The sequence below is a fragment of the Mesorhizobium silamurunense genome, from assembly GCF_014843825.1.
GTDB classification, from domain to species: Bacteria; Pseudomonadota; Alphaproteobacteria; order Rhizobiales; family Rhizobiaceae; genus Mesorhizobium; species Mesorhizobium silamurunense.
This window is the reverse complement of the sequence record NZ_JHQR01000271.1, coordinates 1-57671: the sequence shown is the minus strand read 5'-3', so window position 1 is coordinate 57671 and position 57671 is coordinate 1. Positions and strand designations below refer to the sequence as shown.

The window sequence follows — 57671 nt, the reverse complement described above, 5'->3', positions numbered from 1 at the left end:
TCCTCGACATCGTCGCCGGCGGTCGCCACCCTCGTTTCGAAGATCGGGTCGATCGCAGTTGAGCTTGCGAGGAGGCCGCTGCTGGCAACCGTGGTGCCAGTCGGCATCACGCCGGTGTCAATGACTACATGGGGGGTGGCGTCGGCGATACCACTGCCCGCATCGCCTGTTCCCGCAAATTGCCAAAGGCCGCTGGAGACTTTCGTCGCCAGCGTGTCGAGAAAGGTGCTGTCGAGATGAATGCCAAGTCTGGCTGCCGCCTCGGCCAGGCCGATCAGTTTCAGTTCGCCGCTGGTTATTGAGGTCGAGGCTGCGCCATGGCCGGCATTGTGCTCGCCCGGCTCGGCGGCGAGGCTGCCGTCATCCGGTGTCGCCGAAAGCTGCGGCGCGCCGTCGTCGCCAGGCTGGACCTTTACAAGGTTCGGATCGCCGACAGCGAACGGCGAGCCGTCATCGAGCGGGTGAAGGCTTTTGGGGAAGGACGTCGAGCCAAGCTCTGCCGAGAGCAGCCCAATCGCATTGCCGTTGTCGGGAATCCGAGGTGGTGGTTTGGGCATGACAAATCTCCCTCGTCGCTAGATCAGCAGACTCAGGGACGCGTGTTCGGAGACCGGCTACGGCCGTCTATAACGCTCTTCAGTTGGCTCGAGCCTATCGCGCCCGAAGTTCGTCCATCCGGCCGGGAATGCGGCGCTCCGGGGCTTGAACAACGCGCCTCGCCGGATCAGGCGAGCAGCCAATCGTTCAAATGGAATTCGTAGATCTTGCCGTCGTTCTCGGTCGGGTGGGAGTCGTTGTCCACGCCGCGATCGACGATGTAGAGGCTCATTTGATGGCTCGGATCATCGCTGCTCGGAGCAAGCGCCAGTCCCGCCGGTTTTTTCGCGTTGGCGGCGGAGATATCGAGCGTGCCCAGCAGATCCCCGGTTGGCGTCACCATTGCCACCGAGTTGCGTGACACGATGACATAAAGCAGGTCGTGGACCGGATCATACGCGATGCCCCCGTCAGCAGGGGTTCCGAGCGATTGTACAGAAAAACTCGTCACGACATCATCGCCGCCCGTGCTTGGGACGCCGTCGAATTTGCCGTTCTGGCCCGGAGCGATGGTGTAAATCCTATGGGTTGAGCCATCCTCGAGATAGAGCACTCCGCGGTTTGTGTCGTAGGCAAGACTCTCCGAATCCGAACTGCCGAACGCGGAAGTCTTGAATGAGGTCACGATATCGTCGGACGTGTTGTAAAGCCCATCTTTGCCTGGGTTCAACTCGTAGACGCTCTTCGTGCCGGTATCGTCCGAGAAGAAGAGATGGTGGTTCGTCGGATTATAAGTGACCCCGGCCGGCTCGTCGGAGAAATTGATGGTGGTGAGCGTACCCGCCAGGGTGCCGTTCAGATTCATCTGGTAGAGATTCTTGCCGGTGAAAATCGACATCTCGTCGACTTCGCTGTCGGCAACCAGCAGCGTGCCGAGGTGAGAAATATAGACGATGTCCGTAGGGTCGGGGCTCGGCGGCGACCACTGCGAAGTCAGGATGGTATGAGCTAATGTCACGGATGTCGGCAGCTGGCCGCTGCCACCGGTGACGTCAACCGTGAAGGTGTGCGTGGCGATACTGCCATCTGACGATTTGGCTGTGACGTGGAGATTGATTGACGGCTCGTTTTGGGCATCGAGCGTGCCGGGGCTCGATAGCGTGATGACGCCGGTGCTGGAATTGATGGCAAATCGCGTGTCATCGATGGTGGTGTAGGTGACCGTCGATCCGGCATCGGGATCCGAGGCCGAAGCGGTGATGCCGATGGCAGTGCCGGCGGCGGCGTTCTGGGAGATTTGGTTGGCCGCGGTGTTGGCATCCGGCGGCGTGTTGAACGCGACCGGCTCCGGGCTGTCGAGGACAGCGAGGGTGAAAATCTTGGTAGCGGTGCTGCCGTCCGACGAGGTTGCCTTCACCGTCAGGTTGATCGACGGCTGGGTCTCGAAGTCGAGGGTGCCGACAGACGATCGCGTGATGACGCCGGTGCTGGAATCAATGGCAAAGCGCGCATCGTTGATGATGCTGTAGGTGACGGTCGATCCATCGGGATCCGAAGCCGAAGCGGTGATTCGGGTCGGGTCGCCGGCCGCGGCGAGCTCGGCGATCTGATTGGTGGTGGGATCGGCATCGGCAGGCGTGTTGAAGGCCACGGGATTTCCGGATCCCGGCAAGATATATTCGATGTGCAGCAGCGGTGCGCTCGCCGGATTGTATTCGTAGGAATCGGCCGTGCGCGTGCCGGTGCCGGTGATCAGAAACGCCATGTCGTTGAGCGCCGCCCAGGCCGAGCGGTTGACGATCTCCTGGACGATCGCAGAGAGGTCGGGCGTGCGCTCGGCCAGGCCCTGTTCGCCTATCGTGGTCCACGGGTCGGGCGCCCAGGCCGTGGATGCAGAGGTCCTGGGAAGGGAAGACACATTGAAGCTGGCGGTGGTGAAGGGGTTGGCGTCGTCGGTGTTGTCGCCCTGGATCAGCAGCGAGGCCGCGCCGGTCTTCACCTCATTGGCCTGGAACTGGATATAGGCGCTGGTGATGATGGCGCCCTGTGGGATGTCGATGCCGGTGAAGCGGATGCCGACCGTCTGGCGGGTGCTGCTGTCATAGCCCAGCTCCAGGTCGTTGATGTTGGTTCCGATCGTACCGGAGCCTTTCTCCTCGACATCGTCGCCTGCGCTCGCCACCCGCGTTTCGAATAGTTCAGTCATGATAAGTCCCCTTTCCGCATTTTCCCTCGGTTAACAACGGAACCTCCTGGTGCCCGACCGGGCGTCAGGCCGACCCATGATCGAGCAAGGAGATGATGTCGTTGCGCGTGAAGAACCTGATCCTCGGAACTAACCTCGAGTTCCGCTGGTCAGTCTGTTGCCTGCTTCATCCTGGGCCAGGCTGGAGCGACCGCGGCGAGCAAGCGCAGCAATGATTTCCCGTCCCGTCCAAGGAACAGCGACGGCAGGATCCAGCACAGCAGCAGGCCCCCGACAGATGCCAGCAATGCCGTATCGATGAGCAACGGAAGTGGAGATAGCTGGAGGTCGCGCAGCCATTCCACGAATGCCCAGACGCCGGCTCCGACGACGCAAGCGAGTGCGAGGCCAGGCAGATGGATCAGGAAGAAATCCGCCCATGTCATTCCAGTCACGCGCAGGCTCAACTGTGCCATGAGGAAGAAATTGATCCCGAAGGCCGCGCCGACGCCGAACGCCACGCCTTCTACGCCCCAGAGCTGCCCTATGAGGGACCCGACGAAGACACCGATGGTGAAAACGGCCTGGCGCCAGGCGCGGGCGTAGACCGTGCCTGTTGCGCGCGAGACGGAATCGCTAAGCTTGTAGCTCGTGCGGAACAGCATGCTGAACGCCAGGATCTGGAGTGGGGCGACAGCCCCTTGCCATCCCCGCCCGAGGATCACCAGAACCAGTTCGGGCGCGACGATCGCTACGACCACGCTGGCCGGCAGGACAAGCAGGGCGCAGCCTGCGACGGCGCTGCGATAGGCGCGAGCAAGCCGCACAGGCTGCTCCTGGACCAGTGCCATGGTCGGGAACAGCACGCGATCGAGAACCTGACCCACGATGACCGCCGGCGTCGTCATGAGCTGTGACGACAGGCCGTAGAGGCCGAGCGCATCGGCGCCGAGCCAGCGGCCCACGACCAGCCTGTCCGCCTGCGTGGCGAGGTAGTTGCATACCCGGGCAATGGTGAAGCCGCTTCCGAAATAGAGCAGTTCGACGATCGCGCGCCGCTCAAGCAAAGGCCGCATCGGATGCGGCTGACCGACGAGCAGCACGATCATGCGGATGAATTGCTGGATTAGCAGCGCGCCGACAAGCGCCCAGATGCCGAAGCCTAGCCAGGCCAGGATCGGACCGGCAACGACGTAGCCCGCGGCAAAGGCACAGGCGTCGATGAGGGCGAGCCAACGGAACCGCAGCGCGCGCTGGGCCGCGGCCAAAGCCACCATGGAAGCCCCTTGAAAAAGAAACACGAAGCAGATCGCCCGCACGACGGGGGCCAGATCGGCAAGTCGAAGGAGATCGGCTATGGCGGGTGCCATCGCCCAGACCAGCGCGGACACGGCGAGCCCGAGCGAGCACGACAAGGTGAACCCGACCCGAAGGTGTCGGTCCTCCAGCAGCGGTCGCTGCACGATCGCTGGGGTAATGCCAAGCCCTTGGAAAATGGCCGAAAATTTGATGATGATCAGGGCTGCGGAGTAGAGGCCGAACTCATTGGGCGAGAGCAGCCGGGCCAGGATGACGAGAGCGACAAGCTCCGCGACAGCGAGGGCACCCATGGACAGGGCCGTCCAGAACATGCCCACGACGCTGTGTTTTGCCAGCCCGCGCCGGTTGTCGCTCACGCCTCTCTCCTTACTCGACCCACCAAAAGCGGCAGCCAATGCGTCTCCCGGAACCGCTCAGCGGGAGGACGGAATATCCGGATGGCCGTGCTGAAACGCCAATGGAGCCCGCGTCGGTCGCGAGTCATGCTCAACGAGAAGGGACGGGATCTCGTAGCGGTAGAACTCCATCTCATCCCGGACCTCCGGGATGATCGCCGCCAATTCGCTAGGATTCAGGCGGAGCCACTTCTGCTGGCGGCCGGGATCGATCATCTCCTTCGCCGCGCGAACAATGCAATCATCGCAGTCGAGGCGGCAATGCTCAAATATGCTCCGCAGAACCCGCTCGGGATCTTGGATGAGATCCTCATAGCGGAACGAGAATACGCGGCCGTTGCCCAGCCTGGCGAGATCTTCTCGGGCCATTCGATTGCCTCGTGCCCACTGACGCGCGATCACTGTCAATTTTTCTTGCTCTTGCAAATCCCGATCTATTCCCTTGTAGCGCGGCCCGTAGATCGATGTGTATTTTCTTCGCAGTATCCTTTTGGTGACTATCTGCCTTATAACATCCACCGCGTAATAGTGAATTTGCGTGACCGGCGTGTCTTTCAAGAGTCGCAGGAGACCTTTAAAGCTCTTTGCACGCTGCCACTTAAGCTCCATGGAGCTTATATATGAGAATGGATTTCTCGTGATATACAGAAATATAGCCTCCGGAAAGATCTGATGGATAAATGGCACGCGCAAGACGTTGGCGGGCGTGTTTTCCATGATTTGCCGGTTACCATGCCGCAACTGATATTCGAGGAACCGGTGGCGAATGTAACGGACGACCTTTTCGGTGGCGTCGGCTTTGACAAATTCGTCATGACGCCGCGCCGGATCGGCATAGAGCCACAATGTCTTCGGCTCGTACCAGGTAACAACATCCGGGTGCAGCCCGATCAATTTCTGCGTAATGGTGGTGCCCGAGCGATAGTTGCCGATCAGAAAGATCGGGGGTTTCAGTTCTGTTGCCATCTTGACAGGTCTCCCTTGCCACAGGTGAGATTGCGCCGATCCGCACGACGAGCCGCGCGGCAAGCTACTGGTCCCTGAACGCGCGCATCATCTGGTCCGTCAAAGGCTTCATCAGGTATGAGAGCACCTTGCGGTCGCCAGTCCGTATGAAAGCTTCCACCGGCATGCCGGGAATGAGCGAGACAGGGCCGAGTTTCTTGAAATCCTTCGGATCGGGCGTGATGCGCACCGCGTAGTAGATTTCGTTGGTGCGCTGATCGCGCGTCACGTCGGCCGCGATCATGGAGACCACGCCTTCCGTTTCGGGCGTGGTGCGGACGTTGAAGGCGGTGAAGCGAAGAAGCGCGCGCTGACCGATCAAGAGCTGGTCGATGTCCTGGGGTGCGGCCTTCACCTCGACCATGAGGGTCTCGGTGTCGGGCACGATCAGCATGATCGGCTCCCCTGCGCCGATCACGCCGCCCACGGTATGGATTGAGGATTGATGGACCGTGCCGCTGGCGGGGGCGCGAATATCGATGCGCGACAGCTGGTCCTCGGCAGTGACCTTTCGCTCCTCGAACTCGGCAATCTTGGCCTCGACATCGCGCAATTCGCTCCCGGTCTCGCTGGAAAACTCCTTGTCCAGCTGCAGGATCTGGAGCTCGATTTCGGCGATCGCCCCCTTTGCCTGCGCCATGCTCGACACAAGCTGCGCCCGTTCGCCCTCGATGCGTGTCGCCTCGCGTTCATATTCGGTCAGCTTCGACTTGAGGGTGAGCCTCATTTCGACAAGACTGCGGATGTCGCCGAGCTCGTCGTTGATCAGCTCGATCTCCTTCGTCTTTGCCGATTCCTGCGCCGAATAGCCTTCGATCTGCTTCCCGAGTTGCTCGATGCGTTCGCGCAGGCGCGCCTTGTTGCCGGACACCTCGTTTCGACGAAGCTCGAACAGCCGTTGTTCGCTGGCCACCATGGCAGCTATCTCAGGGTCGTTCATTCCCGCGACAAGCATCGGGGCAAGCGTCATGCGCTCGCTGCCGTCACGCTCGGCCTCGAGACGGGACTTTCGCGCGTAAAGCTCATCCAGATTCTTTGTCACGTAAGCCAGGCTGGCACGCGGAACGGTGTCGCTGAGCTGGACCAGAATGTCTCCGGCCCGGACGCGGTCGCCGTCGCGGACGAAAATCTTGCCGACCACGCCGCCGGTCGGGTGTTGAACTTTCTTTTCGCTGGTGTCGACGACGACCGCGCCGTGTGAAATCACCGCTCCTGAAATGTCCACCGTCCCGGCCCAGACTCCCATTCCGCCGACGAGCAATGCGACCATGGTCATTCCGCCCAGCAGATTGCGGCGGATGGATCGCCGGTTGGAAATCGTCCGGTTCGAAAGGGCAGCTGTCATTTCCCCGTTTCCGTGTCCGGGACGGTCATCAGCTCGGCGGTCGGGGTGAGCTTGAAAACCGGCTGCAGGCCCGCGGTGACGGCCTGTGACATGGGCATGAGTTTCGACAGCACGCTTTCCCTCGTGCCGAACATCTGCACCTGGCCCTCTTTCATCACGAGCAGGAAATCCACCGTGCTAAGAATGTTGGGCCGATGCGCCACGATCGCCACGATGCCGCCGCGCGCCTTGGTTGCAAGAATGGCCCCGGCAAGCGCGATCTCACCTTCGCTGTCGAGATTCGAGTTGGGTTCGTCGAGGACCACAAGGAACGGATCGCCATACAGCGCGCGAGCCAGGGCAACGCGCTGACGCTGGCCGGCCGAAAGCGCTGTTCCGCCTTCTCCAATCTGCGTCTCGTAGCCGTTGGGAAGACCGATGATGAGCTGATGGACGCCCGCGGCGTGGGCGGCGGCGACAATTGCCTGCGGGTCCGGCCCGGGATCGAAGCGGGCGATATTGGCGGCAACCGTTCCCGCGAACAGTTCGACGTCCTGCGGAAGGTAGCCTATGTAACGGCCAAGGCGCTCCGACGACCACTGATCAAGCGCGGCGCCGTCCAGCTTGATACGGCCTCCCAGCGGTCGCCATGCGCCGACCAGCCCGCGAACGAGGCTCGATTTGCCGGAACCGCTTGGCCCTATGATGCCGAGCACCGAGCCGGCGTTGAGGCTGAATTCGACACCTTGCACGATGATACGCTGCGCGCCCGGCGCACCGATCGCGACGCGCTCCACCGTCAGATTCGAGCCGGGCACCGGAAGCGCCATCGGCTGAGCGTCTTGCGGCAACCGGGCGAGCAACTTCGCCAGCCTGCTCCAGCTCTGGCGCGCGGCGACGAAGTTGCGCCAATGGGCGATGGCAAGATCGACGGGCGCTAGCGCGCGGCCTGCAAGGATGGAGCCGGCGATGATGATTCCCGAGGTCGCTTCGCCCTGGATCACAAGCCAGGCGCCTACACCTAGCATTGCCGACTGAAGCATCAGTCGCAAGGCGCGGGCGAAGCTGCCGAAGCCGCCAACGATATCGCTGACATGCTGCTGGTGCGTAAGATGTTCGCGACTTGCTTGGCGCCAGTGGTCGTGCAGGCGTTTGCCCATGCCCATCGCCGCAAGCACCTCCGCGTTGCGGCGGCTGGCCTCGGCGAAGCTGTTGCGCTTCACGCCACTTAGGACCGCGGCGCCCATCGGTCTGCGCGTAAGGATCTCGGTCGCGACCGTCAGCGTCACCAGCACGAACGCGCCGCAAGCGGCGGTTGTCCCGAGGGTCGGATGAAGGCTCCAGATGATCGCCAGATAGAAGGGCAGCCACGGAAGATCGAATAGCGTGCCGGGCCCAGCACTCGACAGAAAAGTGCGGATGTTGTCGAGATCGCGTTGCGGCTGCAATCCATCGCCCTGCTGGCCGATGTACAAGGGCAGCCTCGAAACGGCGCTGAATACGCGTCCCCCGACCGCTTCGTCCAGTTCAGCGCCGATACGGGTCATGATGCGGCCGCGCACGAGGTCGATGACCGCCTGTCCGACAAACAAAACGCCGGCCAATATCGCCATGGCTACCAGGGTCGGGACGCTGCGGCTCGGCAGCACCCGGTCGTAGACCTGCAACATGAACATCGCGCCGGTCAGCATGAGGATGTTGCTCACGCCGCTAAAAACCGCGACGCCCGCGAACGCTGCCTTGCAGGAACGCAACGCGCAGGCCAGCTCCGAGCCGGGCGCCGGCTCCTTGATCGAAGACCGGGCGCCGACGTTCGCGAACGCGCCTGGCAAGTCGGCTCTTCGTCTCCGCCTTGCGGTGCGGACGGCTGCCATGAGCAAGCCCAGGGCCGCGACCGCGATGAAAACCAGGAGAGCACCCGGACCGGCCAGCAAGGCCAGCGGATCGGAAAAATAGCGCCAGCCAGCCACGAGGTCGGTCCAGGGGCGCGTCTGCGCGACCCTGGCGATATCAAATGGGCGCGGCAGAAACTCCGCTCCCGCAAGCGCAGCGGCGAGGAGGAGCAACATTGCACCTGGAATGCGCGATCGGACGATGAGACGGCGGCGCGAAGCCCTGCGCGACATCTTGCGGCGCACCGGAGCGCGGAGGAGGCTTAGCGGCCTCCGCTCCGTTTCGACGTGCGAATTCGCCCGGTGCGGACGGGTCCCAAAGGCCGTCAATGCTGCGCCAAAAATCACGATCAAGGTTCCGAAGATCGGTGTCGTGCTACTGGCCGACGATGCCGGGCTGGGTGGCCGGATTTTGCGCGCTGGGGGACGCTATCGTTCCGGAGTCCGGAGCGTAGAACCCCTTGTTGGCCACGACAGAAACCTCGATCACATCGCCAGCTCTCACTTCCGTGTTTTGATCGGCGACGATGTCGTGGGCGACCTTCTGGTCGCGTCTGAAAATCGAAATCTTCACCGAGCCCTGCAGATCATCAAAGGTCCTCTGTTCGCCGTAAGTGAAGATAAAGAGAAGCTTGTCGGCAACGTATCTTATTTGACTTTGAATTTTTCCCAGCTCGACCTGCGCGTCCTGAGTCTGGGCGATCAAGTCCATCTCGTGACTCTGATGCTTCTTTCGCAGCTCACTTTCCGCGTTCAGCATCGCCTGCTGCGCCTGTTCCTGCTGAAATTCGGTCTGCGCCAGTTCGGCCCGATAGCTGGTATGTGCTCTTTCCGCGGTCATGACATTCGAGTTGGTTATCAGGCCCTTTTCCCGCAGAGACCGGGCAGACTGCAGTTCTTGCAGTTGGATGTCCGCGGTCTTCTCCCGTTCTTCCCGGGTGGCGGCAACCATGGCTGCTTCCTTCTTCGCCCGATCCAGCGAGGCCTCGAGGTAGGAAATGTCATCCCGATACGCGGCAAGCCGCGCGTCCAACTGCGCCTGTTCGGACGCGATGATGCCAGTAATCAACTGGCCGGCAAACTCGACCGGCGGATCCGGCGGAGCAACGAAGGACTTATCCTGTCGGCTTTCCGCCTGGAGCCGGGCGAGACGGACCTTCAGGCGATATTCTTCGATCGCCAGATTTGCGCGCGCGCTTCGCAGATCAGCTATTTCCAGGGCCGGCTCCGTATTTCCCACGGCAGTGGCGCGAAACCCGCCTGCAATGGCCAGCGCATGTCGAACCGTTATTCCCGGTTGGAACGGGTACGATCCAGGGTGTGCCACCGTTCCGGAGATGAAAAACGGCCGGTATTGGCCGATCTCCACTTTCACGAATGGCTCGAGGATGAGCTTCTGCTGCTGAAATGCGCGCTGAATGGCCTGCGAGAGGGCAACGGTGGTGAGGCCGCGCGCTTGGACATCGCCCAACATTGGCAGAGATATCGAGCCCCGATCATCGACCACGACCTCCAGCGGATAGGATTCCTCGCCGATCACCGACACGCGCAGGACGTCACCGGTGTCGAATGTATATCCATCCGCACGGGATGCGCCCGCGGTGAGCAGAATAAAGGCAACGGCGAGACTGCCGATCATTGCGAGCATGCGGCCGACCGCGGGTTCGAATTTGGGAAGCCGTCGGCGCCAGTCCTTCATCGGCAAAGGCTTGGAAGGAAATTGCTGGTCAGCACGCATACGCATCGTCGGTACTCCGGTTATCTAGCCTGCTGCCATCGGGACCAATCGACATTCGCCGGCCGGAGCGTGACAGGAGGGTATTTGTTCGGTTTGAGAAGTAAGCCTTGGAACTCCGCGCTCCGTCGAAGGAGCAGAAGGAGGGTCAAAAACCGTGCAGCCCGAAGGTTTGCCCGGCGAGGCGGTCGCGAATTCGTGCCTTGTCCGGCCTTGCGGGCGAAAGGCTGGACTCCAGCACGGATTGATAAATCTGCTCGACGCTTTCGCACATGGACTCCAGGCCCCAGGACGACAGGTCGGTGCGTTTCGCGCCATCGGCCAGCCGAGCGCGATGGTGCTGGTTCTCGAGAAGATCGGCGACGGCCGCCGCCGCGGCGCCCACATCCTCGGCCGGCGTCACAATTCCGTTCACGCCGTGCTGGACGACCTCTTCCACGCCGGGCAAGTGCGAGACCACGCTGGCTCGACCACCCGCCAGATACTGCATCATGACGCGAGGCAATCCTTCTCGCATCGACGTCAGCACGCACACGTCCGCCAGGCTGATCAGTCGTTCGGGCTCGCTATGGTAGCCGATCATGCGAATGTTGTTTGCGAACCGGGAGCGTTCAATCGCCGATGCAACATCCGATCGCGCCGGTCCGTCACCCGCAAGGAGCAGTCGCACGTTCGGAATTCGGTCAACGACTTGCCCGAATGCTTCAATGAACTCGACGTGGCGTTTTCTCGGTTCCAGCGCGGCCAGCATCAGGACCACCGGCGGCTTTGGCTCCCCGGCGGCCGTCCCCAGGAGCAGATGCGGCTCTTGCGGCCACCGCGCGCTCGCGAAGCGAGCCAGATCGAAGCCGGAGTGGACGACATGGTGCTGATCGGGACTGCCCAAATGATTGGCGATGCAAATGTCGCGCATAGCCTGGCTTACATCGATGAAAGCGCGCGTGAACTTCGCGGCCAGGCGTTCTGCGGCGAGGAACATCAGCCTCTGTCCGCTGCCCACATGCACGAAAGGTAGAATGTGCACGCCATGTATGATGCCAGGGACATTGGCTTCCCTGGCGGCGAAGCGGCCGACGATGCCGGCTTTGCTTTGATGCGTGTGCACGATGTCGGGCCGCCAATCACGCATAAGGCGGGAGAGGCGCCCGAAGGCAGAAATGTCGCGGGATGGCGAAATCGGGTTGATGAGTTTTTCCAGGGTCACCACTCGAAGGGCTCCGGTAAGGGATGCCCGTAACCTTGGGTCGTATTCCGCGCCGTGAACCAGGAGCACTTCGTGGCCGTGCCGCGCCTGAGCGAGACAGCAAGCCAACGTGTTCTCTTCGGAGCCGGCTCGAAGCAGTCTGGTGAGCACATGAACGATCTTCATTTGGTTGTACCTCAGGGACATGAAATCCGGGGGCGGCGCATTCGGGAGATCGAGCGGACCGAGCGGGAGCTTCCGAGGCTCCTTCCGCGGCTTTTCGGGCGCGGCCGGGATCGCCTGTCGTGGGACGCGATCGTGGAAAACTGCACGTTCGAGGATGATGCGGGACGGATGGACCGCCTGTTTGCCTCTCAGAGAGACAGCCAGATATGCCTGAACAATTCGCGGCCGACCGCCTCTATGCCGGCGCTTGCGTCAACGGTTCGGATATCCTTGTCCTGCGCCCGCAGCTCCGCCATCAGTGATAGCCGCGCATCGAACGCTTCTTTCCTGATGTCCCCGGGCTTTCGTTGCTCGGAGACGGCAAAATCTGAAACGAGGTGCAAGACGAGGTGTGGGCGGCGTTCCGCCATCTTCTGATAGAGTCGCTGCTCAAGCCGGGCGAGAGCTGACAAGCCTGGAATGGAGAACAGGCGAGCGGGGATGGTCGGCCCGTCCAGATATCCCCTGCACAGCGCCTGCGGCCACCTGTCACAAATGACGATCAGGCCGCGCGTCGCCCATCGATGCGCACGTTTCACGACAGCGTATCGCTCGAACGCAATCAAGACCGCCCATAATGCCAACGCGACAGCGACAACGCCTCCCTTCGACCAAGCTCGGCCGGAGGAATCTTTTCCATCGTTCTGGGCCAGGGACTTCAGGCGGCGTCTATGGGGAAAGGCCACACTCTGCAGCGCCTTGCGCAGCCACCATCCATTGCCGTCGCCAGTTCCCACATAGACTTGCGCGCACCCGAATTTCCACCCGAATGTCTGGGCCAGCCGGCCAGCCTGAGTGCTCTTGCCCATGCCATCGGGACCTATCAAGGCCACCACGAAGCCACCGGCCGCGGGCCGTCTCTTTGGTGGAAAGCGCCCCGGCATCGAGCGCTGAAGGAACCTCAGGGCGAGATAGGAGGTCTTGCGCGCCAGATGGACCGCGGCATCGGCGATTGCGAAGCGTCCCGTGTAACCACACATTTCCCGGATCGAACGCCGCAGCCTGGCCAGGTCGCCGCGGTGGGCGACCAGACCGTCAGCGCTTTGCAGGAACCTGCAGCGCACCGTTCCTGCGCCGCCAAACGTGCACTCCACGACTTGCACACCTTGCTCGTCGGACGGCAATGGCAGGCGAGCAAAGTGCTGCTTCCAACCTTCATCGACGCTGATCCATTGCTTCCAAGGCATCGCCCAGGCCCGGAAGGCGAAACGGGCAATCGCTATTCGAAGCTCGTCCTCGGGAGAGACCACCGGAACCGACACGCCGTCGACAGAAATCGACTCCCATCGCGTGATCGCCGCATAGTCGAATGCCGGATAGCGCTTACGAAACTCCCAGCCGACCCGGGCACCGATATGCATGTCGAGATGCAGATACCGGCCACGCGAGAAGTCAGGCAGGAACCAATCCTCTCTGCCGGCGCAGACATTATCGTAGCAGGAGAGGCTCACGCTGCGCCGACCGTGCAATTGACACACGATCGAGCAGAAGGCCGGGTAGTCATGCTTGTCCAAAAGGACATCCAGATCATCCCGGCCGGCAAATCCGTCATGCAGGGACGCGAGATCCTGAATTATTCCGTACTTCAGGCCGGCTTCATTGAATGCCCGAAACAATTCGCTGGCAATCGGCAGCGCCGGCACCGTTTCGATCGGCCGGAACGCGCTTCCATCAGTTTCTGCTTGGCCTGACGCGTCCACGCCGAGTGCCCTAGCCGAGGCTGATCCATTCGCCCCCGCCGCCGACGCTTCCGCCAGGATCCCTGCCTTGGCCTCCGGAGCCCAGCGGCGATACTGTTGCGGCTGCAGACGATCCCGAAGGTCTCCGGGCCCGGCCGGGCGGAAGGCTGCCGATGTGGACTTGCGTGGAGTTTGCAAGGGATTTCCCGTGATTGATCGCCGGCGAGCGTCATTCGCTCGTCGTCGTCGGAAACGTCTTGGAATTGGCGCGAGGAAGTCCAAACCCCTTGGTGGGCCGGTGTCTCACGGATGTCGCACGACCAATCGTCTCAGTGCCGGCCCGCAGGTTCTGACGTCGCCTTCGCAGGCTGCCGCACCGAGGGTGAATTGGGTGCCAACTCATCACTCCCTGCCGAACGGTTTCGGCATCTTCCGAAAACAAAAAATAGTGAGTGAAAACTCACCAACTATTTTCAAGAAACTATGGACAATTTGTCCCTATCAATAGTGATAGGAATCGATCGGTTCATAATGTCGAGAAGAATTCTGACGGCTCCAGCGCTTCCGACATGATCAAGAATCCCAAGCTGGTCCGAAAACGGCCCATCTATGATCCTGATTCTCTGGCCCGGCCTCAACAGAATGTCCGGGTGCAAGATTCCATCGTCGTCGGTTACTGATATCAAGGACTCAACCACACCATGTGGCGCCGGTATCGGCATTCCCTTGCTCATGACCAGCTTTCGGACGCCGACGGTTGAATTGATCGGGTACCAGCTCTGCTGATGGACAGCCAGTGAGACGAACAGATAGCCGTCGAAATACGCACTGGAGACGGTCCTGACGCTGCGGGCATGCCGGACGGTTCGCCTGCGCTTGGGCAGATAGGTCCGGAAGTTCTGCGACAGCAGGTGCCGCTCGGCCAGGCTCTCGGAATGCTGGTGCGTCTGGACCACGCACCACCGCGCAGCCTCGCCGCCGTCAATTTTCCCCGTCGGCGCTGGAAAACGATTGTCGTATAGGTCAGTGTGCAGCATGGCGAAATACTGTCTCTTCTCTAATTGAGGTAGTAACTGTCCGAGACGCTGCTTTCGAGCGACGTGTAACGGCCATATCTGGGCAGCTTCGGCTCATCCACCATCGTCAGGGCAATGCCGGCAAGCTTGGACCGATCGCCAATATGTCGAATTGCTTCGGCGACGGCCTCGCGCGAGGTTTCCCGCCACCTCACGACGAAGACGACCTTGTCGACATGCCTCGCCAGGATCGAGGCATCGGCGGCGGGGCCGACAGGCGGCGCGTCAATGATCACCGTGTCGAATTTTCCCCGAACTTCATCAAGGAGCGAGCGCATTCGCGCCGAAGAAAGAAGGGCAGGTGGGTTGCGGGTCCTTGCTCCTGCCGGCAACAGGGAAATCCCCGAGCGTTCGTCTAGATGGATTGCGTTTGCGGCCTTCACCGGCAACGTCAGAAGATCGACCAATCCGACCTTGTCAGCCATGCCGAAGAAGGCCGTGGTGGCCGAAAGGCGCAAGTCCGCGTCGATGACCAGAACCCGTTCGCCGTCGGCAGCGGCCGAGCAGGCCAGGCTCAATGCCAGAGTTGTCTTACCTTCGCCGGGCATCGCCGATGTCACGAGCATCAGGCGCGGCGGACCGTCGAGTTCCGTCGCTGCCTGGATACCGAGGCGAAGCCGCCGCACCGCTTCGCTGTACCTGGATAGCGGTTTGCGCTCGAGATAGGCCACAGGCTGGACATGGACGTCCTTCGACCAACCCGACATCCTTGGCATCGACGCAAGAACCGGAACGGCCAATTCGTCCTCGATCTGCTTCTTTGCCATGAAGCCGGAAGCAAAAAGCTCACGCAGAACGGCGCCGGCGCCCCCGAAGAAGATGCCGAAGACCAGACCCAAAGCCGCAAAAAGAGGTCTGTTCGGGAAGCTTGGCGAACCCGGGACGCTGGCATCGGTGATTACCCGCACGCCGCTGTTGAGGAGGGTGGATTTCTCCTCGGTGAGCTTGGCGCGTGACAGGAACGTCTCAAAGAGCTCCTTGTTCGCGGCGGCAATCCTCTCCAGATCGCGCAACTGGACGCCAACCTGACCTTCGACTTCGGATCGGTTGGACACCGAGTCCAAGGCGCGTGTCAGAGAAGCCTCCCTGGCTTCGGCGGCATCGACCTCATTCTTCAGATTGCCGACGAGGCGCTGGACTTCGGCGGCGATCTGTCCCTCGATGTCGCGGCGCTCGGCTTGAGCCGACAAGACCTCGGGATGTCGTTCGCCATATTTCAATTGAAGGTCGGCTTCCCGCCGGGTCACTCCAGAGAGCTGAGCCCGAAGTGCGTTGATCACCACGGACTGCAACACGTCCGGGATCGACTGGATGTCACCCCCAGCAGCCCGCAGCTTGTCAACTTGTTGATATTGCGCCCGTTTCGCCGACAATTCGGCGCGCGCATTGATCAAGGCGACGTTCAATTCGGACAGTTGCTGGTCAGTCAAGCTGCCCGCCGGCGTCGCCAATAAATTGTGATCGATCCGAAACTTCTGGACAGCTTGTTCCGAACGGCTGAGCTCCGCTCGCAGATAAGCGGCCCGGTCGCTGAGCCATGTGGAGGCTTTTTGCACCCCTTCGTAACGAGACTTTAGTCGATCGGCGACGTAGGCCTGGGCAATCGCATTCGCGAGCGATGCTGCTTTTTGGGGGTCGTATACGCTGACATCAATCTCGATGACATTTCCAAGCCCGACGCGCGAGACCCCCAGCTCGCTCTGGAGCCATATCAGTGCCGCCGGCCCGATCTTAGGGTCTTGCGTCAGCTTCTCGCTGTCGACGACCTGCTGAAGAAGTGAGGCAGACCTCAAGACTGCAATCTGACTTTCAATGAATGTTGGATTGTCGGCAAAGTCGGAGTTGGAATAATCTTGCGGGGTCATATAGTCGATCGGAGCATCGAGTAATATTTGTGAGACGCCTGTATAAGATGGCGGGATAACATAGGCAGCGATTACAAATAAGCCGAAGGTGATGACGGCAATTCCGCACACCAGCTTCCATCGCCGGAGAAAGAAATCGAAGACCTCCCTGATATCGAGCGGCAGGAATTCCCGGATCATCATCGGATTGTCAGTTGGACTTGCCATTTCCGAATCCTTACGATCAGCAACACAACTCCCACCCCCTCAGCGTCGGCTGAGTGGCCTTCACTTCAAAATGATTCGGGCAGTTAGCTGTTAAGCGCGCTGAAACGCATGAAACGTAAGGCTTAGTGCCCCGCCGGCATGTCCAAATCGCCCTTTTGCGCCCACTGACCGATCGTCTCACCGGTTAAGCCAGAAACATATCAGCTTCGCGGACAGCCCCGCCATTACCATTATTGAGTAGTAAATCGGCTAAAGGTCGATCTGGTCTACCCTGTATGCCTTTCAGAGCTTTAGAGCGTCGCCGGGACACCTTCCTGTCGCGCTTCAGGGAGGTCTACCATAACGCTACGATCGTCAGGGGTGCTCCCGACGATGAGAGAGCGGCTGGCCTCGGCGATTCTGAGGTGGACATGGACACTTACAGCGAAATCGTTCCGTGGTTTCTAGGTTGGGCGCTCAGCAGCACCGGAGTTATTCTTATGCTGGCAGCAATCCTGCCGCTTATGTTTCTTCTTAGGGGCCGGCCGTTGGGCTACGGAGCCCTTGCCGCCCTAATCGGGGCGGTGACATTGATATTGTTCGGTATCGAAAATTCGGCGGGAGCGGTCACTGCCATTCTCGCCTATTGCGTGCTGGTTTCATTTGCCCTGCTTTCCACCTGGAGGCGTTTGAAGCAAATCGAGGACCGCCTCGCATTGGTCATGTCGGCAATAGAGGGCCTGGAAGTCGCAGAGGAAAGGCGGCAGACTTACAGCGCCAAGCGTTCGCACCGGAAGCCGGCGGCCGGAACGATCGAGCAAACCGTTTCGCCCGCTGCTGCGGACAACCCAGGAAAAGAGACGCGATATATTCCCGGACCGCCTTGGCAAGAACTGCAAGCGTTCGGTCCACGATCGGAATCCGCGGCTCCGGCATCAACACAACCGGCAGGACGCAATTTTGCTTTATCGTCGGATCGAAGCCCTAACGACAAGTTCTAAGACAAGGATCTTCGGTTTGCCGGTAGGTCCACGGGCAACTTGTCCGGATCGAGTCGATAAGTGAGTTGTAAGGGCATGCTTCGCCGGCCGAGAAGATCGGCAGCCCGGTTCGACTTTTCACTGCGCCCGTAATGTCGCGCGCGTTGCTCTGACGAGGTACTGCCGGCCTCCCGCCAAGGATCTTTGCGGGATCCCAGCCGTCATCGCCGGCCGGAGCGCAGGTGCCGCGCTCGCAAGATCGACACAGTCGGCTTTGCACCTCGATGGCATGTGCCGTTGCGCCGCGACGTTGTTGTCTGACGTCGGCGCCGCACGACGATTTGTTCCGGAGCCATCGTGGCCTCAAGCCGAATCTGCTGCCTGCAGCGCGTTCCAATCCGCCAGGGGTGGTAGGGCTGTACCCAAAGGTGGTAGACTGCGATGCAATTCGGGATGAAGAGATAGATGGAACTTTTTGCCTAGTCTATAGTTGCAGCTTCAGGTTGACCCGGTGGGGCGGATCACGGGCTGGGGTTATTCAGGGGAAATGAGCTTATCAAAGCAGGCTCTTGGACTGGCGAGAGGACCTACGCTTGCTGACGCAAGTTGGGAAAAGGGGATTTCCGTACTGCCGGGCGCCGTGCGCCGCACCTATCCGGCCAACACGACCATTGCGGGCGAATATCACGCCAAATCCTCTATCCTGATCATGACCGCCGGCTGGGCGGCATTCGCCAAGACATTGCCGAATGGCTCGCGTCTCATCGTCGATTTTGCGCTTCCTCACGAAATTGCCTTGATCGAGTTCGCCGGAGAAGCGGGCGAAACGGTAATGGCCCTATCGGACGTTACCGCGATTGAGTTGGCTGGTCCCGTCCACACATGTTTTTTGCGCTTTCCGCAGTCCATCTGCGAAGCTATCCTGCGGGCCGAGACGCGCCGATATTCAAGGGTTGCGGAACATCTGGCAAGCGTCAGCAGAAGGGGAGCCGTTGAGCGCACGGCCCATTTGCTTCTCGAACTGGCCTGCCGCTCACAGCGATCGGCAACGAGTTATCCGGATCGCTTTGAATGCCCCCTGACCCAGGCTGAACTGGCCGACGCATTGGGGCTTTCGGCTGTGCATGTGAGTCGCGTGCTGAAGGCGCTGCGAGAGACCTCCCTGGCCTCATTCCGCAACGGCGTCGTCGAGCTGCACGACCATGCGGGGCTTATCAAAACAGCCGGATTTGATCGGTCCTACATTTCGAGCTGACGCAAGGGTCCCGGGGCATCATTTCATCCTGAACATCGCGTGACACGGCTATATCCGCAACCAATCGATCAGGCTTTGCGCAAAGCTGCGCGGCGCAAAAATATCGCAGGCTTCGGTCCCGGTGCGCAGGAGAAGCACCGGCACGTGATGGAACCCGGTCTGCAGCGCGCTGCCTGGCTTCGCTTGCGGTGAATCCCAGTCGATCGCCACACAAGCCCCGAGAACGTCGAAGGTGTGCTGCCCGCTCAGCTTGAGCCGCATCCGGCCTTCGCCGAGCGACACCGAACAGCCAAGGGCGGGATCGATCGACCAGTTCGGCTTCGATCTGCCCTCCGCAATCAGCCAGAACCGGCGCGGCGCGAGACGAACCGCGAGCCATCCGCCGACCGGTAGGGCCTCGCCGAAGGCAGCCGGCAGCGCGGCGCCCAATTGGCGCGACAGTTCGGCTTCGAACGCCGCTTGCGTCTCGGGCCAACCCTCGACCTGGACGATCGTGCAAATCTCGACGGATAGGGTTTCAGCCATGGAGCCTCTCTCCCTGTGGCTCGAGAAAGACCGGCGAGACGACGCTTGCGCGGACGGCCTCGCCCTTCATCATGTGGACCGCCACCACTTTGTCGCCCATCGCCACGTCGCCGGCGAGCAGCGCAAGGCCGACATAGGCTCCGAGCGTCGGGCTGTAGGTCACCGAGGTGATGCGGCCCCGGCCATGCCCTTTCGGGACTTCGCCCGGCCTGAAAAGAATCGCGCCGCCGCTCAGGCGCGCGTCCGCCTCCACGCATGTCAGCCCGACCAGGCGCTGCCGGTTCTGCTCGGCGAGAGCATGGCGGCGGCGAAGCACGTCGCCGACGAAACCGGAGCGCTTTCCAACCATGCGGCCGAGCCCGAGATCGTCCAGCGTCGTGCGGCCGTCGATTTCGGGGCCGGCGACATGGCCCTTTTCGACACGTAGCGCTCCCAGCGCTTCGACCCCGTAAGGCTCGAGCCCGAACGGCTGCCCGGCCTCGATCAACCGGCGCCACGCGGCTTCGCCGGCGCTCGCGCCGACATAGACTTCGTAGGCCCGCTCGCCGGAATAGCTCAGCCGGATGATCCGCAGCGCACGGCCGTCGAACTCCCCTTCGATGAAGCCCATATGCGGCAGAGCCTCGTTGGACACGTCGAGCGCGGGGAAGGCGGCGGCGAGAACCTCCCGGCCCCTTGGTCCGGCGACCGACATCGCCGCCCATTCGTCGGTCACGGAGGTGACGGCGACGCGCAGGTCCGGCCACGCCGTGTCGAGCAGGAATTCCAGCCGCGACATTACTTCGGCCGCCTTGGCGGTCGACGTGGTCATGAAGAAGCGGTGCTCGCCAAGCCTCGTCGTGGTGCCGTCGTCGAAGACGATGCCGTCGTCGCGCAGCATCACGCCGTAGCGGGCGCGGCCGACCGGCAACTTGGCGAAACCGTTCGCGTAGATCCGGTCGAGCAGCGTGGCGGCATCGGGACCCTGAACGTCGATCTTGCCGAGGGTCGAGATGTCCATCAGCCCGGCGGCCTCGCGCACGAAACGCATCTCCGCGACATAGGCCTCGTTCACGTCCCGGCCGGCGCCGCGATAGAAATACGGCCGCATCCAGAGGCCGACTTCGAGTATGTCGGCGCCGTTGGCGATATGCCAGTCATGCATCGGCGTGCGGCGGGTCGGCTTGAAATGATGGCCGACAGCCCGCCCGGCGAGCGCGCCGATGGCGACCGGCACATAGGGCGGCCTGAAGGTGGTCGTGCCCGTCTCGGGAATGGTCGCGCCGCGCAAGGCCGCCATGGCCGAGAGCGCCGGGAAATTGCTGGTCTTGCCCTGGTCCGTGCCCATGCCGAGCGTGGTGTAGCGCTTCAGATGCTCGACTGATTGATAGCCCTCGCGATGGGCGAGCGCGATGTCGCCGGTGGTGACGTCCATCTGGAAGTCGACGAAAGCCTTGCCGCGCGCTGGTGGGACGGTGCGGAACGCAGCCGTGGCCGGCTCCGCTGATTGGAACTGGAGAGCGGCCGGGACCGGCTTTGTCTTTCCACAATATGCTACGGGTCGTCCTGAAAATGATGCCGCGATTAGGGCTGGCCGAGGAATTCACGGCGTTCCGCCGGGAAATCGCGGAGGTGCTCGCAGCGGCCGAGATCGGCGACTGGGCTTCGATCGGACACATCAGGCGGGCGCATATCTCGATGAGCTTCCGGCGGATGATGCTGCACCGAAATGACAAGGGTGAAGCGTTGCGTGGCGAGGATTCGGTCGGGCTGGCGTCGTCCAGTCTTGTGAACCGGTAAGCAGCGCCTCAGCGCGCCACGAAGCCTTCATGCCCTGAAGGAAGCGAAGGAAATCCTTGCCGCCCGGAATGAGGTCCTGCTCACAGCGGCGCGGGCCTTTTCCGAGTTCTTCTCGTGCAAGCCATTGATTGCCTCTCGTGCTGGGCTGGTGCGGACCTCCATGCAGCGCGCAAGCGCCAATGCCGATACGGTCGATCAGCGCGCCGGACAATTCGCGCATAGCGTCTCGAAGCTTTACTTGATCGAGCTGTCCATTATTAGTTCTCCGGCGCGAGGATGCGCGTCACGTGTTCGGCGATCGCCAGGCTGGACGTCAGGCCGGGGCTCTCGATGCCGAACAGATTGACCAGGCCCTGGACACCGTGGGTCGCGCTATCCTGGATGACGAAATCGCTGTTGGCTTCGCCCGGGCCCGAAAGTTTCGGCCTAATCCCGCTGTATGCCGGCTGCAGGCTGCCGTCGGCCAATTCCGGCCAGTATTTGCGGACCGCATTGTAGAAGCGTTCGCCGCGCGCGGGATCGACTCGGTACTCGAGTGTATCTGTCCATTCGACGTCCGGTCCGAACCGGGCCGTTCCGCCGAGATCAAGTGTCAGATGGACACCGAGCCCACCCGGCTCCGGCACCGGATAGATGAGCCGCGAGAAGGGCGCCCGTCCCGCCACCGAGAAGTAATTGCCTTTGGCGTAACGAAGCGTTGGCAGGAACTGCCGGCCGAATCCCTCGAGCGAGCCGGCCAGCGCGACCGCGCCGAGGCCGGTCGCGTTGACAAGACGTGACGTGGCGATCTCGAAATTTTCGCCGTTCGTCGTGTCCATCGTCTGGAGCACGATGCGGCCGGCATCGATGCGGCCTGAAACGATGCGGGTGTTGAGCGACAGCATCGCGCCGCTTTCCTCGGCGTCACCCAGCAAGGTGAGCATAAGCGCGTGGCTGTCGACGATCCCGGTTGAAGGCGAGAGCAGCGCTTTCGTGCAATGCAGCGCCGGCTCCAGTGCGTGCGCTTCGGCGGCGGAGAGGAAACGCAGATCGGCGACGCCGCAAGCGGCGGCGCTGGCGCGTATGGTGGTGAGCACAGGCTCCTGCGCTTCGTCGGTCGCGACGATCAGCTTGCCTGAGCGCCGGTGCGGGATCGAGCGCACTGCGCAGTAGCGATAAAGCATGTCGCGTCCGGCAATGCAGAACAGGGTTTTCAGCGAGTCTCGAGGATAATAGATCCCGGCATGGATGACTTCCGAATTGCGCGAGCTCGTCTCGGTGCCGATGGCGTCCGCCGCTTCGAGGATCAGCGTATCGAGGCCTCGCGCCGCCAGCCCCCGCGCGACCGCAAGGCCAATGACGCCGGCCCCGGCCACTATGCAGTCGACCTGTTCCATATCGCGTCTCTTCGGTTGCGCAAGCCGTGCTCCACAGCCCCCGCAAGGACTTATACCGTCTCTGTCCGCCTTGGAAATCTCATGGCGCTATCGATTGTGACACAGGGGCTCTTGCAGCCGCATCCCGCCGTGATGCATCAAGCAGCAGACGCGAGGCGGATTTTCCCGATTTTCTCAACAGGGAAACGGGTTCCTATTTCCGCTTGAACGCCCGCAGACAGGAGCCATCATGGACGCCAGACCGAATTCCCCTGAAGCCCGCGATATCCGCTACCATCTGCATGCCTATACCAATGCCCGCAAGCATCAGGAGACGGGCCCGCTGGTCATCGAGAAGGGCGACGGCGTCTATGTCGAGGACATTGCCGGCAACCGCTACATCGAGGCGATGGCCGGCCTGTGGAGCGTCGCCGTCGGTTTCTCGGAAAAGCGGCTGGTCGAGGCCGCCACAAGGCAGATGTCGAAGCTGCCCTTCTATCACGATTTCGGCTCGAAGGCGCATTCGCCGCTGATCGATCTCGCCGAGAAGCTGGTGCAGATGGCGCCGGTGCCGATGAGCAAGGCCTATTTCACCAATTCCGGTTCCGAGGCCAACGACACGGCGATCAAGATGATCTGGTACCGGTCGAATGCGCTCGGCCAGCCGGGTCGCAAGAAGATCATCAGCCGCAAGCGCGGCTACCATGGCGTCACCATTGCCGCGGCGAGCCTGACCGGCCTGCCGAACAATCATCTCTCCTTCGACCTGCCGATCGCCAATATCCTGCACACCTCGACGCCGCACCATTGGCGCGACGCCGAGCCCGGCGAAAGCGAGGAACAGTTCTCCAGCCGGCTCGCCGGCGACCTGGAAAAGCTGATCCTCGCCGAGGGGCCGGAAACCATCGCCGCCTTTATCGGCGAGCCGATCATGGGCGCCGGCGGTGTCGTCGTTCCGCCGGCCGGCTACTGGGAAAAAATCCAGGCGGTGCTGTCGAAATACGACATCCTGCTGGTGGCCGACGAGGTGATCTGCGGCTTCGGCCGGACCGGCGAGATGTTCGGCTCGCAGACCTTCGGCATCAAGCCCGACATCATGGTGTTGTCCAAGCAGATCTCGTCGTCCTACCTGCCGATCTCGGCGCTGCTCATCAACGACAAGGTGTTCGAGCCGATCGCCGACGAAAGCGACCGCATCGGCACGTTCGGCCATGGCTTCACCGGCGGCGGCCATCCGGTCGCCGCGGCCGTCGCGCTGGAAAATATTAAGCTGATCGAGGAGCGCGACCTCGTCGGCAATGCGCGCAAGGTCGGTGCGCATTTGCAGGCACGGCTGCGCAAGCTGGATTCCCATCCGCTGGTGGGCGAGGTGCGCGGCGTCGGCCTGATCGCCGCCGTCGAACTGGTGGCCGACAAGGCGAGCAAGGCGCCATGGGGCAAGGCGGGAGCGCTCGGCGCCCTGGTCAACGGCTTGCTGCAGCAGAACGGCGTGATCTCGCGCAACATGGGCGACGCCATCGCCTTCTGTCCACCGCTGATCATCACCGAGGCTCAGGTCGACGCTTTGGTCGACGCGTTCGAGCGGTCGCTCGACGCCGCGCTGCCGCAGGTCCGGCCACAGGACTGAACCGATCCATCACACTGCGTCGCCCTGACTGCCACGCTTCGCGCCAGCCGGCGCTGAATTCCGGCCGGCGCGACGGCCTCGACCGCGCGTCTCCTTCCGAGACGGCCAAGTCGTTCATGGACTATCCCAGGGCGCCGGCGGCTGGCATCTTGCCATGCGCGAAAAGGGTGTTGACGACGAGATCGGCGCTGGTTTGGAAGCAATGCTTCCGAGCGCGCGCATTGTCCGCCAATAGAGCGTGAGGCAGGTATGAAAATAGCTGTTCCGGAGACCAGCCGGCTGAAGATCGGCTTCATTCTTGCCCGCTCCTTCACGCTTTCAGCGTTTGCATTGTTCGTCGACACGCTGCGCCTCGCCAGCGACGAAGCGGACAGGTCCGGCAGGGTCTTTGCCGACTGGCAGGTTCTGGCGAGCACCAGACATCTGATCACCGCCAGCTGCGGCGTGCAGGTCGCGCCGACATCGGATTTCGTGGATCCCGGCCTGTTCGACTACATCGTCATCGTCGGCGGCCTGCTGAACAATGAGTTCCCGGTCGATGACGAAACCGTCCGCTATCTCAGGAAAGCCGCGGCAGCCAAGGTTCCGTTGATCGGCGTTTGCACAGGTACTTTCATCCTCGCGGACGCCGGCCTGATGAAATATCACCGGACCTGCGTCAGCTGGCTGCATTACCAGGCGTTCCGCCAGCGTTTCCCGGATCACGAAGTCAGGGCCGACCGTATTTTCAATCTCGATCGGACGAGGGGATCATGCGCCGGCGGCAGCAGCGCTGCCGACATGGCGGCGTCGATCGTGAGACGCCACATCAGCGAACGTGCCGAGCGAAACGCGCTCGAAGTGCTGCAGATCGACAAGGCACGCTCGGCTTTGCACATCCAGCCGCGCAGGCCGCTTGCCATCGAATGCGACGATCCGCGGCTCCAGGCGGCGCTGATCACGATGGAGAGCAATATCGAGAATACGCTGTCGATTTCCGAGATCGCTGCCTCGGTTGGTCTGTCGCGACGGCAGCTCGAGCGCTTGTTCATGGAGAAAACGAAAAGCTCTCCAGCCCTCATCTACAAACGACTGCGCCTTGAACGGGCAAAGCAGCTGCTCCTCGAAACCAGCACGCCGATGCTTGATATCGCGATCGAAGTCGGATTCGAGAACGCCTCGCATTTCTCCAGGGCGTTTCGCGAGACGTTCGGCCTGCCACCCAGCAAGGTCAGGTCGGCAATTTCAAACTGAAATGCCGGCCGGAAAGCTTATGCAGGCTTATCGTCCGGATGGCCGAGCTCGCAGAACCAGCCGCCGAGATACTTCACCGACGGTCTTTTCGGATCGGGAACCGGCGTCTTCGCCTCGATTGTGGCGCGGAACGGTTCGGCGCTGTCCTGTGGGATGAACCCGAGATGGTCGGCGCCTCTGTTGTCGACCATCTTCAGCTTGTTGTCGGAAATGCCGAACGAGATCGTGTGGCCGACGCGCGCCGCCGTCAGCGACGCCTCGACCAGGCGCACACAGTCGGCGAAGGAGAGGTATGACCAGAGCATGCGGCGGTCGGCCGGCTCGGGGAAGGACGAGAAGATGCGCAGGCAAACCGTCTCGATGCCGAACTTGTCCCAGTAGAGCCGGCTGAGGCTTTCGACGAAATTCTTCGACACGCCATAGAGGCTGTCGGGGCGCACCGGCGCGTCGACGCCGATATGCGCCTCGATCTCGTGATAGCCAATGGCATGCACCGAGGATGCATAGATGACGCGCTTCACGCCGTGTTTCCTGGCGCCTTCGTAGATGTGGTACGAGCCGCGGATGCTGGAATCGAGGATGGTCTGCCACTCGCATTCGAGCGGCGCGCCGCCGAAATGCACGATCGCATCGCAGTCCTTGGTGGCGGCGATCGTCGCCTCCATGTCGGCGAGGTCGAAGACCGCTTCTTCCTCGTGAGGGGCAAGATCGCCGAATGGTTCGCGCCCCGCCAGGCGGATCTTGCTTGCCAGCGGCACCAGCCCCTTGCGCAGTTGCGAGCCGAGCCGGCCGGCGGCGCCGGTGATCAGGATACGTTCGTAGTGCGGCATTCTCTACTCCACTTGTGCGACGGCGGCATTGATCCGCGAGATCGCCTCGGTCAGCACCTCTTCGCTGGTCGCCGTCGAGATGCGGAAATAGGGTGACAGTCCATAGGCGACGCCCGGCACCGACGCCACCCGGCCTTCGTTGAGAAGATAGTTCGCCACAGTGGCATCGTCCTCCAGGACGATGCCCTTCGGTGTCTTGCGGCCGATCAGGCTGGCGCAGCCGATATAGGCATAGAAGGCGCCTTCCGGCGGCGACAGCGTCAGCCCGTTGATCTTCCGGATGCCGTCCACGACCAGGTCGCGGCGCGCCTCGAAGGCCTGGCGGAAACGCGCGACCTCGTCCTGCGGGCCGTTGAGCGCGGCGACCGTCGCGGCCTGCGCGATCAAGCACACGGACGTGCAGGATTGGCTCTGGATCGTCGACATCGCCTTGACGAGCGGCGCGGGGCCGGCAGCATAGCCGACCCGCCAGCCGGTCATCGCATAGGATTTCGACACGCCGTTGACGATCAGGGTGCGGTCCTTGAGTTCCGGGCAGGCCTTGCCGAAGGACACGAATTCGCGCCCGTCGAACAGGATGTGCTCGTAGATCTCGTCGGAGAGGACAAGCACCTGCGGGTGCTTTGCCAGCACCGCGCCCAACGCCTGGAGATCGGATTGCGAATAGACCGCGCCGGAGGGGTTGCCAGGCATGTTGAGGAAAAGCCACTTTGTCTTTGGTGTGATTGCCTTTTCCAGCAGCGCGGGCGTCAGCCGGAAGCCGGTGGTCTCCGGGCATTCGACGACGACAGGCGTGCCGCCGAGCAGCTTCACCATTTCCGGATAAGAGACGAAATAGGGCGCCGGCAGGATCGCCTCGTCGCCTGGCTCCAGCGTTGCCATCAGCGCGTTGAAGATGATCTGCTTGGCGCCGTTGGCGACGACGATATCGTCGGCCGTGTAGTCCAGCCCGTTCTCCCGGCGGAACTTGCCGGCAACCGCTTCGCGCACCTCGGCAGTGCCGGCGGCGGCGGTGTAGAGGGTCTGCCCAGCCTTGGCCGCGAAATGCGCGGCATCGATGATGTGCAGCGGGGTCGGGAAATCAGGCTCGCCCAGCCCGAGGTCGATCACATCGACACCCTTGGCGCGCAGCGCCTTTGCGGCCTGCGAGGCCGCCATCGAGGCCGAAGGCTTCACCACCGACAGGCGCGAGGCAACATAACTCATCGGTCGTTCTCCGAGACGTATCCCTTGGATCGGTCATTGACCCGCGCGGCGACACTGCGCTTGGCCGGATCGCCATAGCCGCCGCCACCCGGCAGTTCCAGGATCAGCCTGCGCCCAGCCGGCACATGCTGCCAACCCTTGGGGCGCATCTTTGTGCCGTCGTCCAACTTGACCACGCCCGCGACGCCGGGCTTGCCGCCATTGCGCCCGCGCGGCGGATGGTTGACGCGGTCGAACATGGCCGAGAAGTCGAACTCGTGGCCGTCGGTCGCGGCGATCTCGATGATCTGCCCGAGGCCGCCGCGGAATTCGCCGTCGCCACCCGAGTTCGGGCGCAACTCCTTGCGCCAGATGACGATCGGACCGGTATGCTCCGTCGCCTCGATCGGCATGGTGTGCACGCCTGACGGGAAGGCCGTCGCCGACAACCCGTCGAGATCGGGACGCGCGCCCATGCCGCCGGAGTTGAACATCAGCACTTCGGCGCGCCGACCGGATGTGCCGGCGACCGGGCGCGCGGAGATGTGGATGTTCCACAGCGCGCCAGCGCCTTCGGCGAGGATTTTTCCCGGCAACGCCTTGGCGAACGCCCCCAGCACCAGATCGGGAACCATGTGGCCGAAGATGTGCCGGAGCGCCACCGGCGCCGGCCGCACCGCATTCAGGATGTTGACCGGCGACGACACGGTGAAGAAGGCGAGGGAGGCGGCATTGTTCGGGATGTCGGGCGCCACCATGCATTTGAGCGCATAGCAGGCATAGGCCTTGCTGTAGATGATCGGGCAGTTGATGCCCCAGCGGCTCATCGGATCGGTGCCGGTGAAATCGACCTCGACATGATCGTCACGGACCGAAACGGTCGCGGCGAGCTTCACCGGCTCGTCGTAGCCGTCGGTCACCAGTTCGTTCGACCAGCTTCCTTTCGGCAGCGCCTCGATGCGTTCGAGCATGGCGTCGCGCGTGCGCGAGAAGATGAACTCGCCGAGACCGTCGAGCGAGGTGAGCCCGATCTCCTTCATCATGTCGACGAGGCGGCGGTGGCCGACTTCGTTGCAGGCGGCGAGCGAATAGAAGTCGCCGACGACCTGGTTCGGCTCGCGCACATTGGCGCGCAGGATCCTGACGAGGTCAGGTCGAGATTGACCTTGCCCTTTTCCGCGAACTTCATGATCGGGATCTGGATACCTTCCTCATAGACCGACTTGCCGTCGGCGCCGAAGCCGCGCCCGCCGACATCGACGACATGCGCCGTGCAGGCGAAGAAGGCGATCAACTCGCCGTTCAGGAAGGACGGCGACACCATGGTGATGTCGTGCAGATGGCCGGTGCCCTGCCAGGGATCGTTGGTGACATAGGTGTCGCCCTCGAACATGTTCTCGCGCGAGATTTCGTTCATGAAGTGCAGCACGGCTTCAGCCATTGTGTTGACATGGCCTGGCGTGCCGGTCACCGCCTGCGCCAGCATCTGGCCGCGCGGATCGAACACGCCGGCCGAGAGGTCGCCGGATTCGCGCACCGAGGTCGAGAAGGCGGTGCGCAGGAGGGTGAGCGCCTGCTCCTCGACCACAGAGATCAGCCGGTTCCACATGACCTGCATGCGGATTTCGGCGATGTTGTTCTTGCCTGGGTCGCTCATGCCTGGCTGCCTTTGCGGATCAGAAGGATTGCGCCGTCGCTCTGGATGACGGCGTCGAAACTCGTAGTGATGACGGTGGAGGTTTCACGCTCGACGATGACCGCCGGGCCGGACACCCGATCGCCGGCGCAGAGCGTGTCGCGCTCGATGATGCCGTAGCTGCGCTGCGCGCCGCTGACCGGATCGAAAACCGAGCGCGTCGTTGTCGGCTCGCTCGACTTCCTGCCGGCGGTGAGTTCGTGTCTCGCAACTGCCGGCCGAATATCCGTCGCCTTGACCGACCAGGTGACGATCTCGATCTCCAGCCCGTCGAGCCCTTCGATGGCGCGGCCGAAGAAGCGCTGGTAATTCTCCTCGAACAGCGCCTTGAGCTTTGCGACGGCATCGTCGCCGAACGGCTCGTCCGCCAGCGGCACGGGGATTTCCCAGCCCTGGCCGGCATAGCGCATGAAGGCGGTGATCTCGCAGACGATCCTGCCGCTGGCGCCGGTGCGCACAAAACCCTCGGCGGAGGCCTTGAGCTCGGCGAGCAGGGCGTTGACCTCGGCCGGCTTGAACCGCGACAGCCGCGTCAGCTTCGACGCCAGCGCCTCGTAGCCGAACGGCGCCTTGAGGAAGCCGATCGCCGATCCGACGCCGGCGCCCCGCGGCACGATGCATTGGTCGATGCCGAGCTTCTCGCAGAGCCTTGCCGCGTGAAGCGGTGCGGCGCCGCCAAAGGCGATCATCAGATTGTCGGAAATGTTCTTGCCGTTCTCGACGGCATGGACGCGGGCGGCATTGGCCATGTTCTCGTCCACCACCTCGCAGATGCCGAAGGCCGTCGACATGGCATTGAGCGACAAGCGCTCGCCGACGTCGCGCATGATGGCCTGTTCGGAGGCCGAGGTATCGAGCCTGATCGCGCCGCCGGCGAAATTGTCGGGGTCGAGCTTGCCGAGCACGAGGTCGGCGTCGGTGATCGCCGGACGCTTGCCACCGCGACCGTAGCAGGCCGGACCGGGTTCGGATCCGGCACTCTCAGGCCCAGTCTGGATGCGGCCCATGGCATCGACCCAGGCGATGGAGCCGCCGCCCGCGCCGATCTCGATCATCTCGATCACGGGAATGGAGATCGGCATGCCGGAGCCTTTGGAGAAGCGATAGGTGCGCGCCACTTCGAAGGTTCTCGCCGTGCGCGGCGCGTAGTCCTCGATCAGGCAGATCTTGGCGGTGGTGCCGCCCATGTCGTAGGAGACGACCTTTTCCAGGCCGAAGCGCCTGGCGATGTCGGCGGCGAAGATGGCGCCGCCGGCTGGACCGGATTCGACCAGCCGGACAGGGAATTCCGACGCGGTCTCCACCGAGATCAGCCCGCCGCCGGAATGGATCATGAAGACCGGACAGTCGGCGCCCATGTCCTTCAGGCGCGTCTGGAGACGGGCGAGATAGTCGGCCATCTGCGGCCGCACATAGGCGTTGGCGCAGACCGTATTGAAGCGCTCGAACTCGCGCATCTGCGGCGAGACTTCCGCGCTGATCGAAATCGGGATACTGAGCTTTCTGGAAAGGATCTCGCGGGCCCGGCGTTCGTGGTCCGGATTGGCGTAAGCGTGGATGAAGCCGATCGCCACCGAGCCGAAGCCGCCGGCGGCGATCCGGTCAGCAATATCCTCCAGGGCAGCTTCGTCGAGCGGCTGCAATTCCTGGCCTTCGGCGCCGATGCGGCCCCTGACCGTGAAGCGATCCTCGCGCGGAATCAGCGGCGTCGGCAATTGCAGGCTGAGGTCGTACTGCTCGAAGCGGTTTTCGGTCCGCATCTCGATCACGTCGCGGAATCCTTCCGTCGTGACCAGCGCGGTCTTCGCGCCGCGCCGCTCGATGAGCGCGTTGGTGGCGAGCGTGGTACCGTGGATGATCATGCCGATTTCGGCGGACGAGATGCCGGCATCGCGGATGACGACGGCGATGCCGTCGAGGATCGCCTGCTCGGGCGCCGCGTAGTTGGTCAGCACCTTGGTGGAGAACATCGCCCCCCTGACGTCGAGGGCGATGTCGGTGAAGGTGCCGCCGATGTCCGCGCCGAGACGGATGTCGTCAGTTCTGGAGGTCATGCCTTGGCCTTCTGGGAAGCGAGTGCTGCGTCGCGCATCTGGGAAAGAGTCTGCCGGGGCGTGAGCGCTTCGGGCGAGACGGCGATGTCGAGGACGGCGCCGGACGCGGACTTCAGCGCCCGCTCGAACGCCAGCGCGAAATCCTGCGTGGATTCGACCCGCTCGGCATGGAAGCCGTAGGCCTTTGCCAACGTCACGAAGTCAGGGTTCTCGAGCGAGGTTCCGGAAACGCGGGCCGGATAGTTGCGCTCCTGATGCGCGCGGATCGTGCCGTAGATGCCGTTGTTGATGATGAGCACGATCGGCTGCGCGCCGGCCTGCATGGCGGTGCCAAGCTCCTGGCAGTTCATCTGGAAGTCGCCGTCGCCGGCAAAGCAGACGACCGTGCGTTCCGGAAAAGCGACCTTCGCAGCGATCGCCGCCGGCAGGCCGTAGCCCATGGCGCCCGATTGTGGAGCAAGCAGCCGCGCTTTCGGCCCGAACTTGAAGAACTTGTTCGGCCATACCGTGAAATTGCCGGCGCCATTGGTGAGGATGACATCGGCCGGAAGGGTTTCACGCAGCCAGGCGCTGACCGCGACCATATCGACGGGGCCGGGCTGCACGGGCGCAGTGAAGGTCCCCTCATAGGCCTTGCGCGCCGCCACGCGCCAATCGGCCCAGGCGCCCTTGACCGGGGTAAGCGCCTTGGCGAAGGCGTTCGGGCCGGCATGGATGCCGATCGTGGGCACATAGATCTTGCCGATCTCGCGATCGGAGCCGTGCACGTGGATCAGCTTCTGGTGCGGCACGGGAACTTCCAGCAACGTGTAGCCGTCCGTCGTCATCTCGCCGAAGCGGACATTGACGGCCAGGATCACGTCGGCGTCGCGGATCAGGTTTTTCACGTGCGGCACCATGCCGACGCCGGCCTCGCCGACGAAGACCGGCGAATGGTTGTCGAACTGGTCCTGGTAGCGGAAGGCGGCGACGACGGGGATGTCGGAGGCTTCGGCAAAAGCCTGGAGCGCAGCACGTCCGTCCGCCGTCCAATTGGCGCCGCCCATGAGAAGGACCGGCTTTTCGGCTGCCGCCAGCATCTTGAACGCCGAATTAATCGCATCCTGCGCCGGGGCGGCTTCGAAAATCGCTGCCGGACCACTGAGCGGTCCCGCCTCGGTCGCGGTCGTCAGCATGTCTTCGGGCAGCGCGACCACGACGGGACCGGGCCGCCCGGTCAAGGCGGTGGTCCAGGCACGCGCCACGATCTCGGGTAGCCGCGAAACGTCATCGATCTCGACCGCCCATTTGGCGACAGTCCCATACACCGCCCGGTAGTCGATCTCCTGGAACGCTTCGCGCCCCTTCATGTCGGTGCCGACCTGGCCGACGAACAGGATCATCGGCGAACTGTCCTGCATGGCCGTGTGGACGCCGATGCTGGCATTGGTCACGCCAGGGCCGCGCGTGACGAAGCAGATGCCCGGTGAGCCCGTCAGCTTGCCGTAGGCCGAGGCCATGAACGCCGCGCCGCCTTCGTTGCGGCAAAGCACATAATCCAGCCTGCCGTGCGTGTCGTGCAGCGCATCGAGGACGGCCAGATAGCTCTCGCCGGGAACGCCGAAGCTCTTGCTCGCTCCGAGGGCGATCAGGCACTCGACAAGAAGGCGACCGCCATTGCGGACCATGCTTCGACATCCTCTTACGCTGGCGGCAGGCGAACCGAGCCTGCTTTTCGGACTATACCTGCACTCCGGTGGACCGGGGCGAAATCAAGAAATGCGGTCTATTCGAAAGTTTTTCTTTACTGTGGCGAGTGCACCAGAACGCCGGGATTCATCGTTCCCAGCGGATCGAAGGCGCCTTTCAGCCGCGCCATGAGCTCGCGCTCCACCGGACCTCTGTTCCGGTCAGCCATGGCGATCTTTGCCCGCCCAAGCCCATGCTCTGCTGCGAAGCTGCCGCCCATGTCCGTGGCGAGCGATGCCAGCGCCTCGGCGAACTGTCCGGCCTTACCATCGAAATCGGCGCGGCCTTCCGGCGGCGACAGATTGTAGTGGATGTTGCCGTCGCCGAGATGCCCGAACGGGTTGATCCGCACGCCGGGCAGGATGTCGTCGCAGAGTTTTGCGCCGGCTTCGATGAAACGCGCGATCGCGCCTGGCGGCACCGAGATGTCGTGCTTGAGCTGCTCGCCCTCCAGCCGCTGCCCCTCAGGCTGTTCCTCGCGCAGGCGCCAGAACTGCGCCCGCTGCGCGCCCGAATTGGCCAGCGCGCCATCCACAACCAGGCCTTGCTCCATGCCCCATTCCAGCGCCGAATTCAGGATCTCGTCCAATGGGACTCGCGTCGACCCCGAGGCCAGCTCGACGAGCAGGTAGACATCGCCTCTTGTCTCCAACTGATAGGCGAGATCGGGCAAGTGCTTGAGCGCCAGCGCCAGGCCGACATCGGAGAAGAATTCGAGGCCGGCAAGGAACTCGCCGGCCTCGCCGCGGAGGTAGGCGCCGAAGGAAACGGCAGCGGCGAAGTCGGACATCACCAGAAGCGCGCTCGCTTGCTGGCGTGGGGTGGGATAGAGCCGCAATAGCGCGCGCGTCACGATGCCAAGCGTGCCTTCGGCGCCGCAGTAAAGTTTGCGCAGCTGATAGCCGGCATTGTCCTTCTGCACCGCGCGAAGCCCGTCCCACACCGCGCCGTCCGGGGTCACGACTTCGAGGCCAAGCACAAGGTCCTGCATCATCCCGTATCGGAAAGCCTGGCTGCCGCCCGCATTGGTGCCGATCAGGCCGCCGATCCGAGCGCTGCCCTCCGCTCCGAGATGCATCGGAAACATCAGGCCGTGCGGCTCCAGCGCCTCGTGCAAGGCGGCGAGCACGACGCCAGCCTCGACGACAATCGATCCGCTCTCCGGATCCGGTTCGCCGATCGCCGCCATGCGCGAAAGCGAGACGATGACCGCATTCGATTGATTGGCGACGGCGCCGCCGCAAAGGCCCGTGTTTCCGCCTTGCGGCACAACGGCAAGTCCTGCCTCCCGGCATGCCTTTACGACTGCCGCAGCTTCGGCCGTGTTGGCGGGCCTGGCAACGCCCAGAGGCGCGACACCATAGCGGTTGAGCCAGTCGCGCTGATAGGGCTCGGCGTCAATGCCCGAAAGCCAGCCTTTCGGTCCGAGAATTGCCTGCAGTGCGCTAACGGGATCAGCCATTCGGATACCTGCGATGTGCGACGAGCCGCGTATAGACAGGTGTGTCGCCCGGCTCAATGACCCAGTACCTGCGACAGGAATTGCCGCGTGCGCTCGTTCCGGCAAGAGGTGAAGAACTCCTCCGGCGGCGCCTCCTCGACGATCTCGCCGCCGTCCATGAAGATCACCCGGTCGGCGACCCGGCGCGCGAACCCCATCTCGTGCGTGACGCAGATCATCGTCATGCCTTCGGAGGCAAGCGTGACCATGACGTCCAGCACCTCCGCGATCATTTCCGGATCGAGCGCCGAGGTCGGCTCGTCGAACAGCATGATCTGCGGCTGCATGCAGAGCGCCCGCGCGATCGCCACCCGCTGCTGCTGGCCGCCGGAGAGCTGGCCGGGAAACTTCATCGCCTGCTCGGGAATGCGGACCTTCTCCAGATAGCGCCGGGCGGTCGCCTCGGCTTCCGTTCGCGGCCGTTTGCGCACGATCATCGGCGCGATCATGCAGTTTTCCAGCACCGTCATATGCGGGAACAGGTTGAAGTGCTGGAACACCATCCCGACCTCCCGCCTGATCTCGTCGATGTTGCCGACATCGTCGTTGAGCTCGGTGCCAAGCACGGTGATGCGGCCGCCATTGTGCTGTTCGAGCCGGTTGATGCAGCGGATCATGGTCGACTTGCCGGAGCCGGAGGGACCGCAGATGACGATCCTCTCCCCGCGTTCCACGGACAGGTTCACCTTCCGCAGCGCGTGGAACGAGCCGTAGTATTTGTCGAGGTTTTCGATGCGGACAGCAGGTCCGCCGGACTCGGTCGCATTGCCTGAGATCATTTGCGCGCCTCCCTATCGTTCGCCGACCGACATGCGCCGTTCGAGGAAGGCGCCGTAGCGGGACAGGCTGAAGACGAAGACGAAATAGATGAAGGCGATGAAGGCGTAGACTTCGATATAGGCGAACCGCCACTCGCCGGTTCCGTAGGCGGCGTTGCCGGAGGCCAGGATCTCGAAGAAGCCGACGATGACCACCAGCGAGGTTTCCTTGAACGAGATCACGAACTGGTTGATCGTGGCCGGCAGCGCGTTGCGCATGGCCTGCGGCAGAAGGATGCGGCTAATGCGCTGCCAATAGCTCATGCCAAGTGCCATGGCGGCCTCCGCCTGTCCGTTCGGAACGCCCTGCATGCCGCCTCTGACGATCTCTGCCTGGTAGGCGGAGAAGAACAGGGCGGAGCCCAGGATCACCCGGTAGAGCTTGTCGCCCGCCAGCCACTGCGGCAGCGCGAACGGCAGGACGATGGCGAAGGTAAAGAGGATCGAGATCAGCGGCAGCGAACGCACCCCGTCGATGATGATACCGGTGGTGCGGGAAATCCAGGGCAGTTCTGACCGGCGCATCAAAGCCAGGCAGATCGCCAGCGGGAAGCCGATCAGGCAACTGGTCACGAAGATGAAAAGGGTCAGTGCCAGTCCGCCCCAGGCTTCCTCGCCGACATAGGTAAGACCAAGCACGCCACCTTTCATCAGTACGTAATAGAGGACTGCTCCGGCCCCCCATACGAGCGCGATGCGGCGTCCGGTCCAGAAGGCCGGTATGCAGCTCAGCACCGTCATGACCACCACGGTCACGCAGGCCAGCGCCGAGCGCCACTGCTCCTCGAAAGGATAAAGACCGAACAGGATAATCCGCCATCTTGCAGCAATGACCGACCAGCAGGCACCTGCCGCCGCCTGGCAGGCCTCCGGGCCGCCGCTTGTCGTGAAGACAGCCGAGAAGATCGCCCAGTTGAGCAGGTTCCAGGCGAGAAAAACCATGATCGCTAGGGAGGCCAGTGACAACAAGGCCTGAAGCGGCGTCGCAAAGAAGCGCCGTCTCAGATCCTCGAGCCTTCCGGGAGCAGGCGGAGCGACAATGACCATCTCCATCTCTCATCCCCTCAGTTGATTGCCCTTGAGGGCGATTGCTTTGTTGATACGGTTGAACACGGCGGCCAGGCTGAGGTTGATGGTCAGGAAGCCCGCCATCAGGATACCGATCGCCTCAAGCGTCTGGCCCGAGTGGTTGATGGTCAGCGCCACGACCATGAAGAAGTCGGTGAACCCGACTGCGATGCCCATCGTGGTTGCCTTGATCAGCCAGACATATTGGTTGGCGAGGATCGGCAGCATGGCGCGCAGAGCAAGCGGCAGCTTGACCAGCGTGAAGACCCGCCATGGGCTGAGGCCCATCGAGAGCGCCGCCTCCACCTGGCCCTTGCCGATGGCCTTGAAGCCGCCACGCACGATCTCAGCGATATACGACCCGCCATAGATGGCGATGGCGATCGCAAGCGCGGAAAACTCCGGTGGAATGCGCAGGCCGCCCTTCAGGTTGAGACCTTGCAGGGCAGGGAAGTCGAGCAGCGGTGCGTCAGGCAGACGAGCAACTAGCAGGACGAGGACCGCGCAGGCAAGCGCCGCTGCCATACCGGCGAGCTGGATGGCGAGCCGTTTGCCGATCGGCTGGCTAAGGCGCGATGTCCTGCCCAGCCAGACCGGCAGCACGACAGCGGCGATCACCGTCAAGATGGCCAGCGCCATTGCCACTCCGCCGACATTGGGAGCAGGGACGTAGAGCCCGCGGCTGGTCAGCAGCATGCCCCAGGCTTCGTGCGCGGCGCGCGGCGTCGGCAGGTGCGTGATGATCGCGTACCAGAAGAAGACCTGGAGGATCAGCGGGATGTTGCGGAAGATATCGACATAGGTGCGGCCGAGCAGTCGCGCCAATTCGTTGGAGGAAGTCCGCGCCAGACCGACGATCGTCCCGACGACCGTTGCCAGGATCAGTCCGACGCTGCCCAGGAACAGCGTGTTGATGATCCCGATGAGGAAGAACCACCAATAGGGGTCATTGGCCGTGGCGGGCAGGAGCGAGAAGTTCACATCCCAGCCCGTCGATTTATACAAGAAGTCGAATCCCGAAGTGATCCCTTGCTCTGCAAGGTTGCGCCGCGCGATCATCACGCCGGCAAGCACCAGCGCGGCAAGCGAGCCGACATAGAGAACCTGCAACAAAACGTTGCGGGCCTTCTGATTTCTCAGCAGGCTGACCATCTGCCAATCCTTCCTGAATTGCCGCCGGCTCCGCCCGGCAGGAGCAGGGCGGAGGCGGCGTGCGTTCAAATCCGTTCCAGCCGCATTTCCGCGGCGCCAAACGGTGCGATTTGGCTGCTCAGGTGGATCAGTCGATCACCAGCGGGAACAGGACGCCGCCATTGTTCCAGAGGTTGGTCAGGTCACGATCCATCTTGTAGGGCGACTCCTTGCCGAGATTGCGCTCGAAGATCTCGCCGTAATTGCCGACCTTCTTGATCACGTTGTAGGCCCAGTCGTCGGGAAGTCCGAGACCCTTGCCCATGCCTGGCGCGGCACCGAGGAGCTTGGCTACCGCCGGCGACGTCGGCTTGGCCTTGATCTCGTCGACATTCTTGGACGTGATGCCTTCCTGCTCGGCGAAGAGCAGGGCGGAGAGCGTCCAGTTGGCAACGTCGACCCAGTTGTCGTCGCCTTGCCGAACGATCATCACTTCGGGCTCGACCGCGATCACATCGGGCAGGATCACGTGTTCGTCGACCTTGCCCTTGGCGACACGCGCGATGGCGAGCGTCGGACCCCACTGGGCGTACATGTCGCAGCGGCCCAAGAAGTATGCCTGCTCAAGCTCTTCCGTCTTTTCGATGACGACCGGTTCCAGCTTGATCCCGACTTTCTGCGCATAGGCGGCAACCTGCTGCTCGATAGTCGTTCCAGCCGGAATGCAGATGGAGCCACCGTTGGCGTCCTTGAGGGACTTGAGATTGAGCTCCTTGTGCGCCATCACCTTGGTCGTGCCGAGATAATAGGACATCGAGAACTGCAGGCCCAGCTCGGTATCGCGGCTGAGCGTGCCGCCCGAGGCCTTGATGACAATGTCGACATCGCCCGACTGCAGGGACGGCCAGCGCTGGGCCCAACTGATCGGAACGACTTTCAGCTTCGCCGGATCGCCGAACACGGCGGTCGCCACCGCCTTGCAGAGGTCGATGTCCATGCCTTTCCAGTTGCCCTTGTCGTCCACCTCGGCAAAGCCGAGATAAGAGCCGTCATGGCCGGTGCAGTTGAGCACGCCGCGTGCCTTAACGGTTTGGAGCGTCTTACCGCTCGCGGCCTCGGCCGGCGCCGCAAAATGAACCAGGCCAACGGCCAGGGCCGCGGCCCCCCATTGCATCATTTTCATGTTGTTGTCTCCACTGTTGAGGTTGTTCCGTTTCTTGTTGTTGGAGCCCCGCAAGATGCCTTTCGGAGCCCGGTCGCGAAGCCCCGCTCCTAGTCGGAAAGCGGGGTCGGTTTCGGCAGGGAAATCTTGAGATCGCTTCGCCAATCCTGCTGAGCCAGCCATCGATGGAGGGCGGCCACCGCCTTCACGCGCAGATGCCCGCGCGGGACGACAAGGTAGAAGCCGGGGACCTCCTCCGGTCTCATATCGGCAATGGCGTCGCGGCCGATCGGCGCCACCAGCGTGCCAGACCGGAAATCCTCCTCGGCGTCGATGACGGAGACCAGGCCCACACCGATGCCTTGCAGGGTCGCCCGGCGCATGGTCGCCGCGTCGTCGAAGCTGACGCTGCGGTCGCCCTCCGTCAGCTCCACTCCGAGGTGATGCAATATGTCCGGCCACAGGCGCTTCGACTTGACCGTGTCGAGTAGCGTGAACCGCGTCAGATCCTGCGCCGACTTGATCTTCTCGCCGATCGCCGGCGTGCAGCAGATGATCTTCGGGTCCGGCACCAGCAGCGTGGTTTCGTAGTCCGGCCAGTTGCCGTAACCCCACTGCACCGTCATATCGATGTCGTCGCGTCCGAAGTCGGGCAGGTCGACCATCGTCGTCAGGCGAAGGTCCGCGCCCGGCAGGATCTCGCGAAACAGCGAAAGCCTGGGCAGCAGATAGTGCGTGGCGAAATATGGGCTCGCATTGAGATTGATGCGGTCCCGGTAGTTCGATTTGGTGACGCGGCGAACGCCTTCCGAAAACTCGTCGAAGCCGGCCTTGACGTAGTGCGAGAGAAGGATCGCCGACTCGGTCAGCTCGATCGACCGGCCCTTGCGCTCGAACAGCGTCACCTGAAGCGTGTCTTCCAAGAGCTTGATCTGCTGTCCGACGGCCTGCGGCGTCACCAAGAGCTCATCGGCAGCCTGCCGGAAGCTCTTGTGCTGCGCGACGGCGTGGAAGACCCGAAGCGCATTCAGCGAAGGAAGGCGAAGCTTGCCGGTCATGGTGAAGTCCGCCTCCTTTCGTTCGAGACTCCGTTGATCATGCACTGCTGTGTTTCAGATGCCGCCGGCTTCTGAAGTTCGATTTACGCGTAAATGTAACCGCCTGAGACAATTACGTTTTCGCCGGTCATGTAGGTGTTCTTGGGTCCGCCGGTCATCAGTACCCATTCGGCGATCTCGGTGGGCTCGGCGCCGCGGCCGAGCGGGCTTGCCTTGGCGAGCTCATCGAGGAAGCCGAGGGCCTTTGCCTTCTCCGTGGCCATGCCGGCCGGCGCTACGGAGTTCACCAGGATGCCGTCCTTGGCGACGTGATGGGCGAAGGAGCGCGTCAGGCTGACGACGGCAGCCTTGGTCGCTGCGTAGTGGGCGTTCTGCGGATGCGCCTTGAAGGCGTCGACCGAGGTCAGATTGACGATGCGCCCGCGCACATGGGCTTTCGGCTCCTGCGCCTGCATGTGGCGAACGGCCGCCACCATCATGTGGTAGGTGCCCTTGATGTTGATGCCGTTGGAAGCGTCCCATTCGGCGTCGCAGATTTCGAGGAGCGGTCGGCGGGGATAGATCGCGGCGCAGTTGATCAGCGTGTCGACGCGTCCGAGCTTTTCAACGACGGCATCGAAGGCCGCATGGCACTGCGGGCCGATCTGGATGTCGCACGTTGCGGTAGCAGTCGGCAGGCCCTTGGCCTTTGCGGACTCCAGCGCGGATTCGGCGGCATCCTGATTGATGTCAATGATGCCGATCTTGGCCGCCCCGGCCTCCACGGCCATGCGGGCAAGGCGAGCAGCGCGACGACCATCCTGGCCACGTCGTCCGGCTGCACCACCTTTCCGGCGTACATCGCCGCCCGGGCGTCGGCGTCTAGGATGTCTTTGTAGAGCTGCGTTTCGACACGGCCGGCGACGATCTCGGTGACGCGTATGCCGGACGGGGAGAGATCGGCGCGCAGCGCGGCGGCAAAGCCGGAGATCGCCGCCTTGGTGGCTGCATAGACGGCAATGTTGGAAAATGCAGCGTGGCCCGCGATGGAGCCAGTGAACAATATGTGGCCGGATTGGCGCTCGCGCATCTGCGGCACGACGAGACGGGTGAGCAGGATCGCCGCGCTGAGGTTCACCTCCAGCGTGGTATCGATGTCGGCGATCTTCATGTCGGCGAAGTTGCCAAGAGGCGGCATGATGCCGGCATTGTTGATCAGCACGTCGATGGTGAGATCGGCAAGGACCGATTCCAACGCCTCGCGGTCGGTGACGTCGACGGCAATGGGGATGATGCCTGGACGCTCGGCCTGCAGCTCTTTCAGCGCCGCCTGGCTGCGGCCGACCGCATAGACGTCGTAGCCCGCGTCGCTCAACGCGATGGCGATGGCTCGCCCTATGCCGCTCGTCGCACCAGTGATGAAGGCTGTCGTCATCTGAGCTTCCCCGATTGCCTGACCGTCAGTGTGCAGGCCTTGGCCGATGCCGCGAAACCAAGAAAAGCAGCAAAAAGGAAAGATAAACTTTCGAAAGGCTTTCCGGCAGTGAAACATTCCACGCTGCCTACGCGATCTCCAGGGGCTGCAAACCAAGGGAAAACAATGCCTTCGGCGCGCGGGGAAGGGTTCTCGGCCGTCGGTGGAACAAAAACACGGCTTTCGCGATCGCCCGGGCAGGCCGCATTCAGCGCCCGCGCGAAGGGATCGAAATCGTCGCCGCTTATCCGGCCGTCGGCACAGGCCTTTTCATTTTGGTGAAGAGCGAGGCCGCGGCAGCCTTTTGCTCCGCGTCCGTTGCTTCGACGCCTGAAGCCCGCGCCAGGGCGCGCACGCGTCCCAGGCTGTTGTGCAGATGCTTGCGCATGGCCTGGCGGGCCTTGCCGCCGTCCTGCCTTTCGATGGCGTCGACGATGGCTTTGTGCTCGCTGTGGATGCGCGCGTAGTAACTGTCCTTGAGCGTCGGCTCGACCACATAGCCGAGCTGGAGACGCGGCACGATCATCGGCCCGAGATAGGCGAGGAAGCCGTGGATGAATTCGTTGCGCGCAGCCTTGGCGATCGCGAGATGGAAATCGTAGTCGTAGTGGATCTGGACGGCGGCGGGGTCGGCCTGCCGGGCGTCGATCTCATCCATCATGGCCCGGATATCGCGGGCCTCCTTGTCGGTGCGGCGTTCCGCGCAGAGCCCTGCGGATTCGACTTCGACGCTCAACCTGAGCTCGAGCAGCGCGATGGTTTCCGGCAAAGTCCGGAGCGCCTCGTCCGGTATCGAGAAATTGCGCGGCACCGGCGTTTCGCTGACGAACATGCCGCGCCCCTGTTGCGGCACCACCATGCCTTCCGAGCGCAGCCGCGCCACCGCTTCGCGCACGACGGTGCGGCTGACGTCATACTCCGCGCAAAGCTCCGCCTCGGTCGGCAGTTGCGCGCCGGGCTGCAACTCACCGGAGCGGATTTTTTCGGCCAGGCTCTCCGCCACGACGGTGGAAAGCGGCTTGCGCTTCGTCATTTAGGTCCGTCCGTTCAAGTTCAGATTCGGGATGATGCCCGATCCGGCAAGACCATTCAAACCGGCGTCTGCCGGATGGGGTTGCCCTGCAGATACTGCGTGTAAGGCGCCTGAACGAGCCAGCCGGCATCGACGGGAAGCGTGACGCCGGTGATCGAGGCGGCGCGATCGGAGCAGAGGAACAGGGCCGCCGCGGCGACATCGCGCGGCTCGACGAAGCGGCGCAGCGCCGTAGTGGCCTGGATCGCTTCCGGATTGCGCTCGCCCTTGGCGATCCTGGCCTTCAGCCCATCCGAGAGCGTGTAACCCGGCGCGACCGCATTGACGCGAACGCCGTGTGGACCGAGCTCGGCCGCCAGGATCTGCGTCAGCGCCAGCACCGCGTGTTTCCCGGGCGTGTAGGCCGGCAGCGACAGCGGCGCGAAAGAGGCGAGCGAGCCGACATTCAGGATCGCGCCGCGCCCGGCGGCCGACATCAGCCGCCCGAACACCTGACAGCCGAGCAGCGTGCCGCGGTAGTTGATCCGCCACATCTTCTCGTCCTCGTCGAGATCCTGGTCGAGCACGTGCTTGCCGCTCTGCAGGATGCCGGCGCAGTTGACCACGACGTGAGGTGTGCCGAACGCGTCGCTGACAGACTGCGCCAGCGCTTCGACGGATGCGGGACTGCCGACATCGGTCTGGACAAAGATGGCGCGTGGCGCGCCCGCACTCTCGCAGGCGGCGGCCGCCTCCTTACCTCGGACGGTATCGCGGCCGGCGACGACCACCTGATAGCCGTCCTCGGCGAAGCGCAGCGCGATGGCGCGGCCGATGCCGGACGTGCCGCCGATGACGACGGCTGTCGACGTCTCAGCCATTGCGGCGGTCCTTCCGCTCGATGTCGAAGAATGCGGCCATGGCTTCGACCTGGAAATCCATCATCGGCCGTCCGGGCTGGATGCGACAGCCGATCTCCTTTGCCGCCTTGAGCAGGGCCGTCTCGGCCGGCTCCATGATGATGTCGACCACCGTCATCTCCGGCGTCAGCCTGCTTACATCCATCGGCAGCGGATCGGTGGGCTTCAGGCCGGACGGCGTGGCGTTGATCGCCATGTCCATTCCGGACGGATCGGGTTCTCCAACCTCGATGCGGCAATTGGGGAACGACTTGTTGACCAGCGAAGCGAGTTTTTGCGCACGCTCCTTGTCAATGTCGGCCAGGCGGATTTCCGCCGCGCCTTCCTCGGCCAGGCAGTAGGTCAGCGACGATCCGGCGCCGCCGGCGCCGACCTGGAGGATGCGCCTGCCGGCGATCTGGTGTCCGCCTGCCTTCAAGCCGTCGATGAAGCCGACGCCATCGAAATTGTCGGCGTACCAGCTGCCATCCGCTTGCCGGCGCACCGAGTTGGCGCTCTGCACGCGGGCGGCGCGGTCGTGAGCCGCCGCGCATTTGTGGTAGACCGGGACCTTGTACGGCACCGAGATGATGACGCCGCGGATGTTCTCGACCGCGGTGATACCGGCCCAAAACGTGTCGAAATCTTCCGGACGGCAGCTCAGCGGCACCATCAGGCTGTCGAGCCCCTTCTGCTCGAAGATATCGTTGAAGATGCCGGGACTCTTCGCGTGGCCCACGGGATGGGCCAGCATCACGAAAACGTCGGCCTTGCCGGTTCCGCGCATCGGTTCACTCCTTTTCCGTTGACAGTTCATGATCGCTCAGGGCCTCGAGGGTTCGCACGAGGGACGAATGGTCGGCGTCCGCGCTGCCCGTGACGATCTCGTGCCCGGCATCGGCGAGGTGCCGCGCCATCGGCGCGCCCATGACACCAAGTCCGATGAAGCCAATTTTCATGCCCGAACTCCCGCGTGGCGTCAGAGCGTCTTGCGGCTCAAGTAAGACATATGATATAGGACATCATACAAATTTCAATGCATCTTTTTTCCAGCTGGAGATCGAACGCAAATGCAGGAGCGCGTCAATTCGCTGAAGGCGGCCGCACAGGCCGGCCGGGCTCATATCGGCATCTGGTGTTCGCTGGCATCGGCCCTCACCACCGAGGTCGTGGCGGGCTCCGAAGCAGGCTGGCTGCTGATCGACGGCGAGCACAGCCCGAACGATTTGCGCAGCATCATGGCGCAGCTTCAGGTGGCGGCGGCATTTGCCTGCGAAGCCGTGGTGCGCCTGCCGTCGGACGATGCCAACTTGATGAAGCAGGCGCTGGACATCGGCGCCCGCAGCCTGATGATCCCGAATGTGCGGACGGCGGATCAGGCGCGCAGCATCGTCGCGGCGATGACCTATGCTCCGGGCGGCTTCCGCGGCTTCTCGGTCGGCCACCGCGGCAACGCCTTCGGCCGCATCGCCGGCTATCATGCCAAGGCCCGCGAGCAGCAGCTTCTGGCCGTGCAGATCGAGGATGAGACCGGCGTCGCCAATGCCAGTGAGATCGCGGCGGTCGACGGGGTCGATGTTCTCTTCGTAGGCCCCGGTGACCTTTCCACGAATATGGGCGCGATGGGCAATCCCGGCGCGGCGCATGTGCAGGAGGCGATCGCATCCGTGCGCAGGGCCGCGGCTGCGGCAGGCAAAGCCAGCGGCATCCTGGCGCCGATGAAGGCCGACGCGGACCGCTATCTCGCCGACGGCTTCACCATGTTTGCCGTCGGATCCGATCTCGGCTTGCTGGCGCGGGGCTCGGATGCCCTGATCGCATCGTTCAACCAGTAGAGCGGAGACAGCCGTGGCAATCCCTCCCTACAAGGCACCTTCGCGCAGCGCGTATGACATCGTCATCGTCGGCGGCGCGGTCATCGGCTCGTCGACGGCCTATTGGCTGAGTCACGCGCTGGGCAACCGCGCCTCGATCCTCGTGGTCGAGCGCGACTCGAGCTACGAGTTTTCCTCGACCGCGCTCTCCACCAGCGCCATCCGCCAGCAATATTCCAATCCGATCAATGTGAAGATCAGCCAGTTCGGCATCGAGATCATCCGCGGCTTCCAGGAGCGGATGGCTCCGTTTTACACGAATGAGCCGGCCCCCGATCTCGGCTTCAAGGAACACGGATATCTCTATTGCTGCTCGCCCGAGGGCGTGGAAGCGGCGCGCGAACGGGTCGAGTTGCAGCGCAGCCTCGGCGCCCACACGGTCTTCCTCGAACCCGGTCCGCTGAAGGAACGCTTCCCGTGGCTGAATGTCGACGACCTCGGCGGCGGCTCCTGGGGCGCTCGCGAAGAGGGCTGGTTCGATTCCATGGGCCTGCTCAACGGGTTCCGCCGCGCCGCACGCGGCAGCGGCGTCGAGTACATCGACAATGCGGTGACCGGACTGGATATCTCCGAGGGCCGAGTTATTTCGGCCCGCCTCGCGACCGGCCAGACGGTCAACTGCGGAACCCTGGTCAATGCCGCCGGCCCACGAGCGCAACAGGTCGCTGCCATGGCCGGGCTATCCATCCCGGTCGCGCCCTACAAGCGCTACAGCTTCGTGTTCGCCAGCGCCAACCCGATCCCGGGCCGGATGCCCAATGTCATCGATCTTTCCGGCACGTTCGTGCGTCCCGAGGGCGAGCTTTTCCTTACCGGCAACACGCCGCAGGGCGACGGGCCAGCCGATTACGACGACTTCGACATGCATTTCGAGGAGTTCGACGACTACATCTGGCCGGCGCTGTGGCACCGCATTCCGGCCTTCGACGCCTTGAAGGTCCAGACGAGCTGGACCGGTCACTATGAATACAACATGCTCGACCACAACGGCATCGTCGGCTTCCACCCGGAAGTGAAGAACTTCATGTTCGCCAACGGATTCTCAGGGCACGGCCTGCAGCAGTCGCCGGCCGTCGGCCGGGCGGTGTCCGAGCTGATCCTGCATGGCGCCTTCCAGACGCTCGACCTGTCGCCGTTCTGCTACGAGCGCATCCCGCGCAACGAGCCGCTCCTCGAGGAAGCGGTGATCTGAGTGGCCTTCTGATTCACTCCGCCGCCTGCACCTGACGGGCGTCGATGATGGCCCTGATCTCAGAGCGGCACGAGCCGCAGTTGGTACCGGCGCGCAGCGTCGAGCCGATCGCCTCCAGACTGTCGCACCCCGAAGCGACCGCCGAGGCGAGTTGGTTGACGCCGACATGGAAGCACGAGCACACGACCCGTCCGATCGCGGGCATCGGCGCCGGCGAGCGACCTGATAGAAGGGCATGACGATCGGCGGCCGACAGCGGCTGGCGCGCGGCCAAGAGCGACACCAGCCAGTCCCGCATCGGCAACTGGTCCGGAGCGGCAACCAGCAGGGCTTCGGCCATGGCGCCGCTTTCGTCGATCGCAGCGGCGCGATAGGCGAGGCCGCGGCGATCCGTGTACTCCAGAAGCTGGTCCTGCTGACGGACGCCGAGCAGCTTGCGTGCCAAGAGAATGCCCTGGTCCGGCGGCTCGGTTCCGGTCAGCTCGTAGACCCAGCCGCCCTCGACCGCGTACCGGCTCCAGTGGACAAAGCCCGTCGGCCGCAGATCGCGTCGCGTGATGAGGACACCGGCCCAGCCGGTGTGTTCGCGCACGATTCTCGCCGGGACATGCTTGAGCTCCGGCTGGCCGGAATGCGGATCGGTGACGGGCGAGGACAATAGACCCGCCGCAGCCTTGGCTGCAAAATGGCCGCTCCAATGCATGGGCATGAAGGCTTGGCCGCGCCGCTGCGCTTCCGTCAGGTGTACCTTTGCGCGGACGAAGCCGAAGCGCGTCGAAAGATGGGCGAGGTCGCCGTCCTTGAGATGGTGCGCGGCCGCATCCGCCGGATTGAGATCGACCGCGGGCTCCGGCGTGTTCGCCATCAGGCGCGGCACGTTTCCGGTGCGCGTCATGGTATGCCACTGGTCGCGCAGCCGGCCCGTGTTCAGGGCAAGCGGATAGTCGGCATCGACCGTGAAAGCCGTTGCCTCCTGTCGCACCGGCACGAAACGCGCGCGGCCGTCCGGCGTCGGGAAGCGGCCATCGGCAAACAGTCTCGTCTGGCGCTCGTGTCGGTCCGGCGTGGGCCAATGGCGCGGCGCAAAGGCGGCGTAGTCCGCGTCGCTGAGATCGGCGAGCCCGCCGAGGTCGAACAGGCGCTCGCCATTGTTTTCGAAGATGGATAGCGCGGCATGCTCGCGGAAGATCTCGGCCGGCGCCCGGTAGGCGAAGGCATCGCCAAAACCCATGCGGGCGGCTACCTCGCAGACGATGCGCCAATCGGCTTTCGCTTGGCCGGGTGGCGGCAGGAACGGCCGCTGACGCGAGAGGCGCCGTTCCGAATTGGTGACCGTGCCGTCCTTCTCGCCCCAGGCGGCCGCCGGCAGCAGAACGTCGGCATAGCGTGTGGTGTCGGTGCGGGTGATATCCGAGACAGCGACGAAATCGCATTTGGACAGAGCGGCGCGCACGCGCGAAGCGTCCGGCATGCTGACGGCGGGATTGGTGCCCATCACCCACAGGGCCTTGATGCGGCCGTCGGCAACCGCCTGGAACATGTCCACGGCCTTCAGGCCGGCGCGCCGCGCAATGTCGGGCGCGTTCCAGAAGCGGGAGACCCGGTCGATGTTGGCCTCATCCGCGAAATCCATATGCGCGGCAAGCTGGTTGGCCAGGCCTCCCACCTCGCGGCCGCCCATGGCGTTCGGCTGACCGGTGACCGAGAACGGCCCCGTGCCGGGCCTGCCGATGCGGCCGGTGGCGAGATGGCAGTTGATGATGGCGTTGACCTTGTCGGTTCCATGCGCCGACTGGTTGACGCCCTGGCTATAGACAGTGACCGTCCGCTCGGTCTCGGCGAAGAGATCGTAAAAGGCCTGGACATCGGCGGCAGCCAATCCGCAACCTTTCGCGACGCGCGCGATCGACGGCGCATCGGCACCGGCCAGCGCGGCCGCGGCGTCGAAGCCGGACGTGGAATCGCGGGTGAAATCGGCATCGATCTTTTCGGCTTGCACCAGATGCGCGAACAGGCCGTTGAACAGAAGCACGTCCGTGCCGGGATCGAGCGCCAGATGCAGGTCGCACTCGTCGGCCGTGGCGGTGCGCCGAGGATCGACGACGACGATCTTCGTCCCACGCTCTCTCCGCGCCGCAAGCATGCGCTGGTAGAGCACGGGATGGCACCATGCAGTGTTGGAGCCGGTGAGCACGATGAGATCGGCGCACTCGAAATCCTCATAGACGCCGGGAACGATATCCTCGCCGAAAGCGCGGCGGTGGCCGGCGACGGACGAGGCCATGCAGAGCCGCGAATTGGTGTCGATATTGGCCGAGCCGATGAAGCCCTTCATCAGCTTGTTGGCGACGTAATAATCCTCCGTGAGCAGCTGGCCGGAGACGTAGAAGGCCACCGAGTCCGGTCCATGCTCGGCAATCGCCTGCGAGAATTTCGAAGCCACGAGATTGAGCGCTTCGTCCCAACTCGTCTGCCTGCCTTGGATTTCCGGCTGCAGCAAACGGCGTTCGAGGCCGAGCGTCTCGGCAAGCGCAGAACCCTTCGAGCAAAGCCGCCCGAAATTGGCCGGGTGCTCGGGATCGCCGCGGACGGTCGTCTTGCCGTCCGCGGCGATCTCGGTCAGCACGCCGCATCCCACCCCGCAATAGGGGCAGGTGGTCCTCACCTTGCGTGCTTCTTCCATGCCTCAGGCCGCTTTCGAGGCCAGCGCTTCAAGCGCGATGAAGAGCCGCTCGCCCTCGACCTTGACAGGGATGGTCCTGACCGAGCCTTCGTCGGCGCCGAGCGCCTTGCCCGTCTCCAGCGAGATCACCCAGTTATGCAGCGGGCAGGTCACCGCAGCGCCGTGGACGATGCCCTGGCTGAGCGGCCCGCCCTTGTGCGGGCAGTGGTCGTCGATGGCGAAGACCTGGTCGTCGGCCGTGCGGAAGACCGCGATCTTGCCTTGCGGGGCGGCCACGCAACGCGCGCCGCGCGGTGGGATGTCGGAAAGGGAGCCGATTGCGATCCAGTTCATGTTGTTTCTGTCCTGTCGGCTCACTCGGCCGCCTCCGCAAATCCAACCGACGCCATCGGCCGGAACTCATGCTTGTCCTTGCCGGAGACACGCTCCGACCACGGGTCGACCTGCGCGAATTTCTGGGAGAAGACGAAGCGGTCGAAGAGACTCCTGCGGCGCTCGGCGTCGTCCAGGATCTGCCGTTTGATCTCGGCGGTGCCGATGCGCTTGGCCCATTTGTAGATGCGCTCCAGATAGCGCGCCTGCTCGCGATACATTTGGACGAGCGCCACGATCACCTCCAGCGCCTCGTTCTCGGTCTTCACCAGGCCGAGCACCTCGGTGCCCTTGATGTCGAGACCAGCGGCGCCGGCGAAGTGGATCTCGTAGCCGCTGTCGACGCAGACCACGCCGACATCCTTGCAGGTGGCTTCCGCGCAGTTGCGAGGGCATCCCGACACCGCCATCTTTACCTTGGCCGGCGTCCAGGAACCCCACATGAATTTCTCGATGCGGATGCCGAGCCCGGTCGAATCCTGCGTGCCGAAACGGCACCAGTCGGAGCCGACGCAGGTCTTCACGGTGCGCAGGCCCTTGGCATAGGCATGGCCGGAGACGAAGCCGGCCTTGCCGAGATCGGCCCACACCGCCGGCAGGTCTTCCTTGCGGATGCCCAGCATGTCGATGCGCTGGCCGCCGGTCACCTTCACGGTCGGGATGCGGAACTTGTCGACCACGTCGGCGATGGCGCGCAATTCGTCGGCGCTGGTCACCCCGCCCCACATGCGCGGCACGACCGAATAGGTGCCGTCCTTCTGGATGTTGGCGTGCACGCGTTCGTTGATGAAGCGCGACTGATAGTCGTCGGCATATTGGTCCGGCCAATCGCAGACCAGATAGTAGTTGAGCGCCGGCCGGCATTTGGCGCAGCCGCAGGAGGTCTTCCATTCGAGCTCCTGCATGACGGCCGGAATTGTCTTCAGGCCCTTCGCCTTGATCAGGCGTCGCACGTCGTCGTGGCCGAGGCTCGTGCAGCCGCACATGGGTTGCACCGCCGCCGGATTGTAGGCCTCGCCGAGCGTGAGTTTCAGCAGTTGCTCGACCAGACCCGTGCACGAGCCGCACGAGGCCGAGGCCTTGGTATGGGCGCGCACGTCGTCGAGCCCGGTCAGCCCTTTGCTTGTGATCGCACCGGTGATCTTGCCCTTGCAGACGCCGTTGCAGCCGCAGATTTCCGCATCATCCGCCAGTGCCGCAACGGCCGCCAAAGGGTCCGAGGAAGCGCCTCCCTGGAACGCCTGTCCGAAGATCAGCGTGTCCCGCATCTCGGAGATGTCCGTCGCCTCCTTCTTGAGGTCGTTGAACCAGGCGCCGTCGGCGGTCTCGCCGAACAGCACCGTGCCGATGATGCGGTTGTCCTGCAGCACGACGCGCTTGTAGATGCCCGCGGATGCGTCGCGCAGGATGATCTCCTCGCGATCGTCGCCGTCGGCGAAGTCACCCAGCGAGTAGAGGTCGATGCCGGTGACCTTGAGCTTGGTCGGCGTGTCGGAATGGACGAAGCGCTTGTCCTCGCCGTCCGTCAGCCTGGCAGCCGCTACGCGGGCCATCTCGTAGAGAGGCGCAACCAGCCCGTAGACATGGCCGCCGACCTCCGCGCATTCGCCGAGCGCCATGATCGCCGGATCGGAGGTCTCCATACGGTCATCGACGACGATGCCGCGGTTCACCTCCAGCCCTGCGTCCTTGGCCAAGGCGCTGTTCGGGCGGATGCCGACCGCCATCACGACCAGCGTTGCGGGGATGACCGTGCCGTCCATGAGCTCGACGCCCTCGACCTTGCCGTTGCCGACAATGGCCTTGGTGTTGGCCTTGGTCATGACCTTGATGCCGCGCGCCTCGACGGCCTTCTGCAGCAGGTAACCGGCGGCCGGATCGAGCTGGCGCTCCATCAGCGTCGGCATGACGTGGAGCACGGTGACGTCCATGCCGCGTTCCTTGAGCCCGGCCGCGGCTTCCAGCCCGAGCAGGCCGCCGCCGATGACGATCGCCTTGGCGCGCGACTGCGCGGCAAGCAGCATGGCGTTGACGTCGTCGAGGTCGCGATAGGTGAGCACGCCGGGCAGGTCCTTGCCCGGCACCGGGATGATGAAGGGAACCGAGCCGGTGGCGATGACGAGCCTGTCGTAGCTCTCGGTCACGCCGCGGTCCGAGGTGACGGTCTTCGCGTCCCTGTCGATGGCGACGATCCTGTGGCCCTTGTAGAGGGTGATGCCGTGCTTGATGTACCAGCCGTCGCCGTGGATGACGATTTCATCGAATTCCTTCTCGCCCGAAAGCACCGGCGACAGCATGATGCGATCGTAGTTCACGCGCGGCTCGGCGTTGAAGATGGTCATGGCGTAGCGGTCGGGTGCTGCTTCCAGCAGGTGCTCGAGCATCCTGCCGGGTGCCATGCCGTTGCCGATGATGACGAGTTTTTCGGTCATGTCGGTCTGCTCCGATCTATTCGGCGGCATAGGAGAGGGCCGCGGTCTCGACCTCCGCCGCGCGCTGCATCCGGCGGATGGAGAGGTGCATCCAGAGCAGGCACGAGACGACGATGAGGAAAAGCAGCATGAAGCAGCTCGACCAGACCCCGCTGAGGTCGTTCAGTGCGCCGAAGGCGATCGGCAGGATGAAACCGCCGAGGCCGCCGATCATGCCGACGACGCCGCCGACCGCGCCGACGCTCTGTGGATAGTAGACGGGGATGTGCTTGTAGACGGCGGCCTTGCCGAGGCTCATGAAGAAGCCGAGCACGAAGGCGACAGCGATAAAGGCGAGCGGGCCAATCTCGAAGTGGAAGGGGATCGGCCCGCTGATGCCGCGCACGACGTAGTCTGCCGAGGGGAGAGACAGAACGAGGGTCGCGACGGCACAGACCGTGAAGGTCGAGTAAAGGACTGTGCGCGCGCCGATGCGGTCGGAAAGCACGCCGCCATAGGCGCGGAAGATGCTTGCGGGAATTGAATAGGCGGCGCCGACCATGCCGGCGGTGGCGATGCCGAAACCGTAGACGCCGATAAGGTAGCGCGGCAGCCAGAGCGACAGCGCCACGAACGCGCCGAAGGAGAAGAAGTAATAGAAGGCGAAGCGCCAGACCTGCAGGTTCTTCAGCGGCGCGAATTCCTGCCAGAAGCTCCTCGCCGGCGCCGCCTTGCCGGCGCGGCGCTCGCGGATGACCGGATCGTCGTCGGTCGTGAACCAGAACACGGCGGCCATGACGACCAGCGCCGCGGCCCAGATCAGCGCGACCGACTGCCAGCCCCAGGCAAGCAGCACCAGCGGCGCCAGGAACTTGGTGACTGCGGCGCCGACATTGCCGACGCCGAAGATGCCGAGTGCGGTGCCCTGTTTTCCGGCCGGGAAGAAGCGCGAGACATAGGCGACGCCGACAGCGAAGGAGCCGCCCGCGAGCCCGACGCCGAGGGCTGCGATCAGCATCTGCTCATAGGTATGTGCGAAGGCGAGCAGGAAGGTCGCGAGGGCCGCCGCGAGCATGGTCACGGTATAGACCAGACGGCCGCCATAGCGGTCGGTCCAGACGCCGAGCACGATGCGCACGAGCGAGCCGGTCAGGATCGGCGTACCGACGAGCAGACCGAATTCGGTCTCGTTGAGGCCGAGCTCCTGCTTGATGCGCACGCCGATGATGGAAAAGATCGTCCACACCGCGAAGCACACGGTGAAGGCGATGGTGGACATGACGAGCGCCTGCCGGGAGCTACTGTCCTGGCTGGGCGCGGCTGGGAGGTTTGCGGTCATGGTCGGCTCCGGTTTGCGGCGTGGGAGGCGCCGCGTGTTGTGTTGATCAGAGGCTCGGCATCAGTCAGCGCGGCGAGGCCGGGATTTGCGCGGTCACTGGCGTGCCCTCCGTTTCGTGGCTGGCGGGAAACAGCAGGAGCGCGGCGATGAAGAGCGCCGCCGTCAGGGCGCTGCTCGCCAGGAAATCGCGGCGGGTGAAGTCCTTCAGCGAAGCGCCAGTTCCGATCCGTTTCGTCATCGTCGTCTCCGGTTGGCGCCGCTTGGGATCGGCACCGTCGATTTTCGTGTTCGGGTCCAAAACAAAAAAGCTGCCGTCCAGGCCTCTCGCGTCCGTGCATCCGGGATCGCGTGGTGACCTGAGCGGCAGCTTTGCCTGTGGCGCCCGCCATTGGACGCCGTGTCTCTTGGTCCTTGCGGACCTGCATTCTCAAAAGCAGGAAGCGTGCCAATTCGACAGCGCTCAAAATTGTTGAATAAAATCAATGCCGCGCAACTTTTAACCGAGGCCGGCGGCGGGTCAAAGATTAATCAGAGTGCCTTGCATAGCAGCATAATATTTGTGCAATGCGGTAGATTGCCCGATGCCGGTGCAGATTGCCCATGCCGCCAATGACGGGTTTCTCGGTCATGGCGCTACTCCGCGGCTTCGACGAAGCGGTGGCGTTCATAAAGGAACTTCAGCACCGCCTCGCGGCAGCGCAGGAAGGTGCGGTCGGAGGCAAGCTCGATTCGCCGGCGCGGCCGGGCGAGCGGCACCGAAAGCACTTCGCCGATGGTGGCCGCCGGACCGTTGGTCATCATCACGATGCGGTCGGACAGAAGCACCGCCTCGTCGACATCGTGGGTGATCATGATCATGGTCGAGCCCAGCCTGGCGTGGATGTCCATCACCGCGTCCTGGAGATGGGCGCGGGTCAGCGCGTCGAGCGCGCCGAACGGCTCGTCGAGCAGAAGGATCTTCGGTTCCATGGCGAGCGCGCGGGCAATGCCGACGCGCTGCTTCATGCCGCCGGAAATTTCGGCCGGGCGCTTGTCCCTGGCATGCGCCATCTGGACGAGGTCGAGGTTGCGCATGATCCATTCATGCCGCTCGGCCCGGACCTTTGTCCGGCCGAAGACCTTGGACACAGCGAGGTTGATGTTCTCGTAGACGGTGAGCCATGGCAAGAGCGAGTGGTTCTGGAACACCACGGCGCGCTCCGGTCCGGGGCTGTCGACCTCCTTGTCCTCGAGCAGCACGGCGCCCTTGGAAACCTTGGTCAGCCCGGCGATCAGGTTGAGCAAGGTCGACTTGCCGCAGCCGGAATGGCCGATGATGGAGACGAACTCGCCCTTGTCGATGGTGAGCCTGATGTCCTTCAGCACCTCGCTGACCTGGCTGCCGCGCGCGAAGGATTTGTCGATACGGTCGAGCTTCAGATAGGCGGTCATCGCGCCCTCCTCACTTTGCCGTTGTGCCGCGGGTAACGAAGACGCCGACCGTCGCGACCAGCCGGTCGAGGCAGAAGCCTGTGACGCCGATATAGACGAGCGCGACGATGATGTCGGGCAGCCGCGAGGAATTCCACGCGTCCCAGATGAAGAAGCCGATGCCGACGCCGCCGGTCAGCATCTCGGCGGCGACGATGGCGAGCCAAGAGAGCCCGATGCCGATCCGGAGGCCCGTGAAGATGTAGGGCGCGGCGGCCGGCACCATGATCTTGACGAAGAACTCGAGCTGGTTGAGCCGCAGGATGCGGGCGACGTTGCGGTAGTCCTCTGGGATGTTGCGCACGCCGACTGCGGTGTTGATGATCACTGGCCAGATCGAGGTGATGAAGATCACGAACAGCGCCGACGGGTTGGAGTCGCGGAAGGCGGCGAGCGACAGTGGCAGCCAGGCGAGCGGCGGCACGGTGCGCAGGATCTGGAACACCGGATCGAGGCCGCGCATCGCCCAGACCGACTGGCCGACCAGCGCGCCCAGCGCCACGCCGACGACGGCCGCCATACCGAAGCCGATGGCGACGCGCTGCAGCGAGATCAGCACCCGCCAGGCAAGGCCGATATCCTGCGGGCCGTTGTCGAAGAACGGATGCGCGATCAGGTCATAGGCCTCGCTCCATACCTGGCTCGGCGGCGGCAGGCTGGCCGTCGGCGAGGAACAGGCGATCTGCCAGACGACGAGCAGGATGAGGATGACGACGGCCGGCGGCACCAGCGCCGTTGCCAGCCGGCCGACGATGGCGAGCGGGTCGATGCGGCGCCTCGCCTTTGCGGTGAAGGCGATGATCTCGGCGGGCTTTACCGGAAACGCCTTCACCTTGGTGTCCTCGACGGTTTGGATGGACATGTCGTAGAAAAACTCCGTGGCAGGTTCTGGCGACGACGGCGCGAAGGCGCCGTTTGCGCTTAAGCCGATGCCTTGATCTTCAGGCTGTCGAGATAGGCGGACGGGTTGGCCGGATCGAAGGTCTTGCCGTCGAAGAAGGTCTCGACACCGCGAGACGAGGAGGCCGGGATGTCGCTTGCCGCGACGCCCAGGTCCTTGGCCGCCTCGCGCCAGAGATCCTCGCGGTTGACCTGGTCGACCAAGGCCTTGATGTCGGTGGTCGGCGCGAACTTGCCCCAGCGGATGTTCTCGGCGAGGAACCAGGCATCATGGCTCTTGAAGGGATAGGAAACCCCGTCCTTCCAGAACTTCATGTAGAGGTCGGTGCCCTTGGCGACGCGGCCGTTGCCGTAGTTGATGTCGCCCTTGAGGCGGCCGATGATGTCGGCGACGGGCACGTTCATCCATTGCCGCTTGCCGATGATGGAGGCCATCTCCTCCTTGTTCTCCATGGCATCGCACCATTGCTGGGCTTCCATGACGGCCATCAGGATCGCCTTGGTGGCGTTCGGGTTCTTCTCGATGAAGGCGGCGCGCAGGCCGAGCGCCTTTTCCGGATGGCCCTTCCACAGCTCGCCCGTGGTGGCGGCGGTGAAGCCGATGCCCTGGTGGACGAGCTGCTCGTTCCACGGCTCGCCGACGCAGAACACGTCCATATTGCCGACCTTCATGTTGGCCACCATCTGCGGCGGCGGCACGACGATGGTCGAGACGTCCTTGTTGGGATCGATGCCGCCGGCGGCCAGCCAGTAGCGTATCCAGAGGTCGTGCGTGCCGCCCGGGAAGGTCATGGCAGCCTTGACTTCCTTGCCGGCGGCCTTCTTGGCGGCGAAGGCTTCCTTGAGCTTGGAGGCGTCGAGGCCGACCCCGGTGGCGGCATATTCCTGCGCCACCGAAATGCCCTGGCAGTCGTAGTTCAGCCGCGCCACGATCGCCATCGGCATCGGCTGGTTGTTCTGCGTCACCTTGCCGGTGTGCATGAGATAGGGCAGCGGCGTCAGGATATGGGCGCCGTCGATGCCGTTGGCCTCGCCGCCGAGCATCAGATTGTCGCGCGTCGCGCCCCAGGAGGCCTGCTTCAGCACCTCGACATCGGGCATGCCATACTTGGCGAACAGCCCCTTCTCCTTGGCGATCATCAGCGGCGCCGCATCGGTCAGCGCGATGAAGCCGAGCTTGGCGGCGGTCACTTCGGGCGCGGCGGTCGCCGCATAGGCGCCCGAGGGCAAGATCTTGCGCGCCGCCACGAACAGCCCCGCCGTCAAGGCGCTTCTGGCAAGGAAGTCGCGACGCGTCATGCCCTTGAGGGTCGTTCCAGTTCCGATCCGTCTCGTCATCGTCATCTCCATTGGGCGCCGCTTGGGACCAGCGCGTCGATTGCGTGTTCGGTCAAAACAAAAAGCTGCCGGCCAAGCCGTGCGCGTCCGTCCATCCGGGATCGCGTATCGACCTGAGCGGCAGCTTTGCCTTTGGCGCCCGCCATTGGACGCCTGTTCCGTGACTCCTGAGGAGCCTGCCTATTGCAAAGCAGGATCTGTGCCAGTTTCGGACTGGATGAAAAACATCAATTAAATCAATTATATGATACAATGGTGCGCGCGCCGATCCGCAAGGCGAGCAGGGCAAAGATTGTTCATTAGCGCAAGCGCACGCATAAATTTTGTGCAATGCACAAGATTGGCGCGCAAATAATCAGGCGCGTTTCTGGCCGGCGATGTAGGCGTCGATTTTGTCCGGATCGAAGATCTGGCCGTCGAAGAATCCGTCGGGGCCGAGCACAAGGCTCGCTCCGGCCGAGCCGACTGGCGTGGCGATCTTCAGCGCGCCCTCGACCTTGGCATTGGCGCCGGGCAAGGCCACGCCGAGCGGCTTCAGCGCCGAGCGGTAGAGGTCGGGCCGATAGCAGTCGCGGGCGATGGCCAGGTTCTCCGGTGTGTGCGGCAACTGCCCCCAGCGCACCATCTGCGTGTAGAACCACAGCGCATGGCTCTTCCAGGGAAAGTTCGCCGCCTTGTCGAAGGGCAGGAAGAAATCCTCCACGCTCCGTTCCGCGCCGCCGCCCAGTTGAAGGCGTCCGGTAAGGACCGGCATCTGGATCGCCTCGGGCTGCCCGAGGAAGGCGGGCCTGGCCATCAGCGCGGCCAAGTCGCCGCGGTTTGCCGGATCCTGGCACCAGCGGGCGGAATGATGCAGCGCCCTCAGCAGTGCCGCCAGCGCGTCCGGATTTTCCTCGGCCCAGGCCCTGCGCACGCCGATCACCTTTTCCGGGCTGTTACGCCACAGCAGCGCCTTGACGGTGACGATGCGGCCGGTGCCGGCTGCGACAGCGGTGCTGTTCCAGGGCTCGCCGACGCAATAGCCGTCGATGCGGCCTGCGGAGAGCGCATCGGCCATGAAGGGCGGCGGCACAATGACGATCTCGATATCGCGGTCGGGATCGATGCCGCAGGCGGCGAGCCAGTAGCGCAGCTCG

Annotated in this window: 44 protein-coding genes and 3 pseudogenes (1 of these 47 running past the window's edge); 7 read left to right on the top strand and 40 right to left on the bottom strand. The window is 63.5% G+C overall.

The window, feature by feature from the left end:
• The 11 genes from DH10_RS28325 to DH10_RS28275 form a co-directional block, all read right to left on the bottom strand.
• Window positions 1-557, bottom strand: the 5' portion of a protein-coding gene (locus tag DH10_RS28325) for a metallophosphoesterase (RefSeq protein WP_192385589.1). It extends 3145 nt beyond the left edge of the window; only the first 557 of its 3702 coding nucleotides appear in the window; its start codon is at window positions 555-557; its stop codon lies beyond the left edge, outside the window.
• A gap of 167 nt (window positions 558-724) precedes the next feature.
• The gene (locus tag DH10_RS28320) at window positions 725-2719 is read right to left on the bottom strand and encodes a cadherin domain-containing protein (RefSeq protein ID WP_343221628.1); all 1995 of its coding nucleotides are present in this window, start codon (window positions 2717-2719) and stop codon (window positions 725-727) included.
• Window positions 2720-2892: 173 nt separating this feature from the next.
• Entirely contained in the window at window positions 2893-4398 is a 1506-nt protein-coding gene (locus DH10_RS28315; RefSeq protein ID WP_312891279.1) for a lipopolysaccharide biosynthesis protein, read from the bottom strand.
• A 57-nt stretch (window positions 4399-4455) separates the two neighbouring features.
• Complete coding sequence (locus DH10_RS28310; RefSeq protein WP_192250562.1) at window positions 4456-5403, bottom strand: sulfotransferase family protein; 948 nt, start codon at window positions 5401-5403, stop codon at window positions 4456-4458.
• A gap of 64 nt (window positions 5404-5467) precedes the next feature.
• Window positions 5468-6787 carry an HlyD family type I secretion periplasmic adaptor subunit gene (locus tag DH10_RS28305; protein WP_192250559.1) on the bottom strand — a complete coding sequence of 440 codons (1320 nt, stop codon included), beginning with the start codon at window positions 6785-6787 and terminating at the stop codon, window positions 5468-5470.
• On the bottom strand, window positions 6784-8835 hold the full coding sequence (locus tag DH10_RS28300) for a type I secretion system permease/ATPase (protein WP_246506230.1): 2052 nt from the start codon (window positions 8833-8835) through the stop codon (window positions 6784-6786). Before DH10_RS28300 ends, DH10_RS28305 begins: the two co-directional genes overlap by 4 nt.
• Window positions 8836-9034: 199 nt before the next feature.
• A complete protein-coding gene (locus DH10_RS28295; protein WP_246506228.1) occupies window positions 9035-10402 on the bottom strand; it encodes a polysaccharide biosynthesis/export family protein in 1368 nt (455 codons plus the stop codon).
• 139 nt (window positions 10403-10541) lie between these two features.
• Window positions 10542-11762, bottom strand: a complete 1221-nt coding sequence (locus DH10_RS28290) for a glycosyltransferase (protein ID WP_192250556.1) — start codon at window positions 11760-11762, stop codon at window positions 10542-10544.
• A 188-nt stretch (window positions 11763-11950) separates the two neighbouring features.
• Window positions 11951-13501 (bottom strand): hypothetical protein, encoded by a 1551-nt coding sequence (locus tag DH10_RS28285; RefSeq protein ID WP_192250553.1) that lies wholly within the window; start codon window positions 13499-13501, stop codon window positions 11951-11953.
• A gap of 452 nt (window positions 13502-13953) precedes the next feature.
• The gene (nusG, locus tag DH10_RS28280) at window positions 13954-14517 is read right to left on the bottom strand and encodes a transcription termination/antitermination protein NusG (RefSeq protein ID WP_192250550.1); all 564 of its coding nucleotides are present in this window, start codon (window positions 14515-14517) and stop codon (window positions 13954-13956) included.
• 20 nt (window positions 14518-14537) lie between these two features.
• Window positions 14538-16628: a GumC family protein gene (locus DH10_RS28275; protein ID WP_192250547.1), complete on the bottom strand. Its 2091-nt coding sequence runs from the start codon at window positions 16626-16628 to the stop codon at window positions 14538-14540.
• Between the two features lie 410 nt (window positions 16629-17038).
• Between DH10_RS28275 and DH10_RS28270 the strand changes: the two genes are divergently transcribed.
• Window positions 17039-17608 carry a hypothetical protein gene (locus DH10_RS28270; protein WP_192250544.1) on the top strand — a complete coding sequence of 190 codons (570 nt, stop codon included), beginning with the start codon at window positions 17039-17041 and terminating at the stop codon, window positions 17606-17608.
• Window positions 17609-18134: 526 nt separating this feature from the next.
• Complete coding sequence (locus DH10_RS28265; protein ID WP_192385588.1) at window positions 18135-18842, top strand: Crp/Fnr family transcriptional regulator; 708 nt, start codon at window positions 18135-18137, stop codon at window positions 18840-18842.
• A 48-nt stretch (window positions 18843-18890) separates the two neighbouring features.
• Here the strand turns inward: DH10_RS28265 and DH10_RS28260 are convergent, their stop codons facing one another.
• On the bottom strand, window positions 18891-19367 hold the full coding sequence (locus DH10_RS28260; RefSeq protein ID WP_192250538.1) for an aminomethyltransferase family protein: 477 nt from the start codon (window positions 19365-19367) through the stop codon (window positions 18891-18893).
• Window positions 19360-20931 (bottom strand): glycine cleavage T C-terminal barrel domain-containing protein, encoded by a 1572-nt coding sequence (locus DH10_RS28255; RefSeq protein ID WP_343221632.1) that lies wholly within the window; start codon window positions 20929-20931, stop codon window positions 19360-19362. Before DH10_RS28255 ends, DH10_RS28260 begins: the two co-directional genes overlap by 8 nt.
• Here DH10_RS28255 and DH10_RS37300 point away from each other — a divergent pair.
• On the top strand, window positions 20919-21146 hold the full coding sequence (locus tag DH10_RS37300) for a hypothetical protein (RefSeq protein ID WP_246506226.1): 228 nt from the start codon (window positions 20919-20921) through the stop codon (window positions 21144-21146). The two genes, DH10_RS28255 and DH10_RS37300, sit on opposite strands and share 13 nt — an antisense overlap.
• 257 nt (window positions 21147-21403) lie before the next feature.
• Here DH10_RS37300 and DH10_RS28245 read toward each other — a convergent pair whose 3' ends face one another.
• The gene (locus DH10_RS28245; protein WP_192250532.1) at window positions 21404-22522 is read right to left on the bottom strand and encodes an NAD(P)/FAD-dependent oxidoreductase; all 1119 of its coding nucleotides are present in this window, start codon (window positions 22520-22522) and stop codon (window positions 21404-21406) included.
• A gap of 229 nt (window positions 22523-22751) precedes the next feature.
• On the opposite strand from DH10_RS28245, the gene DH10_RS28240 reads away from it, so the two are divergent.
• The gene (locus DH10_RS28240) at window positions 22752-24128 is read left to right on the top strand and encodes an aspartate aminotransferase family protein (protein ID WP_192250529.1); all 1377 of its coding nucleotides are present in this window, start codon (window positions 22752-22754) and stop codon (window positions 24126-24128) included.
• Window positions 24129-24377: 249 nt separating this feature from the next.
• Window positions 24378-25361, top strand: coding sequence for a GlxA family transcriptional regulator (locus tag DH10_RS28235; protein WP_192385586.1), 984 nt, complete (start codon window positions 24378-24380; stop codon window positions 25359-25361).
• A 17-nt stretch (window positions 25362-25378) separates the two neighbouring features.
• Here DH10_RS28235 and DH10_RS28230 read toward each other — a convergent pair whose 3' ends face one another.
• The 17 genes and pseudogenes from DH10_RS28230 to DH10_RS38340 all read right to left on the bottom strand — a co-directional run.
• On the bottom strand, window positions 25379-26191 hold the full coding sequence (locus tag DH10_RS28230) for an NAD-dependent epimerase/dehydratase family protein (protein ID WP_192243539.1): 813 nt from the start codon (window positions 26189-26191) through the stop codon (window positions 25379-25381).
• Between the two features lie 3 nt (window positions 26192-26194).
• Window positions 26195-27397, bottom strand: a complete 1203-nt coding sequence (locus DH10_RS28225; protein ID WP_192385585.1) for a pyridoxal phosphate-dependent aminotransferase — start codon at window positions 27395-27397, stop codon at window positions 26195-26197.
• A pseudogene (locus DH10_RS28220) lies at window positions 27394-29033 on the bottom strand (hydantoinase B/oxoprolinase family protein). Before DH10_RS28220 ends, DH10_RS28225 begins: the two are co-directional and overlap by 4 nt.
• Window positions 29030-31126 carry a hydantoinase/oxoprolinase family protein gene (locus DH10_RS28215; protein WP_192243533.1) on the bottom strand — a complete coding sequence of 699 codons (2097 nt, stop codon included), beginning with the start codon at window positions 31124-31126 and terminating at the stop codon, window positions 29030-29032. The pseudogene DH10_RS28220 and the gene DH10_RS28215 overlap by 4 nt, the downstream one beginning before the upstream one ends.
• Window positions 31123-32793: a thiamine pyrophosphate-binding protein gene (locus DH10_RS28210; protein WP_192243531.1), complete on the bottom strand. Its 1671-nt coding sequence runs from the start codon at window positions 32791-32793 to the stop codon at window positions 31123-31125. The genes DH10_RS28215 and DH10_RS28210 overlap by 4 nt, the downstream gene beginning before the upstream one ends.
• Before the next feature lie 116 nt (window positions 32794-32909).
• Window positions 32910-34316: an FAD-binding oxidoreductase gene (locus DH10_RS28205; RefSeq protein WP_192243529.1), complete on the bottom strand. Its 1407-nt coding sequence runs from the start codon at window positions 34314-34316 to the stop codon at window positions 32910-32912.
• Between the two features lie 53 nt (window positions 34317-34369).
• Window positions 34370-35134, bottom strand: a complete 765-nt coding sequence (locus DH10_RS28200; protein ID WP_192243527.1) for an amino acid ABC transporter ATP-binding protein — start codon at window positions 35132-35134, stop codon at window positions 34370-34372.
• Between the two features lie 12 nt (window positions 35135-35146).
• Window positions 35147-36226 carry an amino acid ABC transporter permease gene (locus DH10_RS28195; RefSeq protein ID WP_192243525.1) on the bottom strand — a complete coding sequence of 360 codons (1080 nt, stop codon included), beginning with the start codon at window positions 36224-36226 and terminating at the stop codon, window positions 35147-35149.
• A gap of 3 nt (window positions 36227-36229) precedes the next feature.
• Window positions 36230-37393, bottom strand: coding sequence for an ABC transporter permease subunit (locus tag DH10_RS28190; RefSeq protein WP_192243523.1), 1164 nt, complete (start codon window positions 37391-37393; stop codon window positions 36230-36232).
• Between the two features lie 127 nt (window positions 37394-37520).
• The gene (locus DH10_RS28185; protein ID WP_192243521.1) at window positions 37521-38555 is read right to left on the bottom strand and encodes an amino acid ABC transporter substrate-binding protein; all 1035 of its coding nucleotides are present in this window, start codon (window positions 38553-38555) and stop codon (window positions 37521-37523) included.
• An 89-nt stretch (window positions 38556-38644) separates the two neighbouring features.
• Window positions 38645-39592, bottom strand: coding sequence for a LysR substrate-binding domain-containing protein (locus DH10_RS28180; protein WP_192243519.1), 948 nt, complete (start codon window positions 39590-39592; stop codon window positions 38645-38647).
• Window positions 39593-39675: 83 nt separating this feature from the next.
• Entirely contained in the window at window positions 39676-40362 is a 687-nt protein-coding gene (locus DH10_RS28175; RefSeq protein ID WP_192385584.1) for an SDR family NAD(P)-dependent oxidoreductase, read from the bottom strand.
• Between the two features lie 68 nt (window positions 40363-40430).
• A pseudogene (locus DH10_RS28170) lies at window positions 40431-41006 on the bottom strand (SDR family oxidoreductase); the annotation flags it as partial.
• A 283-nt stretch (window positions 41007-41289) separates the two neighbouring features.
• Window positions 41290-42078, bottom strand: a complete 789-nt coding sequence (locus tag DH10_RS28165; RefSeq protein WP_192243513.1) for a FadR/GntR family transcriptional regulator — start codon at window positions 42076-42078, stop codon at window positions 41290-41292.
• 56 nt (window positions 42079-42134) lie between these two features.
• On the bottom strand, window positions 42135-42938 hold the full coding sequence (locus DH10_RS28160; protein WP_192243511.1) for an SDR family NAD(P)-dependent oxidoreductase: 804 nt from the start codon (window positions 42936-42938) through the stop codon (window positions 42135-42137).
• Window positions 42931-43743, bottom strand: a complete 813-nt coding sequence (locus tag DH10_RS28155) for a shikimate dehydrogenase family protein (RefSeq protein ID WP_192243509.1) — start codon at window positions 43741-43743, stop codon at window positions 42931-42933. Before DH10_RS28155 ends, DH10_RS28160 begins: the two co-directional genes overlap by 8 nt.
• An 88-nt stretch (window positions 43744-43831) precedes the next feature.
• Window positions 43832-43915, bottom strand: a pseudogene (locus DH10_RS38340) (NAD(P)-binding domain-containing protein); the annotation flags it as partial.
• A 111-nt stretch (window positions 43916-44026) separates the two neighbouring features.
• Here DH10_RS38340 and DH10_RS28145 point away from each other — a divergent pair.
• Window positions 44027-44791 carry an HpcH/HpaI aldolase family protein gene (locus DH10_RS28145; protein WP_192243507.1) on the top strand — a complete coding sequence of 255 codons (765 nt, stop codon included), beginning with the start codon at window positions 44027-44029 and terminating at the stop codon, window positions 44789-44791.
• Window positions 44792-44804: 13 nt separating this feature from the next.
• Window positions 44805-46022: an NAD(P)/FAD-dependent oxidoreductase gene (locus DH10_RS28140; protein WP_192243505.1), complete on the top strand. Its 1218-nt coding sequence runs from the start codon at window positions 44805-44807 to the stop codon at window positions 46020-46022.
• 13 nt (window positions 46023-46035) lie between these two features.
• On the opposite strand, the gene DH10_RS28135 is transcribed toward DH10_RS28140, so the two are convergent.
• The 9 genes from DH10_RS28135 to DH10_RS28095 all read right to left on the bottom strand — a co-directional run.
• A complete protein-coding gene (locus tag DH10_RS28135) occupies window positions 46036-48705 on the bottom strand; it encodes a nitrate reductase (protein WP_192385583.1) in 2670 nt (889 codons plus the stop codon).
• Between the two features lie 3 nt (window positions 48706-48708).
• A complete protein-coding gene (gene nirD, locus DH10_RS28130; RefSeq protein ID WP_192243500.1) occupies window positions 48709-49038 on the bottom strand; it encodes a nitrite reductase small subunit NirD in 330 nt (109 codons plus the stop codon).
• 20 nt (window positions 49039-49058) lie between these two features.
• A complete protein-coding gene (gene nirB / locus DH10_RS28125) occupies window positions 49059-51509 on the bottom strand; it encodes a nitrite reductase large subunit NirB (RefSeq protein WP_192243498.1) in 2451 nt (816 codons plus the stop codon).
• A gap of 16 nt (window positions 51510-51525) precedes the next feature.
• The gene (locus DH10_RS28120) at window positions 51526-52827 is read right to left on the bottom strand and encodes an MFS transporter (protein ID WP_192243496.1); all 1302 of its coding nucleotides are present in this window, start codon (window positions 52825-52827) and stop codon (window positions 51526-51528) included.
• Between the two features lie 64 nt (window positions 52828-52891).
• A complete protein-coding gene (locus DH10_RS28115) occupies window positions 52892-53065 on the bottom strand; it encodes a twin-arginine translocation signal domain-containing protein (RefSeq protein ID WP_192243494.1) in 174 nt (57 codons plus the stop codon).
• 395 nt (window positions 53066-53460) lie between these two features.
• A complete protein-coding gene (locus DH10_RS28110) occupies window positions 53461-54258 on the bottom strand; it encodes an ABC transporter ATP-binding protein (protein ID WP_192243491.1) in 798 nt (265 codons plus the stop codon).
• 10 nt (window positions 54259-54268) lie between these two features.
• Entirely contained in the window at window positions 54269-55159 is an 891-nt protein-coding gene (ntrB, locus tag DH10_RS28105) for a nitrate ABC transporter permease (protein WP_192385582.1), read from the bottom strand.
• Window positions 55160-55218: 59 nt separating this feature from the next.
• On the bottom strand, window positions 55219-56535 hold the full coding sequence (locus DH10_RS28100) for a CmpA/NrtA family ABC transporter substrate-binding protein (protein WP_192243487.1): 1317 nt from the start codon (window positions 56533-56535) through the stop codon (window positions 55219-55221).
• 355 nt (window positions 56536-56890) lie between these two features.
• Window positions 56891-57671 (bottom strand): ABC transporter substrate-binding protein (locus DH10_RS28095; protein WP_192385581.1); only part of this gene is annotated, 781 nt, incomplete at its 5' end.

Coding starts and splice junctions, on each gene's coding strand:
- DH10_RS28310 (WP_192250562.1), bottom strand. CDS start 5,403: ATGGCAACAGAACTGAAACCCCCGATCTTTCTGATCGGCAACTATCGC.
- DH10_RS28305 (WP_192250559.1), bottom strand. CDS start 6,787: ATGACAGCTGCCCTTTCGAACCGGACGATTTCCAACCGGCGATCCATC.
- DH10_RS28300 (WP_246506230.1), bottom strand. CDS start 8,835: ATGTTGCTCCTCCTCGCCGCTGCGCTTGCGGGAGCGGAGTTTCTGCCG.
- DH10_RS28295 (WP_246506228.1), bottom strand. CDS start 10,402: ATGCGTATGCGTGCTGACCAGCAATTTCCTTCCAAGCCTTTGCCGATG.
- DH10_RS28290 (WP_192250556.1), bottom strand. CDS start 11,762: ATGAAGATCGTTCATGTGCTCACCAGACTGCTTCGAGCCGGCTCCGAA.
- nusG (WP_192250550.1), bottom strand. CDS start 14,517: ATGCTGCACACTGACCTATACGACAATCGTTTTCCAGCGCCGACGGGG.
- DH10_RS28275 (WP_192250547.1), bottom strand. CDS start 16,628: ATGGCAAGTCCAACTGACAATCCGATGATGATCCGGGAATTCCTGCCG.
- DH10_RS28270 (WP_192250544.1), top strand. CDS start 17,039: ATGGACACTTACAGCGAAATCGTTCCGTGGTTTCTAGGTTGGGCGCTC.
- DH10_RS28265 (WP_192385588.1), top strand. CDS start 18,135: ATGAGCTTATCAAAGCAGGCTCTTGGACTGGCGAGAGGACCTACGCTT.
- DH10_RS28260 (WP_192250538.1), bottom strand. CDS start 19,367: ATGGCTGAAACCCTATCCGTCGAGATTTGCACGATCGTCCAGGTCGAG.
- DH10_RS37300 (WP_246506226.1), top strand. CDS start 20,919: ATGATGCCGCGATTAGGGCTGGCCGAGGAATTCACGGCGTTCCGCCGG.
- DH10_RS28245 (WP_192250532.1), bottom strand. CDS start 22,522: ATGGAACAGGTCGACTGCATAGTGGCCGGGGCCGGCGTCATTGGCCTT.
- DH10_RS28240 (WP_192250529.1), top strand. CDS start 22,752: ATGGACGCCAGACCGAATTCCCCTGAAGCCCGCGATATCCGCTACCAT.
- DH10_RS28235 (WP_192385586.1), top strand. CDS start 24,378: ATGAAAATAGCTGTTCCGGAGACCAGCCGGCTGAAGATCGGCTTCATT.
- DH10_RS28230 (WP_192243539.1), bottom strand. CDS start 26,191: ATGCCGCACTACGAACGTATCCTGATCACCGGCGCCGCCGGCCGGCTC.
- DH10_RS28225 (WP_192385585.1), bottom strand. CDS start 27,397: ATGAGTTATGTTGCCTCGCGCCTGTCGGTGGTGAAGCCTTCGGCCTCG.
- DH10_RS28215 (WP_192243533.1), bottom strand. CDS start 31,126: ATGACCTCCAGAACTGACGACATCCGTCTCGGCGCGGACATCGGCGGC.
- DH10_RS28210 (WP_192243531.1), bottom strand. CDS start 32,793: ATGGTCCGCAATGGCGGTCGCCTTCTTGTCGAGTGCCTGATCGCCCTC.
- DH10_RS28205 (WP_192243529.1), bottom strand. CDS start 34,316: ATGGCTGATCCCGTTAGCGCACTGCAGGCAATTCTCGGACCGAAAGGC.
- DH10_RS28200 (WP_192243527.1), bottom strand. CDS start 35,134: ATGATCTCAGGCAATGCGACCGAGTCCGGCGGACCTGCTGTCCGCATC.
- DH10_RS28195 (WP_192243525.1), bottom strand. CDS start 36,226: ATGGAGATGGTCATTGTCGCTCCGCCTGCTCCCGGAAGGCTCGAGGAT.
- DH10_RS28190 (WP_192243523.1), bottom strand. CDS start 37,393: ATGGTCAGCCTGCTGAGAAATCAGAAGGCCCGCAACGTTTTGTTGCAG.
- DH10_RS28185 (WP_192243521.1), bottom strand. CDS start 38,555: ATGAAAATGATGCAATGGGGGGCCGCGGCCCTGGCCGTTGGCCTGGTT.
- DH10_RS28180 (WP_192243519.1), bottom strand. CDS start 39,592: ATGACCGGCAAGCTTCGCCTTCCTTCGCTGAATGCGCTTCGGGTCTTC.
- DH10_RS28175 (WP_192385584.1), bottom strand. CDS start 40,362: ATGGCCGTGGAGGCCGGGGCGGCCAAGATCGGCATCATTGACATCAAT.
- DH10_RS28165 (WP_192243513.1), bottom strand. CDS start 42,078: ATGACGAAGCGCAAGCCGCTTTCCACCGTCGTGGCGGAGAGCCTGGCC.
- DH10_RS28160 (WP_192243511.1), bottom strand. CDS start 42,938: ATGGCTGAGACGTCGACAGCCGTCGTCATCGGCGGCACGTCCGGCATC.
- DH10_RS28155 (WP_192243509.1), bottom strand. CDS start 43,743: ATGCGCGGAACCGGCAAGGCCGACGTTTTCGTGATGCTGGCCCATCCC.
- DH10_RS28145 (WP_192243507.1), top strand. CDS start 44,027: ATGCAGGAGCGCGTCAATTCGCTGAAGGCGGCCGCACAGGCCGGCCGG.
- DH10_RS28135 (WP_192385583.1), bottom strand. CDS start 48,705: ATGGAAGAAGCACGCAAGGTGAGGACCACCTGCCCCTATTGCGGGGTG.
- nirD (WP_192243500.1), bottom strand. CDS start 49,038: ATGAACTGGATCGCAATCGGCTCCCTTTCCGACATCCCACCGCGCGGC.
- nirB (WP_192243498.1), bottom strand. CDS start 51,509: ATGACCGAAAAACTCGTCATCATCGGCAACGGCATGGCACCCGGCAGG.
- DH10_RS28120 (WP_192243496.1), bottom strand. CDS start 52,827: ATGACCGCAAACCTCCCAGCCGCGCCCAGCCAGGACAGTAGCTCCCGG.
- DH10_RS28115 (WP_192243494.1), bottom strand. CDS start 53,065: ATGACGAAACGGATCGGAACTGGCGCTTCGCTGAAGGACTTCACCCGC.
- DH10_RS28110 (WP_192243491.1), bottom strand. CDS start 54,258: ATGACCGCCTATCTGAAGCTCGACCGTATCGACAAATCCTTCGCGCGC.
- ntrB (WP_192385582.1), bottom strand. CDS start 55,159: ATGTCCATCCAAACCGTCGAGGACACCAAGGTGAAGGCGTTTCCGGTA.
- DH10_RS28100 (WP_192243487.1), bottom strand. CDS start 56,535: ATGACGAGACGGATCGGAACTGGAACGACCCTCAAGGGCATGACGCGT.